This is a genomic window from Streptosporangium sp. NPDC023963 (assembly GCF_040639135.1).
In the GTDB taxonomy this organism is placed as follows: Bacteria; Actinomycetota; Actinomycetes; order Streptosporangiales; family Streptosporangiaceae; genus Streptosporangium.
In genome coordinates this window covers 880,060-937,730 of the sequence record NZ_JBEZZK010000002.1, presented here as the reverse complement: position 1 = coordinate 937,730, position 57,671 = coordinate 880,060, and the positions used below count along the sequence as shown (strand labels likewise).

The following is a 57,671-nucleotide window of genomic DNA, read 5'->3' as shown; positions in this document are numbered from 1 at the left end:
GGTTGTAGGCCTTGAAACCGACGCGGTGATCGGAGATGCGGTTCTCGGGGAAGTTGTAGGTGCGGATGCGCTCGGAGCGGTCGACCGTACGGATCTGGGACTTGCGCTCGGCCATGGCGGCGGCGTTGGCCTCCTCCTCGGCGATCGCCTGCAGGCGGGCCCGCAGGATGCGCATGGCCGACTCCTTGTTCTGGAGCTGGCTCTTCTCGTTCTGGCAGGAGGCGACGACACCCGTCGGGACGTGCGTGATCCGCACGGCCGAGTCGGTGGTGTTGACGCTCTGGCCACCGGGGCCGCTGGAGCGGTAGACGTCGATGCGCAGGTCGTTCGGGTCGATCTGGACGTCGACATCCTCGGCCTCCGGGTAGACGAGCACCCCGGCGGCACTGGTGTGGATGCGCCCCTGCGACTCGGTGACCGGGACCCGCTGGACGCGGTGCACGCCGCCCTCGAACTTGAGCCTCGACCAGACGCCCTCGTCGCCCCTGGCCTTCAGGGCGATCGTGACGTCCTTGTAACCGCCGAGGTCGGAGTGGGTGGCGTCGATCAGTTCGGTCTTCCAGCCGATCCGCTCGGCGTACCGCAGATACATCCGCAGGAGGTCTCCGGCGAACAGGGCGGACTCCTCGCCGCCCTCGCCCGCCTTGATCTCCATGATGATGTCCTTGTCATCGTTGGGATCGCGCGGGACGAGCAGATGCCTGAGCTTCTCCTCCAGCTCGGGGATCCGGGCCTCCAGCTCCTTGGCCTCCTCGGCGAACCCCTCGTCCTCCGAGGCCAGCTCCCGCGCCGTGCCGAGGTCGGACTGGACGCCCTCGAGCTCGCGGTAGGTGGCGACGATCGGGGTCAGCTCGGCGTAGCGCCTGCCGAAGGTGCGCGCCTGCTTCTGGTCGGCGTGCACGGAGGGGTCGGCGAGCTTGAGTTCCAGCTCGGCGTACTCACTGAGCAGCTCGTCGAGATTCACCGTGCGTCCTTCCTTGAAAGCCCTTGTCAGCCTGCCTCATCACCACGAACGCCGACCCGGGCACCCCCGCAGGGGGGTTCTCCGAGCCGGCGCCGGGATGAGAGCTACTGGCCCGCGGGCTTCTTGCCGAAGCGCTTCTCGAAGCGCGCCACCCGGCCGCCGGTGTCCAGGATCTTCTGCTTGCCCGTGTAGAAGGGGTGGCAGGCGGAGCACACGTCGGCGTGGATCACGCCGTTCTTGGCGGTGCTGCGGGTGGTGAAGGAGTTACCACAGGTGCAGGTCACCTGAGTCTCGTTGTACTCCGGGTGAATATCGGGCTTCATATCGCCTTTTCCTCTCCAAAACGCGGTCGCCGGGTCGCCACTGTCTCTCGCCTGTGGGGCTTGCGCGCTGAGCACACCGAGGTGCGCGCGGGCGGGAACCGGAACCGCTACGGTTCGGCTACCAGTGTGCCAGATCCTCCAACCATCCCAGGCCACAAGACATTCCCCCGCCCCGGTGACCCGCGTCCCGGGAACGGACACGGCGTGCTCACGGCCCCTGGCGGGCGCGATATCCGTGAGGAAACCGGAACCCCGGACCCCACGGCGAAACCAGGGGCTCCAGGCCCTCACCTTCCCAGGTACGCGAGCACGGCGAGGACCCGGCGGTGATCGTCGGCGGCGGGCTCCAGCCCGAGTTTGCCGAAGATGCTGGAGATGTGCTTCTCCACGGCGCCCTCGGTGACGAGCATCCGCCCGGCGACCGCGGTGTTGGAGCGTCCCTCCGCCATCAGGGCCAGGACCTCGCTCTCCCTGGCGGTCAGGGAGTCCAGGGGGTCACCCTTGCGCTGGCGGCTCAGGAGCTGTCCGATCACCTCGGGGTCGATGACCGTCCCCCCGGCCGCCACCCGGCGTACGGCGTCGAGGAACTCGGCCACGTCCGCTATCCGCTCCTTGAGCAGGTAGCCGACCGCCGCGGCGCCGCCGCCCAGGAGCTCCGTGGCGTACTGCTCCTCGACGTACTGCGACAGGACGAGGATCGGCAGCCCCGGCCGCCGGGCCCTGGCCTCCAGAGCGGCGCGCAGCCCCTCGTCGGTGTGGGTCGGCGGCATCCGCACGTCGACGACGGCCAGGTCCGGATCGTGCTCGTCGACCACCGTCACCAGGCCGGGGCCGTCGCCCGCCACCCCGACGGTCTCGATGCCCCCGTCGGCCAGCAGCCTGGCCAGCCCTTCGCGCAACAGCACCGAGTCCTCGGCGATCACCACCCGCATGGGTCTCACGTTCTCACCATTCGCAGGGCAACTCCGCCCTGATCATCGTGGGGCCGCCCAGCGGGCTGTCGACGGTCAGGGTGCCGTCGATGGTCGCGGCCCGGTCGGCCAGCCCGGCGAGGCCGCTGCCCGGCCGCGGCACGGCGGCGCCGACCCCGTTGTCGTACACCTCGACGATCACCCGCTGCTCCCGGCGGCTCACCCGGATGAACGCCTCGGTGGCCTCGGAGTGCTTGGCGAGGTTGCTCAGGCACTCGGCCACGACGAAGTACGCGATGCTCTCCACCGCGGGCGGGGGCCGGTGGGAGACCTCCACCGACAGGTCCACCCGTACGGGCGCGCGGGCGGCGAGCGACGACAGGGCCGCGCTCAGCCCCCTGTCGGTGAGGATCGCCGGGTAGATGCCCCTGGCGAGGTCGCGCAACTCGGCGATGGCGGCCTTGGTACCCCGGTGTGCCTGGGCCAGGAGCTCCCTGGCCGCGTCGGGGTCGGAGTCCAGCTTGGCCTGGGCCCGGCCCAGGTCCATGGCCACGGACAGCAGCCGCTGCTGGGCGCCGTCGTGCAGGTCCCGCTCGATCCGGCGCCGCTCGGCCTCGGCCGCGTCCACCCCGCGGGCCCGGCTGGCCCGCAGGTGGGCGGCGCGGGCGGCCAGCCGGTTCTTCTCGCTCGTCCCCAGCAGGGCGACGCCGAGCAGGCCGTGCAGCCATGCCATGCCCCGGGTCGCGTAGAGGGCGGCGAGCAGGAAGCCGACCCCGATCAGCGTGCACAGCAACGCTTTCGGCACGCTGTCGATCGGCAACTCGTCGATGGGCGTCATCGGCTGCCCGGCCAGCAGCAGGGGCAGTGGCGCGACCGTCAGGCTCAGCCCGAGGATCCACAGGACCGCCGTGACGGTGAACTCCGCGATCCCGATCGGCAGCAGCAGCAGGAGATAGAGCAGGTCCTTCCAGGTGGCGGGGTCGACGAACATGTCCTTCCAGCGCAGGAACAGGTTGTCGCCCTCGGAGGGCCGGTACGGGCTGGGGATGTCGACGCCGAAGGCCAGCCGCAGGAACCGGCGCTCCAGTATCGCCGCGCCCCGCCAGGCCAGCATGGTCAGGGCGAGCAGCGGCAGCCCGACCCACACGAGCACCATCACCAGGGAGGCCGGGATCACGGACGCGAGGAACGCGAAGCAGGCGAGGCCGTAGAACATGCTGACCAGCAGGTAGGGGACGGCCCGCCAGGTCATCGGGTCGACGAGCATGCCCAGGGGGCCGTTCGGACCGAGCGGCACGCGCCGCTTGAGCGGCGTCCTGACCACGGTCGTGCTCGCCAGCGTCTCGGCCGTCATGCGCCTCCCTCGTCCCCGGTCAGCCCGTCGTCGCCGTCCGTGTCCCGGCCGTCCCGCCGTCCCTCGCGCGCCGGGCGTCTCCGCGCGCCTTCCGCCTTCGCGTACCGCCCCTCCCCCTCCTCGCGTGCCGTCCACGCGCCGCGGTCGTCGCGGGCGCGGACCCGGGAGCCGCACGGGAAAAGGCGTCCTGAAGTAGGGATATCCCGAAGTACGGGGTCGCACAAGGGCTTTGGAAACGCGAACGCCCCGGCCGGGGAGGCCGGGGCGTTCGACGTACGGCGGATGATCAGTCGCGCTCGGAGCTGACCGTCGTCTTCTGCACCTGGAGCAGGAACTCCGCGTTGGACTTGGTCTCCCTCATCTTCTCCAGGAGAAGCTCGAGGGCCTGCTGCATGTCCAGGGCGTGCAGCACGCGGCGGAGCTTCCAGGTGATCTGGAGCTCGTCCTTGCCCATCAGGATCTCTTCCTTACGGGTGCCGGACGCGTCGACGTCCACCGCGGGGAAGATCCGCTTGTCGGCGAGCTGCCGGTTGAGCTTGAGCTCCAGGTTGCCCGTGCCCTTGAACTCCTCGAAGATGACCTCGTCCATCTTGGAGCCGGTCTCGACCAGCGCGGTGGCGAGGATCGTCAGCGAGCCGCCGTTCTCGATGTTGCGGGCGGCGCCGAAGAAACGCTTCGGCGGGTAGAGCGCGGTGGAGTCGACACCACCGGACAGGATGCGGCCGGAGGCCGGGGCCGCCAGGTTGTAGGCGCGGCCCAGGCGGGTGATCGAGTCGAGCAGCACGACCACGTCGTGGCCGAGCTCCACCAGGCGCTTGGCGCGCTCGATGGCGAGCTCGGCGACCGTGGTGTGGTCCTCGGCAGGACGGTCGAAGGTCGAGTGGATGACCTCGCCCTTCACCGACCGCTGCATGTCGGTGACCTCTTCCGGACGCTCGTCCACCAGGACGACCATCAGGTGGCACTCGGGGTTGTTGCGGGTGATCGCGTTGGCGATCGACTGGAGCACCATCGTCTTGCCCGCCTTGGGCGGGGAGACGATGAGACCGCGCTGGCCCTTGCCGATCGGCGCCACCATGTCGATGATCCTGGTGGTCAGGATGTTCGGCTCGGTCTCCAGGCGCAGGCGCTCCTGCGGGTAGAGGGGGACGAGCTTGTTGAAGTCGGGCCGCTGCCGCGCCTGCTCCGGGTCCATGCCGTTGACCGTGTCGAGGCGGACGAGCGCGTTGAACTTCTCGCGGCGCTCACCGTCGCGGGGCTGGCGGACGGCGCCGGTGACGACGTCACCCTTGCGCAGGCCGTTGCGGCGGATCTGGGCCAGCGAGACGTAGACGTCGTTGGAGCCCGGCAGGTAACCGCTGGTCCTGACGAACGCGTAGTTGTCGAGGATGTCCAGGATTCCGGCGATCGGGATCAGGACGTCGTCGTCGCCCACCACGGGCTCGTTGCTGTCGAAGCGCTCGCGGCCACGGCGGTTACGCTCGCGGAACCGGCCGCGGCGGCCACGGCGGTCGTCGTCGTCGCCCACGCCGTGCTGGTCGTTGCGGTCCTGCGGGCCCCGGTTCTGCGGGCCCCTGTCGCCACGGTCGCCGCGCTCGCCCCTGTCGCCACGGTCACCGCGCTCGCCGCGCTCGCCGCGCTCGCCGCGCTCGTTGGACCGCTCGCCGCGGTCGTTGAGCCGCTCGCCGCGGTCGTTGAGCCGCTCCCCGCGGTTCTGGCCGGCGTCGGCGGCGCGCTGGTCGGCGCGGCCGTCGTTGCGGTTGTCGGGGCGGTTGTCGCCGCGCTCACGGCGATCGTTGCCCCGCTCGCCGCGCTCGCTGTTGCGGCCACGGCGCTCGCCGCGCTCGCGACGGCTCTCGCCGCGCTCGCCACGACCCTCGGCCGGGGCGGTGTCGGTGGTCTGCTGCTCCACGACGGGCTCGGGCGCGACGACGGCGGCCACGGGCTCGGGGGCGGGGGCGGGGGGTGCCTGCTCCACGACGGGCTCGGCGGCCACGACGGGGCGGGAACGTTCCCTGCGGGTGCGCGCCGGACGCTCGGCGACCGGCTCGGCCACGACGGCCGGGGCGGCCACGGCAGGAGTCTCCTTGACGGCGGCGGGAGCCTGGGCGCTCTCGGTGGAGACGCCCTGCTTCTCCTGGATGGCCGCGATCAGCTGGCTCTTGCGCATCCGCCCGGTCCCGCTGATGCCGAGGCCGGAAGCCATGGCCTGCAGCTCAGGCAGCACCATGGCGGAAAGGCCTGTGCCGGAGCGACGGCGCGGCTTGGCCGCGGGGCGGGTGGGGGTGTCGCCGGACGCCGGCGCCGTGCCGGTGACGTCGGAGAGGAGTTCGGTGGTGTCGCTCACTAATGGGTCCTTCCCAGGGGTCGGGCGTGGCCATGATCAGCCAATCGTCCCGGTGGTGCGATCGACCCGGTGGGACAGACCGGGTCGGGTTGCACGTCGCGATCCTCGGCGGCCCATGGAGAGCCGCCGCCACTGTCGGAGAAGGGCGGATCCAGGCCGTCACCATCGAGAATCGCCGACGGTGGGACTTGGAGGACACCCCCCCGGATTGCTACCGGCAACCAGATGTCGAGGTAGATCGAACGCGCATGTCCCCTAAAACGCCGCTTCTCGTTGCCCCAACCGAAATCTGGAGCATTCGGAGGCGACGGATTCGGGGAGGCCACTGCGGCGCTCATGTCTCACCAGGTGAGACATGATGCAGCGATGTGTGGCTGACAAGCACGCACCCAACGCGGGGCACCTGGTGCGGCTATCAGCCTAACATCACCAGCGCACACAGCTATTCCCTGAAGGTCGAAGAGTCGTCAGCGTGTCTCAAGAGAAACAACGCGGGCGCCCCTGGTTTCGACTTCCAGTGGCTGGATGTGCCAGTCATTACCCACTTCCGGTGCGATCAAATCCTGCGTATTCACCGTTGACAACGCAAGAATCGTGGGACCCGCTCCCGAGACGACCGCGGCCACCCCCGCCCCGCGCAGCCGCCGTACCAGGTCGGCGGTGTGCGGCATCGCGGGCGCGCGGTAGTCCTGGTGCAGGCGGTCCTCCGTGGCGGCCAGCAGCAGGTCGGGCTCTGGCCTGGCGGTCAGCGCCGCGACCAGCAGCGCGGCCCGGCCGGCGTTCGCGGCGGCGTCGGCGTGCGGGACCTCTTTGGGCAGCAATCCCCGGGCGGTCTCGGTGGACAGACGGTGCGCGGGGACGAGGACCACGGGCCTGACGGCCTCGTGCGGGAGCAGCCGCACCAGGTGCGGCACGCCCCCGGCGTCCGTCCACGCGACGGTGAGCCCGCCCGCCAGGCACGGCGCCACGTTGTCGGGATGGCCCTCGATCTCGGTGGCCAGCGCGAGGACGCCGTCGTCGGTCAGCTCGGACGGCTCGGGCGGGTGATCCCGGCCGGGACGGGCGTACGGGGTCGCGGCCAGCGCCCGGGCGGCGAGGATCCCGGCGCAGATCGCCGCGGAGGAGGACCCGAGGCCGCGGGCGTGCGGGATCCGGTTGAGACAGCGCAACCGGATGCCGCGCGGCTGCGGGAGACCCATCCTGTCGAAGGTCGCGCGCATCGTGGTGACGATGAGGTGCCCCTCGCCCAGGTCGAGCTCGCCGGCCCCCTCGCCCTCGACCGCGATGTCGATGCCGGGGGATTCGAGGATCTCGGCCTCGATCTCGTCGTGCAGGCCGAGGGCGAGGCCCAGCGTGTCGAATCCGGGACCGAGGTTGGCCGACGTCGCGGGGACCCGGACGGTCGCCTTCGCCGTGCCGCCGGTCATCGGGGTCCTGGGGAGGTGGGGGGCACGTCGCTTCTCCTGAGGTCCACTAGGCGAGTTCGAGGGCGGTGGCCGCGGCGTGCGCGTCGATCGGGATCGTCACCGGGGTGGGCGCGCCCGAGATGGCCCAGTCGGGGTCCTTGAGGCCGTTTCCGGTCACCGTGCACACGACGCGCTGCCCGGGCTCGACCAGCCCCTGCGCGTGGGCCTGCAGGAGGCCCGCCACGCTGGCGGCGGAGGCGAGCTCGACGAACACGCCCTCCTCCTGGGCGAGCAGCTTGTACGCGGCGGCGATCTGGCGGTCGGTGACGGCCTGGATGACGCCGCCGGACTCGTCGCGGGCGGCCTCGGCGAGCTGCCACGAGGCCGGGTTGCCGATGCGGATCGCGGTGGCGATCGTGTGCGGGTGGGTCACCGGCGCGCCGCCGACGATCGGCGCGGCGCCGCTGGCCTGGAAACCGAACATGCGCGGCGTCCTCGTCGCGACGCCGTCCCGGGCGTACTCGGTGTAGCCCATCCAGTACGCCGAGATGTTGCCCGCGTTGCCGACCGGGATGCAGTGGATGTCGGGGGCGTCCCCGAGCGTGTCGACGATCTCGAAGGCGGCGGTCTTCTGCCCCTGGAGCCGGAACGGGTTCACCGAGTTGACCAGCGCGATCGGGTAGTTCTCCGACAGCTTCCTGGTCATCTCCAGGCAGTCGTCGAAGGACCCCTCGACCTGGAGCAGCCTGGCGCCGTGGACCAGCGCCTGGGCCAGCTTGCCCATCGCGATCTTGCCCCGGGGCACCAGCACGGCGCAGGTCAGGCCCGCGCGGACCGCGTAGGCGGCGGCGGAGGCGCTGGTGTTGCCGGTCGAGGCGCAGATGACGGCCTTCGCCCCGTCCTCGACGGCCTTGCTGATGGCCATGGTCATGCCACGGTCCTTGAAGCTTCCGGTCGGGTTGAGGCCCTCGACCTTCAGGTAGACCTCGCAGCCGGTCAGCGCCGACACCCGGTTCGCCGGGACGAGCGGGGTGCCGCCCTCCAGGAGCGTGACGACGGGCGTCGCCGTGGTCACCGGCAGTCGGTCACGGTACTCCTCGATGAGGCCACGCCACGCCCTGGTCATGATTGCTCCTCACCGCGCGCGGCCGGTCCGTGCGCGTGCTACCTGCGGTATTGGAAAACGAGTCTACGGGCAACACGTTCGGCTCTGGGATGCGTTGTCCACCAAATGGACAAGCCGGGCGTCCTGTCTCCAGGGAACTCTAAGGATCGGCCGGTATGGTCTGCGGGGCTTGACAGAGCTTGACAGACGGGGACCACGACAAGGGGTGTCACATCATGACGGGCGGCACGGCGGCGGACCTGCCACCGATCCGGCACAACGACTACTCGCCCCTGGACCCGCCCGCGCTCGGCGAGTGGGATCCGGAGCTCCCGGTGAGCGTGATCATTCCGGCCCACGGCGGGCAGCACAGGCTCGACCTCACCCTCGCCGCACTGGCCGCGCAGACCTACCCGGATCACCTCATGGAGGTGATCGTGGTCGACGACGGCAGCGAACCGCCGCTGCGGCTGCCGGAGATCGCCCCGGGCGGCACCAGGATCGTGACCACCGGCTCCTCCGGGTGGGGCATCGCCCACGCGGTGAACACCGGCGCCGCCCTCGCGGAGGGGCGGATCATCCAGCGTCTCGACGCCGACATGGTCGTCTGCCGCGAGCACATCGAGGCGCTGGCCCGATGGCACCACCTGGCCGGATACCTGGTCACGATCGGCGCGAAGAAGTTCGTCGAGGAGCCGGCGCTGACGGCCGCGCAGGTGCACGAGGGCGTGCGGGCGGGCTCGCTGGGCTCCCTCTTCGACCTGTCGGGCGCCCTGCCCAGCTCCACCGAGCAGACGATCTCCCGCACCGACGGCCTGCGGGCCAGCCGCAACCCCTACCACGTGTGCACGGGGCCGACGGTGTCGATGCGGCGCGAGATCTTCCACGCTGTGGGCGGGGTGGATCCCCGGGTGCTGCGGGGCGAGGACACCGAGTTCGCCTACCGGCTGGCCGCGCACGGCGTGGTCTTCGTCCCCGACATGGCCGCCCAGGCCGTCCATCTGGGGCTTCCCGCCCAGCGCCGCGACCCGCAGCGGGCGGTGCGCGTCGTCGCCCCCTACCTGGCCCACCGGGTGCCGCTCCGCCGTGACCTGCGCAAAGACCGGGGACGCCACTGGCTGGTTCCGTACGTGGAGGTGGTGCTCCACGCCGACGGGCCCGAGGAGCGGGTACGCGAGGCGGTGGGAGCGGCGCTCGACGGGTCGTTCGGCGACGTGATCGTCACCCTGGTCGCCCCGTGGTCGAAACTGTCCGGGGACCGCCGGCCGGTGCTGGACGACCCCCTGTTCGACCTGCGACTGCTGCGCGAGCACTTCGCCCACGACGAGCGGGTGCGGTTCGCCGACGAGGTCTCCGCCACCCCCGCCCCGATCCCGTTCCGCTACACGGGCCCGGTCTCGGTCCCGCTGGGACGCGACACGCTGGAACGGATGATCCGCGTGATGCAGGACGACCGCTCGGGCATGCTCGTCGTCGAGCTCGGCGGCGACGGCGAGGCGACGCTGGAGCGGACCGAGGCACTGGGCCGGGCGAGGCTGCTCGGCGCGGACGACGTCGCCGCGTCGATCGAGGCCACCCACGGCGTGCGGCGCGGCGACCGGCCGGAGTTCTGGCCGGCCGGGTCCACGCCCCCGGTCTCCGCCTCCGCCCCCGCCAAGGTTCCGGCTTCGCCCGGGGCCACGGCCAACGGGCGGGAGGCCGCGAGGCCCGTGGTGGAGCGGGCCCCCGGACAGGAGCACAGGCAAGAGCACAGGCAGGAACACAGGCAGGAACACAGGCAGGAGCAGCCGCGCCGGGAGGAGAAGCGCAGGGAGGGGAAGCGCCAGGAGGGACGCGACTCTCTCCTCGGCAGGCTCCGGACCGCCCTCAGGAACTGAGCGGCGGCCCGTGGCGGCCGAGTGCCCGGGGCGTCGAAGCCGGCCGCGCAGCCGAGGACGGCCGATGTCCGCCGATGCCGGCCGATGCCGGCCGATGCCGTCGGCGAGCCGGAGGCCGGGCACACGGCGCGGGAGGGCCGGGCACACGGCACGAGGGGGCCGGGCGCACGGCACGAGGGGGCTGGGCGCACGGCACGGAGGGCCGGGCGCACGACGGTGGGGAGGGCCGGGCGCACGGCTCAGGAAAGAGCCTGGCAGCGGGCACGAGAGGAACCGGGCGCACGGCGCGAGAGCCGGTCGTGACGCGATCTCGTCAACCCGATAAGGGCTTCTCCGAATGGCACGTGTGGTTATGATCTACACAATTCTGGAAATTTCATTACCTGGGAGCGGCACATGGCCGACCAGATACCCGAGGGTGTCCAGACGCATATCCCCAACGTCGCGCGCATGTACGACTACTACCTGGGAGGTAAGGACAACTTCCCTGCGGACCGGCAGGCCGCGGAGAAGGTCCTGGAGATAATCCCCGAAGCGCGGCACGGCGCCCTCGCCAACCGCGCTTTCTTGGGCCGTGCGGTCGGTTTCCTCGCCGAGTCGGGAATCGACCAGTTCCTCGACATCGGCGCCGGGCTGCCCACCCAGAACAACGTGCACCAGGTCGCCCCCGGAGCCCGGGTCGTCTACGTCGACAACGACCCGGCCGTCCTGGTCCACGGCAGGGCGCTCCTCGGCACGAACGACAACGTGACCATCGTCGAGGGGGACGTCCGCCGGCCCGGGGAGATCCTGGGGCATCCGGACGTGCGCGCGGCGATCGACTTCGACCGGCCGGTGGGGGTCCTCCTGCTGGCGATCATGCATTTCGTCCCGGACGAGGACGACCCCCTGGGCATCATCGCCACCCTGCGCCGGGCCATGGCGCCCGGCAGCCACCTCGTCCTGTCCCACGCCGCGGTCGACGCCCGCCCGGAGGCCTCGGACGGGGTGGCCAAGGTCTACGACCGGGCCTCCTCGTCCTTCGTCGGCCGTACGGGCAAGGAGATCGTCCGCCTGTTCGACGGCTTCGACGTGGTCGAGCCCGGCGTCGTCAACCTGCCCGAGTGGCGGCCGGAGCCCGGCACCGCAGTGCCGTACAGGAACATCGGCTCCTACTTCCTCGGGGGCGTCGGCGCCGTCAGCGACGGCGGGTGATGACCCGTTTCACGGAGGACAGCAGCCCGTACTGGACGACCTTCCTGGCGGCGGCCAGCTCCTTGCGCAGGGTGCCGACCTCGCGGCGCAGCTCGACCGTGCTCCTGCGCCAGCGGCCCGCCTCGTCGCGCCACTTGGCCACCTGTTCGCGGAGCCGCTCCGCCTCCTTGGTGAGACGGGCCACCTCCGCCGCCGCCTCGGCCCTGGCGCGGTAGGCGCCGCGACGGCCGGTGAGGACACCGGCCTCGGGCGCGAACCCGTAGGTCTCGCCGTCCACCCAGATCACGCCGAAGGTGTCGTCCACGGCGTCGTCGAGGTCCTCCCCCTCCTCCAGCACGATCGCGGCGCGCGCGAACGCGGCGGCACGTTCCAGCCGCGCCCTGACGACGGCCCTCCCCGTGCCCGCCGTCTCCGTGCCCGCCGTCCCCGTACCCGCCGGGCCGCCGGCGCCGCCGTCCCCACCGGCCGCGTCGTCGTCCTCCTCGGCCAGCAGCACCGAGACCAGGCCGTACCCCTCCTCCCTCGCCAGGTCGAGCAGGCGGGCCAGGGTGTCCTCGCCGGGCACCCATCCTGCGGGCAGCCGCAGACGGTACGGAACCGCCCAGGCGGGGCTCGCCGGCGCGGTGGAGCCGCCGGGCCGGTCGGGAGGGAGGGCCGGGGCGGCGGGGGCCGCGGAGACCTCCTGGGCGAAGCGGACCCTGGGCTCGTGGGCGTAGTGGCCGCGGATCAGCACCAGGTCCAGGTCGGGGTTCTTCAGGGGAGCGCGTCCCTCGGCGCCGACGCGGTCCCACGACCCCGTGAGGGTGACCGCGACGTCGGGCAGGGTTCCGGCGAGGACGGCGTCGACGGTGGCGCGGACCTCGTCGTAGGTGTAGCCCTTCCCCGGCCGCCCCGCGGGCTCGACGACCACCTCCACGTACGGCACCTTCCACTGCCGGGCCGGGTGGGAGCGGAGCCAGCGGTAGGACGGGATCCGGTCGGCCACGAAGGCGTGGCTGACCCGGTCGATCGGGGCCTTGTCGCGCATGCGCATCGTCGGGCCCAGGTGGAAGGCCCGCGACAGCGGCTCGGGCACGAAGACGGCGCCCGCCTGGGCGAGCCGGTAGCCCATCTCGGTGTCCTGGCCGAGGATCAGGTCGGTGTCCATCGGCCCCGCGACGGCGAGCAGCGCGGCGTTGACCGAGGTCGCGCCGCCGACGTGCAGGCTGAACGCGCGGTGCGGGTTGGCGGTGAGGCCGTCGGTGCGCTCGACCAGGTCGACCAGCCAGGCGTGCGGCTCGGCGGGCTCGAAGAGCTTGGCCAGGTCGTCGGCGGCGGCGACCACCTCGGGGGCCGGCAGCCCGGCCGGGGTGAAGCGCAGGTAGCCGGTCACCACGAGGTACGGGGCGGCGTGGTGCCAGCGCATGTGCGCCTCGACCGACCTGCGGTCCAGGACCACGTCGGAGTCGAGCCAGTGGATCACGTCGCCGGTGGCGGCCGCCAGCCCCGCGTTGCGGGCGTGGGCGCGGCCGGGGACCGGGCAGACGATCAGGCGGGTGTCCGCGGGACGCAGGGCGGGCAGGCGCAGCGGCGGACTGCTGCCGTTGTCGACCACGACGACCTCGGTCAGCGCGGCCGGGTAGGTCTGCGAGGCCAGCCCGGCGAGTGCCAGGTCGAGTTTCTCCTGGTCGCCGTACGCGGGAACGACGACGCTGACCCGGAGCGAGGGGGTCCAGGAGCCCAGGGCGGGCGGCGTGAGGCTCCGGTAGTCGTTACCGGCGATCCGTGCTGTCATGGCGCTTCCAGGATCGGGCTCGGGCGGAGACCGCGCCACCGGTTCGGCGCGGCGCGCGGGAGACGGGCCGGGGAGAGCCCCCAGGTGTGCTCGGTGCCGGCCGGGCGGTGAGAACCGTGGGCGTCGCGGACCCCGCGACCCCCGTGGACCCCGCGGGCGCGTGCCCCCGGCACCGGCCGCGGGAGGCTCGCCGGAATGGCGGGAGGGGGCGGGGGAAGGACGGTCGGCTGCGCGGGCACGAGCGAAGGATAGCGAGGTGGGAAGATCGCTTCTCACCGCACATCACACTTGACATGGAGGATCACCGACAGACACTCACAGCTGTCACACAGGTCACAGGAACCTTCGAATTTCCTATTTATCGCCGTATCTGCACTTGAGGAGCCGATAGCCTCATTTACCACCCACAAGGACAGGTAAAGACAGAGCGGCACGGAAGGTAAGCGCGGATGCCCACGCCCCGAAAACTGACGCTTCTGGCGGCGGCCCTCGGCCCGGTGTTCCTGATCGCGCTGACACTGCTCGCGAGCACCGGGATCATCTCGGTCACGGCGGCCATCGTGCTCGGCGCGATCGCGACGGTACTCGCCGTCCAGGTGCTGGCGGTCGCGACCGTACGCAGGGTCGACGGCAAGGCCCAGCGGATCGACGCCCGGGTCAAGCGCTACGAGGCGGAGCTGGCCACGGTCAAGACGGCCACCCAACGGCTGGACCGGCGGCTGGACGAGATCGTCGAGCTGCTCAAGGATCACGAGCGCAAGCGGGACGAGGACCTGCAGGCGATCCTGGTCTCCCTGGGAGAGGACCGCCTGGCCTCCGTACCCAGGCGCCAGGAGATCGAGGAGATCGTCCACGACCTGCTGCCGCGCCTGGCCGCGGAGGAGGCCGGGACCGAACGGGCCGCGGAGGAGAGAGCGGAGGGGAAGGCGTGACCGGAACCGGCTTCGCCACGTCCGGCGCCACCCCGTCCGCCCGCCCTTCCGCCGGCTCGCGCGACGACCGGGCCGGTTGCGACGACCGCGCCGGCCGAGACGAGCGGGCCGGCCGGGACGAGCGCGCCGACCGCGCCGACCGGGGTGAACGGGCCGATCGCGCCGGTCGCGCCGGCCGGGATGAGCGGGCCGGCCGGGCCGATGTCCCGCGCGCCAGGATCAGGCACAACGACTACGGGTCGCTGCTCCCGCCCGACCTGGGCGGATGGGAGCCGCGGCTCAGGGTGAGCGTGGTGATCCCGGCACATGACTGCCAGGAGGCCCTGGAGCGCACGCTCGCCGGGCTGGCCGCGCAGACCTACCCCGCGCACCTCATGGAGGTGGTCGTCGCCGACGACGGCAGTGACCCGCCGCTGCGCGTCCCCGAGATCACCCCGGCCAACACCAGGCTCGTCCGGGTGCCGGACGGCCGATGGGGACGCGGCTGGGCCCGCCAGACCGGCGCCGCCGCGGCGGCGGGCGACATCCTGCACTGGGTCGACTCCGACATGATCCTCGACAGGGAGCACGTCGAGGCGCACATGCGCTGGCACCATCTCGCCCCCTACGCCGTCGTGATGGGCGACGTCCGCTTCACCCCCTCCGCCCATTCCGCCCACGACGGAGCCGGTCCCTCCGCCAGGGAGGTCTTCTCCGCGGTGGAGGCCGGGGACGCGGAGAAGCTGTTCGACGAGTCCGCGCCGCACGAGTGGCGGGCCGGGGTGCTGGAGGAGACCCGGTGGCTGCGGGACGCGGGCGCCGGGGCCTACCGGCTCCACTCGGGTGCCACCACCTCGGTCCCCGTGGCGCTGCTGCGCTCGGTCGGCGGGGTGAACACCACGCTGAACATGGGTGAGGACACCGATCTCGGCTTCCGCCTCGCGCAGGCGGGCGCGGTCTTCGTCCCCGACCCGCGGGCCCGCGCCTGGCACCTCGGGCCGTCCACGGTCATGATCCGGGAGAAGGAGGTGCACCGGCACAACTGGTCGGTGCTGCCCGACCTCATCCCCGACCTGCGCTGGCTGCGCACCCACCCGCGCAGAGCCTGGCTGGTGCCGTACGTGCACGTCGTCGTCGACGCCCGCGGCGCCTCCTACGAGGACGTACGGGCGAGCGTGGACTCCGCGCTCGCGGGCACACTCGTCGACGTCGCCGTCACCGTGGTCGGGCCCTGGTCGGACCTTCCCGCCGGACGCCGCCCCTCCCTCGACGAGCCGCTGCTCGACCTGCGCCTGGTGCGCAACCTGTACGTCCACGAGCCACGCGTCTCCTTCACCGAGGAGGTGCCCGCGGGCTCGGCTCCCGCGCCGTTCAGGCTCACCTTCCCCGCCGGGTGGGCGCTCGGCGCCGACAGCCTGGCCGAGCTGGTCAAACTCGCCGAGCGCGAGGAGTACGGGCTGCTGAGCGCGGCGCTCGACGAGGGGGCCTCCGGGGTCAGGGCGGCCAGGTTCGAGCGCACCGCCGCCTTCGCCAGGGCGGCGCTGGTGAACGACGGACCCGGTGGTGACCCCGGTGGCGGCCCCGGAGCCGACCTCGACGACGCCGTCCACGAGATGTTCGGCTCGCTCTGGGTGAGCGCCGCGGAGGTCGGCGTGACGACCGCCGACGAGGCGGAGCCCGTCGCCGGGGACACCGCGAAGTGGCGGGCCGACTCCGCGCGCTGGAAGCGCGAGGCGGAGGGCCTGAGGGACGAGGTGGAGAGCCTGCGCGCCGAGACGGAACGGCTGCGGGCGGAGGCCGCGCGCCTGGCGGCCGAGCGGCGGCGCGGCCCGCTGGGAAGGATCACCTCCCTGGCCAGGCGTCGGGGGAGGACCGGCTGATGTCCTTTCTGATCGAACTGGTCCGAGCCGCCCTGGAGCGGAGCGGCAAGCGACGCGTCCTCGTCTACTGCGCGGGCTTCGAGACGCTCGGCGAGCTGGAGCCGTACGGGGCGATGGACCTCGACGGCGACCTCGACGGCGTCCCGCGCGCCGAGGAGGGCGCCGCGGAGATCCTGGTGCTCGCCCGCACGGCGACCGACGTCCGCAGGGCCGCGAGCCTGCAGTCGCTGCTGCCCATGGCCCCCCGGGTCGTCGTCGCCGTGCGGGAGACGCCGCACTGGTACACCGCGCCGGTGATCTCCCCCACCCCCGCCCACCGCTGGCGCGCTCTCGTGGAACTCCGCGTCCACCAGCCGAAACAGCACGCCTGGGTGGTCGAGGCGAGCTTCTCCAAGCCGGTACCGGCGGGACGGACGCTCGCCGCGACCGCCAGGGCGTTCGGCGGGCACCGGATGGACGCCGTCGCCGGGCCCGTCGCCGGTCTGGCGGGGCCCGGAGCGGCCCACTGGCGCCCCGGCGACCCGAACGCGGCCCCGGCCCCCCTGACCGGGCCCGTCCCCGACAGGTTCGGCGCCCGGGGCGCCGACCTGACCGTGCGGACGGTCGGCGAGGAGCCGCCGCCGTGGACCGGCGCGGAGACCTCGATCGACCGCCCGGTCGCCGGGCTGATGACCTGGGAGAGGCTCGGCCGTCCCGGTGGCGGCAGGATCCTGGAGAACGGCCTGGGCGACCTGTCCGAGCCCTGGACCATCCCTCCCGTCGACGACCGTTCCGTCAACCCCATGAACTTCGTCACCGTGCCGTCCCTCGGCACGGCCGACCTGTCCTCCGAGTCCGGCCGCTGGACGATCACCTGCGAGGGCAGGACGCTCACCTCCTTCGACGCCTCCGGCCGCGTCACGGACGTGGACGTCAACCGGATCAGGCAGGTCAGAGGGGTGCGGGTGGACTGGCAGCGCAGCCACACCGGCCCCGCGGCCGCGCTGCGGGTGGTCACGGGGCTGGCGGCGGCCGGGGTGCCCCTGGTCTCCGAGGCCGTGCCGCGCTGGGCGGGCGCCCTCGGCCCCGAGCTGGCCAGGCTGATCACCTCGGTCGACGTGCCCGCGCTCAAGGACGACCTGGAACGCGAGGAGCACAGCATCCGGCTGCGCCGCGAGGCGCTGCGCCTCCACGGGGTCCGCGCCCGCTGGGAGCAGCTGGGCGCCCCCGCGGCGCCCGTGCCGACGGTCTCGGTGCTGCTCGTCACCCGCCGCCCGGACATGGTGGGCTTCGCGCTGGAGCAGCTGGCCAGGCAGCGCGGCGCCGAGTTCGAGGTGATCCTCGCGCTGCACGGCGTCCCCGCGACGCATCCGGGCGTGGCCGGGGCACTGGCGTCCTTCGAGCGGCCGGTCACCGTGGTCGAGGCCGACGGGCGGACCGTGTTCGGGACCGTGCTGAACCAGGCCGCGGCCAGGGCGTCGGGGTCGTTCCTGCTGAAGATGGACGACGACGACTGGTACGGGCCCGACTTCGTCTCCGATCTGCTGCTGGCCCACTCCTACTCGGGTGCCCAGGTCGTGGGCATGGTCCCCGAGTTCGTCTATCTCGCCTCGATCGGGGTGACCGTCCACCGCGAGCAGATCACCGAGCAGATCACCAACTTCATCGCCGGGGGAACCATCTTCTCCGAACGCTCCGCCTTCGAGGCCGTGGGCGGCTTCCGTCCGATGCCCGGCACGATCGACGCCCAGTTCCAGCACGCCGTGCAGGCCGCGGGCGGGCAGATCTACCGCACCCAGGGCCTGGGCTACATCCTGCGGCGCGGAAACGTCGCCAACCACACCTGGCGCGAGCCGATCGGCACGTTCCTGCGGCGCAACAAGCGCCAGTGGCGCGGTTTCCGGCCCAGCGCGCTCATGGAACTCCCCCGGGAGGCACCGTGAGCACGTCGCGGATCCCCCCTGACGCGCCGTACGTCCCCGACGCGCCGTACGCGACGCCGGTCCCGGCCGGAGGCGACGCGAACGTCCCACGAATCCCGGGCGGAGGCGACGTGGCCGTCCCGCGGATCCCGGGCAACGACTACGGGGTGCTGGCCGCGCCCGCCCTCGGCACGTGGGAGCCGCGCCTGACGGTGAGCGTGGTGATCCCCGCCAAGGGGCGGCAGGACAGGCTCGACCTCACGCTGGCCGCGCTCGCCGCCCAGACCTACCCCTCTCACCTCCTCGAGGTGATCGTCGTGGACGACGGCAGCTCGCCCCCGCTGCGGCTCCCCGAGATCGCCCCGGAACGCACCCGGATCGTCGGCGACGCCTCCGGCCGCCGGGGCATCGCCCGGGCGATGGAGACCGGCACGGCCGTCGCGGACGGCCAGGTGATCCACCGGATGGACGCCGACATCGTCTCCTACCGGGAGCACGTCGAGGCGCACATGCGCTGGCACCACCTGGCCGGCTACCTGGTGGTGATGGGGACGCTGCGCTTCACCGCGATGGCCGGCATCCCGCCCTCCCCCGCCGAGGTCCAGATCGCCGTCGCCAAGGACAGGGCGGCTCTCCTCTTCGAGGAGGATCCCGAGCACGGGCACGACTGGATCGGCGAGCTCGTCGCCGCCCACCGCGACTTCCGCGACGCGCCCAGCTCCCTGCTGCACCGCGTCCATGTGGGCGCGACGGTCTCGCTGCCGGCCGCCCTGCTGAGGGAGACGGGAGGGCTGGACACCTCCCTGGCCCTCGGCGAGGACACCGAGCTCGGCTACCGGCTCACCCAGACGGGCGCGGTGTTCGTCCCCGACGCCGAGGCGCTGAGCTGGCACCTGGGCACGACGACGGCCATGCGCAGGCCCGCGGACGTCAGGCGGCACAACGACCCGTTCATCGCCGACCGGATCCCGTACCGGCGCCACCTGCGCACCGACGCCGGCCGGCAGTGGCTGGTCCCCTACGTCGACGTCGTGGTGGACGCCGGGGGCGCCTCCTTCGAGGACGTCAGGGCGAGCGTCGACGGGGCGCTGGCCAGCACCCTGCCCGACGTGCGCGTCACCCTGACCGGGCCGTGGACGTCACTGGCCGGCGAGCGTCCGGCACCGCTGGACGACCCGCTGCTCGACCTGCGGCTGCTGCGCGGCCAGTACGCCCACGACGGTCGCGTCTCCTTCGCCGAACGGGTCCCCCCGACCTCGGCGCCCGCGCCGTTCCGCCTGGTCTGCCCGGCCGGGTGGGTACCGGGGGCGGACTCGCTGGCCAGGCTGATCGAGCAGGCGGAGAAGGACGACGAGGGCCTGCTGCTCGTGGCGCTGGACGAGGACGAGTCGGGAGTGCTGGCCGCCCGCCTGGAGCGGACCTCCGCCGTCGCGAGGGCGACGCGCGTGCTCCGCGAGGGCGAGCGGCTCGACGACGTGATCGCCGACCTGCACGGGGCGACCTGGCTGGACGCGGAGTCGTGGAAACTGCGGCCCGCGGCCCGCGCCTACCCCTCCTGGGCCGCGAACCGCAACCGGGAGGCCGCGCACTGGAAGGCCGCGGCCGAGTCGCGCGCGAGGGAGGCCGAGCGGGCCCAGCGGCAGGTCGCCGCCCTCAAGGCCGAGCTGAAGGAGCTGCGAGCCAAGGCCGCCAAGGGCAGCCGCGACACCGTCAGGTGGAAGGAGAAGGCCGAGCAGCGCCGCCTGGAGGCCGTCGCCCTGCGCCAGGCCCAGCAGCGCTCCCTGCTCGCCCGCGCCGCCCGCCGCCTCCGCAGGCTCACCGAGGGCTCCTGACGCCCTGCCGCCACGCCCTGCCGCCACGCCCTGCCGCCACGCCCTGCCGCCACGCCCTGCCGCCACGCCCTGCCGCCACGCCCTGCCGCCACGCCCTGCCGCCGAGGACGCCCCGGACACCGGGCGTCCTCGGCGGCCCGGTCACTCCTGCCTGGGCGGGGGGCGGTATCGGGCGCCGACGGCGCTCTGCAGGGTCCGCACGACCGTGCCGTGGGACTTGCGGCTCGCCAGCCAGTCGAGGAACTGGCCCAGGAGCTTGGGAGTCGTCGAGTAGAGGCCGCAGTCGTCGCAGACGCGGTGGAACACCATCGGGACCAGCCCGCCACCGCCCTTCTCGGCGTTGAGGACCTGCTGCCTCATGTGCCGCAGCAGGGTGTCCTCGCGGATGGAGCCCGGCGTGCGGATGTCGTAGCGGTTCTTCGGGCGGAGAGTCTCACCGGCCGGACAGCCGGGGCACCCCCACTCCTTGAGCCCGCCGACCCCGCGGGCCGCGTCGTAACCGCACCGCCGCGCCACCGCCATGGCGTCGGAGTCGACCGCGCCGAACGGGTAGGCGAGGGTGGTGGGCCGGTACCCCCACGCCACCAGCGTCCTGCGGTCGTCGCAGATCTGGCCCTCCTGCTCGCTGCGGGTCAGCTCGGTGAGACGTACGTGGGTCAGCGTGTGACCGCCGATCTCGTGACCCTTCTTGGCGATCCCGGTGAGCTCGCGGCGGGTCAGTTTCTGCTCACCGCCGACGGTCTCGGTGTTGACGTAGAACGTTCCACGCATGCCGCGTTTCTCCAGCATGCGGGCCACGGCGGGGTGGGAGGAGTCGCCGTCGTCGAAGGTGAGCGCGACGACCGTCTTGACCTTCTTCTTCGCGGGTCGCTCGGCCGCCGCGTGGGCGGCCGGGCCCAGCGCCGCCACGACGGTCAGCACCGTGGCGAACGCCACCGCCCGAAGAAAGACCCTCACGGTGAACTCCCTTTCGCGGAACGGCAAATAGGGCATGAAAGCAGCCTATAAGCCGATAGAGGCCACCAAATAATCCGTTATCAGATGCCCAGGAAGCCGATGCCAAAACGGCATGACCGCGACGGCCGGGACCACGCCCCTGACAGCGCCGAAGACGGCGGGACAGCCCGCGCCGCCCCGGCGCGAAACGGGCGGACCGAGCCGATCGAGCGGGCCGAACGGACCGAGCGAATCGAGCAGGCGGGCCGACCAGGCCGGCAATCGCGGACCGGCCTGACCTGGCACCACCGGTGATGTCCTCGGCGGGACGCCACCAGGGCCCCCGGCGGGACGCCGCCGAGGGGCACCCTCGGCCGGGCACCCCCGGGTGCCCTCGGCGAGGAATCCTAGGGGGTGTCCTCGCCCTCGACGCGCATGACGCTCACCACGTCGCGGACGATGTCCAGCTCGCGCAGGCCCTCGATCGTGGCGGAGAGCGCGGCGTCGCTGGCCCGGTGGGTGACCAGCACCAGCTGGGCGTCCGCGCCGTGCCCCTCCTGGCGGACGGTCTGGATGGAGACGTCCTGCTTGGCGAACATGTCGGCGACCCTGGCGAGCACGCCGGGCTTGTCGGCGACGTCCAGGGAGACGTGGTAGCGGGTGACGGTCTCGCCCATCGGGTGCACGACCAGGTCGGCGTACGTGGACTCCTCCGGCCCCCGGGTGCCGGCCAGCACGTTGCGCGCCACGGCCACGATGTCGCCCAGCACGGCGCTCGCGGTCGGGGCGCCGCCCGCGCCCGCGCCGTAGAACATGAGCTGCCCGGCGGAGCGCGCCTCGACGAACACCGCGTTGTAGGCCTCGCGGACCCCGGCCAGCGGGTGCGTCCTGGGGATCATGGCCGGGTGCACCCGTACGCCGAAGGACCTGCCGTCGTCGGAACGGGCGCAGATCGCGAGCAGCTTGATGACGTATCCCATGGCCTTGGCGCTGGCCACGTCCGTCGCGGTGATCTCGGTGATGCCCTCGCGGTGCACGTCGGCGGCCGTCACCCGGCTGTGGAAGGCGATCCCGGCGAGGATCGCGGCCTTGGCCGCGGCGTCGAAGCCCTCCACGTCGGCGGTGGGGTCGGCCTCGGCGTAGCCCAGCGCCTGCGCCTCCCCTAGCGCGTCGGAGAACGAGGCCCCGCTGGAGTCCATCTGGTCGAGGATGTAGTTGGTGGTGCCGTTGACGATGCCGAGCACCCGGTGCACGTGATCTCCGGCGAGCGACTCGCGCAGCGGCCTGATCAGCGGGATGGCGCCCGCGACGGCCGCCTCGAAGTAGAGGTCGGCGTCGCCGGCCCGCGCCGCGGCGTGGACGGTCGCGCCGTCCTCGGCGAGCAGCGCCTTGTTGGCCGTGACGACCGACTTGCCGTTGTTCAGCGCGGCCAGGATGAGCGACCTGGCGGGTTCGATGCCGCCGATCACCTCGACGACGATGTCGATGTCGTCCCGGGTGACCAGGGCCTCGGCGTCCGTGGTGAGCAGGGCGGGGTCCACGTCGGCGTCCCGCCTGCGGCCCAGGCGCCGCACGGCGACCCCGGCGAGCTCCAGCGGCGCCCCGATACGGGCGGCGAGGTCGTCGGCCTGCTCGTGCATGAGCCTGACCACCTGGGAGCCGACGACGCCGCATCCCAGCAGTGCCACTTTCAGTGCCATGCGGTCACGCCCCCTTTTCGCTCACACCATGGGCGGGCATCCCCCGCCGCTCCGGGTCGTTTCACAGCTGTCCTCTCAGGAGGTCGTCCTCGGTCTCCCTGCGGACGATCACGCGGGACACCCCGTCCTTGACCGCGACCACGGCGGGCTTGGGGAGGTAGTTGTAGTTGTTGGCGAGCGAGCGGCAGTAGGCGCCGGTGCCCGCGACGGCGATCAGGTCGCCGGTGGCCAGGTCGGCGGGGAACCACAGGTCGCGCACGACCATGTCGCCGCTCTCGCAGTGCTTGCCGACCAGGCGGGAGAGCATCGGCCTCGCGGCGCTCTCGCGGGAGGCCAGGCGCGCGGTGTAGTCGGCCCCGTACAGGGCGGTGCGGATGTTGTCGCTCATGCCGCCGTCGACGCTGACGTAGGTGCGCAGGCCCTCGACGTCCTTGATCGTGCCGACCTCGTAGAGGGTCACCCCGGCCAGTCCGGCGATGGCCCTGCCCGGCTCGACGGTGAGCTTGGGCACCGGCAGGCCCGCGGACCTGGCCACCTTGCTGACGATCTCCCGCAGGTTGTCGGCGATCTCCTTGACGTCGGGCGCGGTGTCGCCCTCGACGTAGGGGATGCCGTAGCCGCCGCCGAGGTCCAGCTCGGGCAGCACGACGTCGTGCTCGTCCTTGATCTTGACCAGGAGGGTCGCCAGACGGGCCGCGGCCACCTCGAACCCGGCGGTGTCGGTGATCTGGGAGCCGATGTGGGAGTGCAGGCCGACGAGCTCCAGCTGGGGCAGGGCGAGGATCCGCCTGGCCGCCTCGGCCGCCGCGCCGCTGCTCAGCGAGAAGCCGAACTTCTGGTCGTCGTGGGCGGTCGCGATGAACTCGTGGGTGTGGGCCTCGACGCCCACGGTGACGCGGATCATCACCTTGGGGCGCCTGCCGTGCTTGTCGGCGAGGAAGCCCAGGCGGGCGATCTCCTCGAAGGAGTCGGCCACGATGTGCCCGACCCCGACCTCGACGGCCTTCTCCAGCTCGGCGAGCGACTTGTTGTTGCCGTGCATGGTGATCCGCTCGGGCGGGAACCCGACGCTGAGCGCGACGGCGAGCTCGCCGGCGCTGCAGACGTCGAGGCCGAGGCCCTCCTGCATGATCCAGCGGGCGACCTCGCGGCACAGGAACGCCTTGCCCGCGTAGTGGACCTCGCCCCCGGAGAACGCGCTCGCGTAGTCGCGGCAGCGGGAGCGGAAGTCTTCCTCGTCCACCACGTAGAGCGGGGTGCCGTGCTCCTCGACGAGGTCCCTGACATCCGCGCCGCCGATCGTGATCGAGCCGCCGGCGCGGCTCGACGTTCGCGGCCAGATGGTGGGGTCGAGCGTGTTCAGATCGGCAGGTGCGTGCGGAGGGCGCTCCTCGGGCAGCACTTCTGCATGCCGGTCACCGGCGGGGTGGGCGAATCGACTCACCCGATCGAGGCTATCGGACCCGGTGATCCCCCTGAGACGATTGCCCACCTATCGAGACGCGATCCACCTCGAACACGCGAACTTTTTACGTTATGTGCCACTTTGACGACATATTTTAACGTCGTACGGCGACACGATCTTCTGGAGAGGCCGGAGCGAGCCCGTTCCGGGGAGACCCGGGCGGTCCAGGAGGAGACCCGGGCGAGTTCAGGAGACCGACTCGGCGGGAGCCGCCCAGGTGTTGCAGGACCCCACGGTGCCGCCCTCCTGGCCGCGCCGCATCCACTCGGCGCTGCTGGCCCCCGAGCCGTGCGACTGCCGGTAGGCCGCCTCGACGCCCTCGTCGGCGCCGGAACCGCGCCCGGCGAGACGGCGCAGGCTCTCCAGCCGGCGCGGCGCGGCGGCGCGCAGCGTCACCGCGGCCAGGCAGTCCGCCTGCAGTTCGAGCCGCCGCGACCACGCCTCGTCGAAGGCCTCCGAACCTCTGCGGTCGGCGATCCCGCTGACCTCCTGGACGTGGTGGGCGTACTCGTGCGCGAGCGTGAACATCATCGGGAAGGCCCGCTCACCCTCGACCAGCACGTTGACGACGCGCGGCTCGGGACAGTAGATCCCGGCCCAGTCGTAGTCGTCGATCCCGCACGCGGCCTCCTCGGGGGCGTCGACCAGCCGCAGCTCCTCCGGAGGCTCGTAGTCGATGCCCGCCCGCGCCAGCGTGTCGGCCCACATCCGGTCCAGGCACCCGCCGAGGGCCTCCAGCGACGTCGTGAGGTCGGCGTCGAGGTCCCGGGGAAGCGTGCCGCAACGGCCGTCGACCGGCCGGGTCTCCTGGTAGAGGCGGTGCGTCGCCGCGGCCGAGCGGGACGAGCCCGGGGCGGTCCCGAGGAGTTCCCTGAGGTCTCCGCCGAGATAGGCGAGCCCGCCGAGGATGACGGCGAAGGCGAGCAGGGTCGGCAGCACCCGCCGGACCATCCCGGATCGGCGCGGCTCGCGCGCCTCCCAGTCCCGGGGCCCGGCCATTCACCTCTCCCCTGATCTTTTTAAGCTTCTTTGGGAGGGTCTATCACAATCTGTCGGGCGCCGTCTCGCCAAGTGCCGCCAGCGCCTCGGCCAGCACGTCCCGAACGGCCCGCGCCAGGCGCACCCGGGCGGCGTGCGGCTCCGACGGCTCCTCGTCCCCCGAGGGAAGCGCGGCGGCCCCCTCGAACGCGTCGTGGTAGGCCAGGGCCAGCTGCTCGGCGTAGGCGGCCCACCCGGGATCCCGGCTCACCCGCCTGCCGTGCACCTCGGCCAGCAGCCTGAGCACCGCCCGGTCCTCGCGGCCCTCCAGCAGCTCGGGCCTGAAGTCCCCGCCGACGCCGAGTTCCGCGGCCCAGCGCTGTACGGCGACCGCCCTCGCGTGCGCGTACCTGACGACGAACCCGGGGTTGGCCCACGTCCTGGGCAGGTCCTCCCACGGGGACCCGGCCACGTCCCCCGCCGCGCTCGTGGCCGGGGGAGGTACGGCGCCGATCTCCGTGACCAGCTCCCCGGGCACCGCCACCACGATCTCCAGGAAACCGCCGGGCCGCACCCGGACGGCCGCGATCCCCGGCAGCCCGCGGAGCCGGCCGGCCGTCTCCTCGGGGTCCTCGCCCCGGCGCAGCGCGGCCGGGGAGACGTAGAGCGCCTCCCCGGCCCACGTCCCCCTGGGGATCGGTGGCAGGCCGAGGACCTCGCCGAGCGCGCCGGGCGTCATCCCGGCAGCCTAACGACCCCCGGAATCCCGGCGGCCAGACGACCCTCGGACGACCCGACGCCCCCGGACGGCCCGCGCTCGGGCCGGGACGCGCGGACCGGCCGGGCCGTCCGCCGCCGCGGCGGCGGCGGCGGCGAAGAACGCGTACCCGGGGACACGCTCAGACCAGGGCGTGCGGATCGGCCGGGCCGTAGTCGACGAGCTGGGCCGAGCCGAGCAGCCAGCGGTCACGGTCGCGGAGGCAGACGTACCCGAAGCGGTCGGCGGAGAAGACCTTGATCCCGTCCGCGCGGCACTGGCGCATCAGCACCTCGGCCCAGTTGTCCGAGACGTCGGCGAAGCCGATGCCCCGCAGGACCGCGCGGCGGGCCAGCAGGGTGGCTCCCGCCACGTCGGGCAGGTAGGAGTACTCCGCCGAGGGCTGGCGCAGCACGGTCGCCGCGACGTCGCGCAGGTGGGCGTAGTAGGCCGCCTTGCCCACGATGTCGGCTCCTGCGAACAGGAAGGCCCGGCTGAGATCGGTCAGGTAGTGCTCGCCGTACCGGTCGCGGGCGTCCATCACCGCCACCAGGTCGCCCTGGCACAGGTCGAGGGCGCGGTTGAGCAGGCCGCCCGTGGTCAGCTCGGTGTCGGAGCGGCGCACCGCGACGTCCACCCCGTCGGGCATCGCCTCGCGGGCCCGGCCGACGGCGTCCGGGGCGTCCGAAAGCAGCACCAGCTGGACGACGCCCTTCTGCGGCGCGACCTGGGCCAGCGCGTAGTCGAGGTCGCCCCGGTCGATCATGATCACCGAGATGTTGAGGGTGGCCCTGCCGCTGGGCAGGCCGATCGCGTCCAGCAGGTCGTCGACCTTGTCGGTCATCGTGCCCGAGGCGTACGCCTGGCGGAGCGCCAGGTGGGCGCGGCGCGGGTCGGGCTCGGTGCCGATGGGGGTGCCGCAGGCGGCCAGCTCGGCCATCCGCCAGGGCTCCGTGCCCGGCGGGCAGTCGACCGCGACGGGCCAGCGGTAGGAGGTGAGCACGTCCGGGTACGACAGGTGCCCGGGAAGCAGCTCCTCCAGCGAGAGCACCCGCCCGAACCGGTCTCCGGCCAGCGGCAGCGGGTTGTGCACGCGCGGCTGGACGGCGAAGGGCAGGATCCCCAGCGACGGCGCCCGGCGTCCCTGCTCGGGCTCCTGGGCCGCCAGCGCGGCGCCCCACGGCCCCACGGACCTGGGCAGCGCGGTCACCACGTGCTCGAACAACCTGGCCGCGGCGACGAACTCGCCGGGCTCGCCCTCGGTGTGCCAGAAGACCGTGCGGATGCCCCGCTCCGCGCACCAGGCCAGCAGCGCCCGCAGTCCCTGGTCGGGACTGCGCAGCTCCGCGGCCCACGGCCCCTCGGTCACCGACTCGACCAGCAGCAGGTGCGGGACCTCCGCGGCCAGCACCCGGGCGAAGTCCCTCGGCGTGAAGCCGGTGGTCTGGCGCCACTCGTAGCGCAGCAGCGCCTCGCCGTGCGGCGCGGCGATCACGGCCGCGGTCAGGTGCGGGCGGGTGTTCGGGCCGGTCGGCACGCGGTACGGCTTGAGCTTCACCGACCTGCCGCCGACGGTCCTGACGGAGCTGGTGGCCTGGAAGGACGCCCCGGGGGCGGGCGCCTTCTCGCCTGCCTTGCGCGGCACCGGCTGGCGCTTGGGGGCGGTCGGGCGCTTGGCCGGCTTGGCCGCCCCGCGCAGGCCGCGCGCCAGCCGCACCGGGTTGCTCTTGCCCGTCTTGATCGCGTCACCCAGCCGCGACCAGCGGGCCACCTGCACCGAGGAGAGCTTCCACCTGGCCACCTCGGCCTGGTAGCGCTGCTCCGCCAGGTCCTTGCGGAGCTTCTCCTCGGCCGCGTTCGCGGCCTCCAGCCGCTCCTCGGTCTCGCTCAGGAGTTCCTTCACCCCGCGCAGTTCCTCGGCCGCACGCTCCGCATCGGCGATCTTTGCCTGTGCCGCGTCAAGCAGGCGGGCCAGCTCGGAGGCCCTCTCCGCGTGCGCCACCGCCTCCCGCAACGCCTGTCGTGTGCTTTCGAGTTGCTCGCCCGCCACGCCGTCCTCCGTTTCGTGAGCCGGGCGAAAGGATACCCTTTGGTCAATCGCGACACAGAGGAGTCAGCACGGTGCAGTGGCCGACGTTCAATGTGAGGCCGTACGTCTGCGGCGGCATCGGGCACCTCGACGAGGCCGTCCTGGAGACGCTGCGCGGGGCCGGGCCGCGGGTCAGACCCGCCCTCCAGGCCGGGAACGCGGCCCTGTTCAGCTCCTCCCCGCTGCCTCCCTACCAGCGGGACGAGCGCACCTGGGCCTTCGCCTGGGGGGAGCGCACGCCCGGCGGGACGGCCCCGTGGATCACCGTGGCGGAGACCTACGAGACGCCCGGCCTGATCGACGACGGCGAGCGGATCACGCTGCACGCCGGAGGTCTCGGCCTCGTCGACGTCTACTACCTGTCCCACGGCGGGGCGGTCTACTTCTCCTCTCTGCTGGAACCGCTGCTCTCCCTGGCGCGCACGCCGTACGAGATCAACTGGGACGCCTGGGCCTCGATCATCCAGATGACCTTCCCGCTGCGCGACGACACCCCGTACACGCAGGTGAAACGGCTGGCGGGGGCGAGCGCGCTGGTCTTCGACCGGGCGGCGGGCCGGGTCGGCGTCGAGCGGATGCTGCCCAGGTGGCTGCGCGAGGAGCCCTACGAGGCGGGCCGGACCGCCGGGGAGATCCTGGAGATCCTGCACGAGGTCTACAAGGAGTTCGACGGGCGCCCGCTGCTGGTGCCGGTCAGCGGCGGCTACGACTCGCGGCTGCTGTGCTCGGTGGCGGTGGCGCGCGGCGCCGACGTGGAGTCGTGGACGACCAGCCCCGACGACGGCACCGACACCGACATCGTCTTCGCCAAGGCGATCACCCGCGAGCTGGGCGTGCGCCACCGGGTGATCCCCCAGGACGCCGCCGCCTACCCCGACGACGCGCTGGCCGCGGCGCGGCGGCTGGAGTTCCTCACCCCGCACCACGCCTGGTACACCCCGTTCGCCCGCGAGGTGCACCGGGCGGGCCGCACCCTGGTCGACGGGCTGGCCGGGGGGCCGCTGCTGAAGAACTTCATGGTCAGCGGGGCCGCGCTGGACGCCTCCACGCAGGCCGAGCGCAAGGCCGCGCTGCTCGGCTCGCTGACGCTGGGCTCCCCGTCCGTGCCGTTCCTGTCGGAGGAGGCCGAGGCCTGGATCACCGACAGCGTCGGTCACGCCTTCACCCAGTCGACCGCCATGCTCAACGGCCACCGGGCGGAGCTGCCGCTGTCTGTCCTGCACACCAGGACCGCGCGGGGCATCGCCCGCTCGCCGGTCAACCTGGTCGGCCCCGAGGCCTCGTTCGCGGCGCCGTTCATCCACCCCGTCTTCTTCGACGCGGCGCTCTCGGTCGGCGTGCACCGCAAGGACCAGGGGCGCTTCTACCGCGAGGTCCTGTACGCGGCCAACCCCCGCGTGGCCGCGCTGCCCTCCACCAACGTGGTCAAGCAGCCGCTCCAGCGGGTCCCGCTCCGCTCGGCCGCCGCGCCCGCCAGGGAGTACGGGCACCGGATGCTCACCCGGGTCGCCGACACCGTGCCCTCGCTGCTGTCGGAGCAACTCCACGTGGTGATCGCCGAGGGCCCCGACGGGCTCGCGCGGTTCAACGGCTGGAACGACCGCTTCTGGGTACGGGGCCTGGTGCTGTTCGGCGCCTGGCTCGGCGACTACCGGGACGACCTCCCCGACCTCACCCCTCCCTGGGCCTGACCCGCCCCGGGCGCCCCTTCCCAGGTCCGGTCCGGCCCGCTTCCCGGGCCCGGCCCACCCCGCTCCTGACCCACCCCTTCCCGGGCCCGGCCCACCCCGCCCCGGGTCCGGCCCGGCCCCTGCGACCCACCCGCCGGACCCCTATGACGTGGTCCGGCGGTGCCTCGCGGCGCCTTCGGGGACCGGGCCCGGAACCCCTGAACCCGGGGTCGGCCCTTACTCTCTCCGGGCGGCGCGCGTACGGGCCTGACCTGCGGGTGCGGGGCGAGACCGCTCTCCCGGGGCGTCCGATGTTTCGTCCGTGAAAACGGTGAGCGACGCGACGATTACGCGGCCTCGGCGCGATGCGCGCGGCGATTCCGTGGGGCGGTGGCGACGTGCCACGCCAAGGGGGGTTCCACGGCGTCGGACGGCTGGTAGTGTTCGGCCCAGAAAGCGCCACAAGGGACGGTCCAGAATCACAAATTCGGTCCGCCCGAGAGCACGGAGCTCGTGGGGATGACGGCTCCCGCCGGCGCGGTCACCAAACATCATCAGCCGGAGCATCCGGTGACTTCGTCCTGCCCTTCATCACCGTGAGCGAGAACACGATGACCCCATCCCCCTTCCCCTCCCCTTCCCAGGAGTCCGTGGCCGAGGATTTCGTCTCGGCGGACCCCCAGTGGTACAAGCGTGCGGTCTTCTACGAGGTGCTGGTCCGCGGGTTCAAGGACTCCAACGGCGACGGCACCGGCGACCTGCGCGGCCTCATCGAGAAGCTGGACTACGTCGAGTGGCTCGGCGTCGACTGCCTGTGGCTGCTCCCGCTGTACGAGTCTCCCCTGCGTGACGGCGGATACGACATCTCCGACTACATGAAGATCCTGCCGGACTTCGGCGACCTCGGAGACTTCGTGGAGCTGATCGAGTCGGCGCACCGGCGGGGCCTGCGCATCATCACCGACCTGGTGATGAACCACACCAGCGACAGACACCCCTGGTTCCAGGCGTCCCGGCACGACCCCGAGGGTCCGTACGGCGACTTCTACGTCTGGTCCGACGACCCGTCCGGGTACCCCGACGCGCCGATCATCTTCGTCGGCGCCGAGGAGTCCAACTGGACCTACGACCCGGTCCGCAAGCAGTACTACTGGCACCGCTTCTTCCACCACCAGCCCGACCTGAACTACGAGAACCCGGCGGTCCAGGAGGCCATGCTGGAGGTCCTGCGGTTCTGGCTGGACCTGGGCATCGACGGCTTCAGGCTCGACGCGGTCCCCTACCTCTTCGAGCGCGAGGGCACCGACTGCTCCGGCCTGCCGGAGACCCACGCGTACCTGAAGAAGGTCCGCGCCGAGGTCGACCGCCTCTACCCGGACCGGGTGCTGCTCGCCGAGGCCAACGGCTGGCCCGAGGACGTGGTCGAGTACTTCGGCGACCCCTCGGTCGGCGGCGACGAGTGCCACATGGCCTTCCACTTCCCGCTCATGCCGCGCATCTTCATGGGGGTGCGGCAGGGCAGCCGCGAGCCGATCTCCGAGATCATGTCGCGGACGCCGAAGCTCCCCGACAGCGGCCAGTGGGGCATCTTCCTGCGGAACCACGACGAGCTGACGCTCGAGACGGTCACCGAGGAGGAGCGCGACTACATGCACGCCGAGTACGCCAAGGACCCGCGCATGCGGGCCTACCTCGGCATCCGGCGCCGTCTCGCCCCCCTGCTGGAGAACGACCGCGACCAGATCGAGCTGTTCACCGCGCTGCTGCTGTCGCTGCCCGGCTCCCCGGTCATGTACTACGGCGACGAGATCGGCATGGGCGACAACATCTGGCTGGAGGACCGCGACGCGGTCCGCACCCCGATGCAGTGGAGCCCCGACCGCAACGCGGGCTTCTCCAAGGCCGACCCCGGGCGCCTGTACCTGCCCGTCGTCATGGACCCGATCCACGGCTACCAGGCGATCAACGTGGAGGCGCAGCAGAAGAACCCCGCGTCGCTGCTGCACTTCACCAGGAACATGCTGGCGATCCGCCGTGACCACCAGGTCTTCGGCACCGGCGTCTACAACGAGCTGTGGTCCAGCAACCAGGCGGTGCTCAGCTTCGTCCGCGAGGACGGCGACGACCTGATGCTGTGCGTCAACAACCTGTCGAAGTATCCGCAGCCGGTCGAGCTCGACCTGCGCCGCTTCGCGGGCATGATCCCGGTCGAGGCCAGGGGCGGGGTGCGGTTCCCCCCCGTGGGCACCCTGCCGTACCTGCTGACCCTGCCCGGCCACGGCTTCTACTGGTTCTCGCTCAAGAACGCCGACATCCCCGGCGTCGAGGGCTGAGCCCTTACCGAGAGCGCCCCGGGACGGTCACCGTCCCGGGGCTATCGCGCGGTCACCGGGACCTGGGCGCGGGCCGCGCGCCCGGCCGGGATCAGCGTCACCAGCAGGGCGGCCCCGATCGCGACGAGCATCGCGACGGCGAGCGTCAGGGCCGAGGGCGTACGGCCGATGCCCGCCCCGACGCCGCTGGTGTGCCCCTGCAGGTCGATCAGCCCGCCGACCAGTGAGGCGCCGGCCGCGGCGCCCGCGACCACGCCCAGCACGATCAGCAGACCGGTCCCGGTGACCAGGGTGGCGGCCACCTGCCGGGGCGTGAGACCCATCGCCTTGAGCACCGCCAGGTCGAAGGCGTGGTCGCGCAGGCCCAGGGCGCTCGCCGTCAGGAGGTTGGCCAGGCCGAGCAGGGCGAGCACGACGATCAGCGCCACGATCACCACGCGGATGATCGCGAGCCGTTCCGCCGGGTTGACCACCCGCTGCACCTCCAGGGCCTCGCCCGAGGCGATCAGCAGCCGCGCCCGCACCTCCGCCGGGTCGGCGCCCGGCCGCAGCACCAGGCTGTAGAACTGCGGCGGCACCGCGTCCTTGGCCGCGAGGCTGTCGATGCCGAAGGAGAGCACCTCGCCGTCCTGGTCGGGCTCCACCACCCGGCCCACGAGGTGCACGATCAGCGGGGTGCCGCCGACGGTGAGCCGGACCCGGTCCCCGATCTTCACGTCCAGCAGGTCGAGCAGCCCCTGCCCGGCGACGGCCTCGCCCCTGGCGGCGTACATCCGCCCCTCGACGACCGAGAAGGGGTACGGCTCGGCGGAGGTCCCGGCGGCGCGGGCCAGCACGCTCCTGGTCTGCTCGGGCTCCAGCGCGGGCACCTCGGTGCCGGGGTAGGCGGCGAGCACCCCCGGGTCGGCCCTCGCGATCCGCAGGGCGTCGTCGGCCGGGAGCTTGTCCGGGCGCACGGTGAGCGCCGCCGCCTGGCCGACCCGCTCCGGGTGGCGCAGGAAGTCGTCCAGGGTGGCCCAGCAGCCGAGCCCGATGGTGATCATCATCATCGGGACCGCGACGCCGAAGATGCTCAGGAACGCCGGGACGCGCCGGGTGAAGGCGTCACGGGTGCCCAGGACCAGGGCCGGAGGCAGCCGTACGAGCAGCGCCAGGCGCGCCAGCCGCGACAGGTGCCCCCTGGGCGGCGCCGCGGGGGCCGCGGGGACGGGCGGGGTGCGGCAGCCCCGCCAGGCGGGCAGGGCCACCGCCACCAGGACCACGGCGGCGGTGCCGCCGGCGATGGCGAGCAGCGGGACCGGGGAGAGCGGCAGGATCGGCACCCCGTCCAGGACGAACGAGGCGGCGATCTGGCCGCAGACCAGCCCGATGACGATGCCGAGCAGCCCGAGCGCCCCGTGCTCGGCCATGAGCACGCCGAAGACCTGGCCCCGGGTGTAGCCGAGGGACTTGAGGGTGGCGATGTCGCGCGTCTGGCTCAGCACCCGGCCGCCCACCGCGTTGGCGATCGCGAGCGCGGCGGCGACCAGCCCGGTGATCCCGAACAGGGCGAGCAGCAGGCCGAGCAGCCGGTTGTCCAGCTCCATCGAGGCGCGGACCTCGCGCCAGGTGGACATCCGCTGGATCTGCCCCTCCAGGAGGGTGACGGCGCCGTGGACGGCGGGCAGCGTGGCCTCGCCGTCGGACAGGCGCAGCCCGGTGACCGACTCGCTGCGGCCCAGCGCGGGCTCGACCCTGGCCAGGACGGGCGCGAGCGTCCAGGCCAGGCCGGGCGTCCACTCGGGGTAGAAACCCTGGTCGGCGGTGTCGGCCAGGCCGACCACGACGAGCGGGTGGGTGGCGCCGTTGAGCGCGGTCACCGGGAAGGTGCCGCCCACCCGCAGGCTGAGCGCCCTGGCGAAGGAGCGCTCGACGACCACGCCGTCGGTGTCGCCGGGGCGCAGCGGGCGCCCCTCGCGGATCAGGGGGACGGCGACCTGCGGCGGCGTCGCGGACATCTCCCGCAGCGCCACCGGCGACTTCTTCCCGTCCAGCGTGAGGGTGACCGGGGCCGACCGGTAGGGACCGGCGACCTGGACCACGCCCGGAAGTCTCGACAGCGCGGCCGGGTCGGGGGCGTCCTTGGTGTGTATCCACACGTGCGCGCCCCTGGACTCGGCGAACAGCCCGCGCCACGGGTTGGTGCCGTCCTCCAGCAGGGTCGCGGAGGTGATCAGCGCGGTGACGATCCCGGCCACGGCCAGCACCGTCAGCAGCGCCTGGCCCCTGCGGGCCCCGAGATCGGCCCGGATCCACCTGACGGAGGCGCGTACGGTGCTCACCGCGACGCCCCCCGCACGGACCGCGACGTCAGGGACCGTACGCCTCGTGAAGCCCGTGAAACATGTGGGGCCCGCGCGGCCGCGGGCGGGGAGGACCGGAAGCGCACCGTCAGCCTCTCAGCTCGACGACGTCGCCCGCGCCGCCCTTGGGGCGGCGGCGGGCCAGCCCGGCGCCGCCGTCGTCGACGATCTGGCCGTCCAGGAGGGAGACCACCCGGTCGGCCAGGCTGGCCACCCTGGCGTCGTGGGTGACCAGGATGACGGCCTGCCCATCGCGGTGGACCTCGCCGAGCAGGCGCAGGACGTCGCGGGTGTTGCGGCTGTCGAGGTTGCCGGTGGGCTCGTCCGCGAGCAGCAGGCTCGGCTCGTTGGCCAGCGCGCGGGCCAGCGCGACCCGCTGCTGCTCGCCCCCGGCGAGCTGGGAGGGGGCGGCGTCGGCGCGGGCGGTCAGGCCGAGCTCGCCGAGGAGGTGTTCGCGGCGCCGGCGGGCCTCGCGCGTGGAGGCGCCGGCCAGCAGCGCGGGCAGTTCGACGTTGTCGGCCACCGTCATGTTGGCGACGAGGTTGAAGAACTGGAAGACGAAGCCGATCTTCCGGCGGCGCAGCAGCGCCCAGGCGCTCTCGTTGAGCGTGTCGGCCCGCTGCCCGTCGAGCCAGATCTCGCCGCTGGTCCTGGCCTCGAGGCCGCCGATCATGTGGACCAGGGTGGACTTGCCGGAGCCGGACGGGCCCATGACCGCCACGAACTCCCCCGGGCTCACCCGCAGGTCGACCCCCCGCACCGCGGGCACCGGCACCCCGCCGTCCTGGTAGATCTTGACGAGATTGACGGTTTCGACCACGGGAACCACGGGAGAGGTCAACTCAGGTCCTCCTGGCAGCGTTCGAGCCAGTCGAGGTCGGCCTGGAGGTGCAGCATGGCCCCCTCGACCAGCAGGAGCGCGACGCGGTTGTCCGGGTCGGTCCGCTCGGCGAGCTCGTTGAGGTCACGCATGAGTCCGAGGTAGTGACGGCGCTGGCGGTTGATCATCGCCATCCTGTCGGCGATGCCGGTCATCGGGGCCAGCACGAGCTTCATGAAGAACTCGTCCCGGACCCTGGGCCCCTCGGTGGGCTCGTCCACCCACGTGTCGAGGATCTCGCGGCCGGCGGCCGTCAGATAGTAGACCTTCTTGTTCGGCCGGTTGGACTGCTCGACGTCCACGGCGCGCACCAGGCCGTCCTTCTCCAGCCGGCCGAGCGTGACGTAGATCTGCCCGATGTTCGGTGAAGGGTAGGCGCTGCCGAAGATCTGTTCAAGTGCCTGTTTGAGCTCGTAGCCGTGGGCAGGTTCCTTCGCGAGGAGCGCCAGCAGCGTCAGCCGCACGCCCCACCTCCTCGGAGAGCTCGTTACGTGAGCGTTACGGGGTTATCCGTTGACGGTGATGTTATCGCTATGCATAACATGCATGCATCTACCTAACACGTATGTAACCAACTGGAAATCGGGAGGTCATGGTGCGCCGACTCATCCCCGTCGCGCTCGCCGTGCTTCTCGTGTCGCTTCTCATGGCGGGGTGTTCGGCGGCCGGCGCGCGGGAGACCGAACGGTTCGGCGGGACCGGCCCGTTCACTTTGGTGATCGGACGCCCCGCGACCGCCTACCTGCAGCCGCTGCTCGACCGGTGGAACCAGACCCACCCCGGGGAGCGGGCGACCCTGCTCGAACTCCCCGAGGCTGCCGACGAGCAGCGTGCCCAGATGGTCGCCAACCTCCAGGCCAGAAGCGACCGGTACGACGTGATCGGGCTGGACGTGATCTGGACCGCCGAGTTCGCCGAGGCCGGCTGGATCCTGCCGCTGGAGCGCGCGATGTTCCCGCTCGACCGGTTCCTGCCGCCGGTCGTCGACACGGCGGTCTACCGGGGCAAGCTCTGGGCGGTTCCGTACACCAGCAACGCCGGTCTCCTCTACTACCGCAGGGACCTGCTGGCCAAGGAGGGCCTCAAGCCGCCGAGGACCTGGCAGGAGCTGCGCGCCCAGGCGCGCGTCCTGCACGACAGGTACGGCATCGGCGGGTACGCGGGGCAGTTCCTGGCCTACGAGGGCCTGACCGTGAACTTCGCCGAGGCCGTGCAGTCGGCGGGCGGGCAGATCCTCAGCCCGGACGGCACCAAGGTGACCATGGACGTGGCCAGGGCGAAGGCCGGCCTGGATTTTCTGGTGGGCGGGTTCCGGGAGGGGTGGATCCCGCAGGAGTCGCTCTCCTTCAAGGAGGACGAGGCGCAACTCGCCTTCGAGGAGGGACGGCTGGCCTTCGCCCGCAACTGGCCGCACGCCTACGGACCGGCCACCACCTCGTCGGTCGCCCGCAAGTTCGGGGTGACCCGGCTGCCCGGTCTCGACGGCCCCGGCACCGGCTCGCTCGGCGGCTACAACCTCGCGGTGAGCGCCTTCTCCAAGCGGCAGAAGTCGGCCACCGAGTTCATCCGCTACTTCACCGGCCTGGAGAACCAGCGGCGGGTGCTCGCCGACGGCTCGTTCCCGCCCGTGTGGGCCGAGCTGTACGACGACCCCGGTCTGATCAAGCGTTTCCCCTACCTTCCGGTCCTGAAGCAGAGCATCCTCTCCGCCCGGCCCAGGCCCGCCAGCGCCAACTACGACCAGGTGAGCCTGGTGATCGCCAGTGCGGTCTCCAACGCCCTCACACCGCCCTTCACCGAGCACGACAGCGAGGACGTCGTCTCCTCCATGAAGGGCCAACTCGAAGAGATCATCCGGGCTCAATGACGCCGGGCCGACCCCCGGCAGAAGCCGTCATCCCCATTTCGGCTGCTTGTTCGTCCCATACAGCTCAATTTTCAGCCTCAACGTCTCAGGAGGTCTGTTCAGCATGCGCAGAACCATTGCCGCGGTGACGACGGCGGGACTCGCTCTGGCACTCGCCGCGTGTGGCGGCGGCGAGTCGGCCGCCCCGGCACCGGCCACGAGCGGCGGCGCGTCCACGTCCGCGCCGGCCGCCGCCAAGACCCTCGAAGGGGTGACCGTCGAGGTCGCCGCCAAGTGGACCGGCGCCGAGCAGGCCAACTTCGAGGCGGTGCTCAAGGCGTTCCAGGCGAAGACCGGCGCCAAGGTCACCTACGCCTCCACCGGCGAGGACACCGGCGCCTACCTCGGCCCGCGCATCGAGGGCGGCAACCCGCCGGACGTCGCGATCCTGCCCCAGCCCGGCCTGGTCCAGCAGTACGCGGACCAGAAGGCGCTCAAGCCGCTCACCGCCGAGGTCCAGAAGCAGATCGACGACAACTACACCCCGTACTGGAAGGAACTCGGCTCCGCCGACGGCCAGTCCTACGGCGTGCTGGTGAAGGCGGCCCACAAGTCGCTCATCTGGTACCGCGACCAGGCCTTCCAGGACGCCGGCGCGACACCCCCGGCCACCTGGGACGACCTGATCAAGACCGCCCAGACGGTCGCCGACTCCGGCACCCCGCCGTTCTCCCTCTGCGGCGCCTCCGGCTGGACCCTGACCGACCTGTTCGAGAACGTCTACCTGTCCACCGCGGGCCCGGAGAACTACACCAAGCTCTCCAAGCACGAGATCCCGTGGACCGACCCCAGCGTGACCACCGCGCTGGAGAAGATCGCGCAGCTCGTCGGCAAGAAGGAGTTCCTGCTCGGCGGCTCCGCCGGCGCCCTGCAGACCGACTTCCCGACCTGCGTGACCCAGGTCTACGGCCAGGACAAGTCGGCGATGGTCATCGAGGCCGACTTCGTGGGCGTCACGGCCGAGCAGTCGGGCGCGAAGCTCGGCGAGGAGGCCAAGTACTTCCCGTTCCCGAAGGCCGGCGAGACCGAGCCGGTCGTGCTGGGCGGCGACATCGCGGTGGCGCTGAAGGACTCCAAGGGCGCGATGGCGCTGCTGGAGTTCCTCGCCTCCAAGGAGGGCGGCGAGGTCTGGGCGAAGCTTCCCGGCTACCTCTCTCCCAACCGCAACGTCTCGCCCGACAGCTACCCGGACGAGCTGACCAGGAAGCTCGCCGAGACGATCATCGCCGCCGGCGACGCCGTCCGCTATGACATGTCCGACCTCGCGCCCAGCGCCTTCGGCGGGACCGACGGCAAGGCCGAGTGGAAGTACCTGCAGGACTTCGTCCGCGACCCCTCGGATGTCAAGGGCATCCAGGCCAAGCTCGAAGACGCCGCCAAGCAGGCCTGGAAGTAGGGGAGGCGGCCGTGACCGATCGGTTAGACGGCCCGCAGGGCTCGCGTGGCGGCGACGCCGCCCGCGACCCCTCCTCCGGACCTGACGACACCCGGCGGCCGGCGCAGGACGCCGGCCCCGCCCACACTCCGGAAACCACCCCGGAGCCTCCCGAGCTCCCCGAGCCCCCCGAGACGACGGCCTCCGGCGAGAGGGACGGCCACCCGGCCCTGGCCGACGTCAGGTCGGACGACCCCGCCGAGCCGGTCGCCGAGCCTGTCACCGGGCCTGTCGCCGAACCTGAGCTTGCGACGGCCGGGGCGGCCGCTCCTGCGGCGGCACCGGCCAAGGTGCCCGCCGGGGCCTCCCGGCTGGGACCGCCGCCGACGCTGGCGCTCTGGTTCCTGCTGCCGGGCGCGCTCGTGCTCGGCGTGATGGTGATCTACCCGATCATCTACTCGATCTACCGGAGCCTCTACGACGCCGGCGGCGGCACCTTCGTCGGGGCGGACAACTACGCGACGATCTTCAGCGACTCCTCCACCCTGACCACGATCAGGAACAACCTGATCTGGGTCGCGGTGGCGCCCGCCCTGGTCACCGTGATCGGCCTCGTCTTCGCGGTGCTGACCGAGCGGATCCGCTGGGCGACCGCGTTCAAGCTGGTCGTGTTCATGCCGATGGCCGTCTCGCTGATGGCCTCCGGCGTCATCTTCCGCCTGGTCTACGAGCAGGCCCCCGACCGGGGCGTGGCCAACGCCGTGATCACCTCGGTGACCGGCCTCTTCGGCTCGGACCAGGGCTATCCGGACGCCCGTCCCAGGGAGAACGACCAGTCCCCGGTCGCCCCCGGGCAGGGCGGCGGGGTGGTGGCCAAGCAGCCCGCGCGGCCGGGGCAGGCGGTGCTCCTGCCGCTCGTGGGCGTGAAGCCCGCCACCCTCGCCTCGGCCTCGACGGCGAAGGCGGCCCAGCCGGGCCCCGGCGACCTGGCCGGGACCGTCTGGTTCGACTTCACCCAGGGCGGCGGCGGCGCGCCCAACCAGGTGGACGGCACCGAGAAGGCCCTGGCCGGGATGACGGTCGAGGCGGTGCAGAACGGCGCCGTCAAGGCCACCGCCACCAGCGGGGCCGACGGCACCTTCCGCTTCACCGGCCTCGCTCCGGGTGACTACCAGGTGCGGCTGCCGCAGTCGAACTTCGACGCGGCCTTCGGCGGCATCCCCTGGCTGGGCCCGACGCTGATCACCCCGGCGATCATCGGCGCGTTCGTCTGGGTGTGGGCCGGGTTCGCCATGGTGCTGATCGCGGCCGGGCTCGCGGCCATCCCGCGTGACGCGCTGGAGGCGGCCCGCATCGACGGCGCCACCGAGTGGCAGGTGTTCCGGAAGATCACCGTTCCGCTGCTCTCCCCGGTGCTGCTCGTCGTGTTCGTCACGATGATCATCAACACCCTGAAGGTCTTCGACCTGGTCTTCGTCATCGCGCCGGGATCGGTGCAGCCGCAGGCCAACGTGATCGCGCTGGAGATGTGGCGGGTCTCGTTCGGCGGAGGCAGCAACCAGGGGCTGGGCAGCGCGCTCGCCATCTTCCTGCTGGTCCTCGTCCTGCCCTTCATGATCATCAACATCCGCCGGTTCAGGAGGGACAACCAGTGACGACCTCCACCCTTGGCGGGGCCCCGCCCCGCGGCGCCCTCGGCAGGATCGTGGACCGGCTGGGCGGCGGCCTGGTCCAGGCGGTGCTGGTGGTGATCGGCCTGTTCTGGCTGGTTCCCACGCTGGGCCTGTTCGTGGTCTCGATCCGCGACGAGACGGCCAACAACTCCACCGGCTGGTGGACGATCCTCACCAAGCCGGCCGAGCTGACCTTCAAGAACTACTCCGACCTGCTGGCCACCGGGTTCACCGCGTCGTTCTGGAACACCGTGTTCATCACGGTGCCCTCGACCGTCCTGGTGATCGGCATCGCCGCCATGGCGGCGTACGCGTTCGCCTGGATGGAGTTCCCCGGCAGGGACGCGCTGTTCCTGGTGGTGGTCGGCCTGCTGGTGGTGCCGACCCAGATCGCGCTCATCCCGATCGCGAAACTGTACGGCTCCGCCGGGATCTTCGGTTCCATCGCCAGCGTGGTGCTCTTCCACGTCGCCTTCGGCCTTCCCTTCGCCATCTTCCTGCTCCGCAACTTCTTCGCGGGCATCTCGCGCTCGCTGCTGGAGGCGGCGCGGATGGACGGCGCGGGGGAATGGAAGATCTTCTCCACCGTGGTGTTCCCGCTGGCCAAGCCGGCGGTCGCCTCACTCGGGATCTTCCAGTTCCTCTGGGTCTGGAACGACCTGCTCGTCTCGCTGGTCTTCGCCAACACCGAGAACCAGCCGATGACCAAGGCCCTGCAGTCCCAGATGCGGCAATTCGGGACCAACGTGGACATTCTTGCGCCAGGGGCCTTCCTGTCGCTGATCATCCCGTTGATCCTCTTCTTCGCCTTCCAGCGGTACTTCGTCCAGGGGATGATGGCCGGCTCGGTGAAGTGATCCACAGGGGCAGGCCCGGTGCGACGCGCGCTGATTTCCAGCACGCGCCGTACCGGGCCTAAAACCTCGATAGGGTCCTGCACATGGCCGCACGCCCCTTGAACGAAGTCGTGGAAGCCGGGTGGGCCAAGGCCCTCGAACCCGTCGCCGAGAAGATCGCCGAGATGGGCGAGTTCCTCCGGAAGGAGGTGGCGGAAGGCCGGCAGTACCTCCCCGCGGGCGCCAACGTGCTCCGGGCCTTCCAGCAGCCCTTCGACCAGGTCAAAGTGCTGATCGTGGGCCAGGACCCGTACCCCACGCCGGGGCACCCGATCGGCCTGAGCTTCTCCGTGGCCGCGGACGTGCGCCCGATCCCGGGCAGCCTGCGCAACATCTACAAGGAGCTCACCGAGGACCTCGGGCTGCCGATGCCGGGCAACGGCGACCTGACCCCCTGGACCGAGCAGGGCGTGCTCCTGCTCAACAGGGTGCTCACCGTCATGCCGGGCAAGCCCGCCTCGCACCGCGGCAAGGGCTGGGAAGAGGTCACCGAGCAGGCCATCAAGGCCCTCGTCGCCCGCGACAGGCCGATGGTGGCGATCCTGTGGGGACGCGACGCCCGCAACCTGCGCCCGATGCTCGGGTCCGTCCCGGCCATCGAGTCGGCCCACCCCAGCCCCCTGTCGGCCCGCAGCGGCTTCTTCGGCTCCCGCCCGTTCAGCAGGACGAACGAGCTTCTCCAGCAGCAGGGCACGGACCCCGTGGAGTGGAAGCTCCCCTAGGCAGTTCCCACCCCACCCAGGCACTAGGATTTCCACCATGAGTGATGTATCGGGCACCGAACGCTATCTGCGTCTGACCGTTGAGCTGACCGTGGAGGTGCAGGACCTCGCCGCCCTGCAATCCGCCGCGCTGAAAGAGATCAACCACCCTGACGCCGATCTGGACGACGACGAGCGTAAGGAGCAGGCCGAGCTGGTCTCGGCCGACGACACCGGCGCCAGCGCGCTGCAGTGGCTGATCGAGCCGGACCACGTCCTGGGCCTGATCGAGCACGTCGACCAGATCGAGCCCCGTGAGGCCGTGCTGGGCGTCGAGCCCTCCGACGGTCCCTCGGACGAGGACGAGGACGACGACGACCACGCGGGTCACGACCACGCGGGTCACGACCACAGGCACTGAGACCGCAGCACTGAGACGATCACCGCCACCCCGGCGGTGGTGGGCCTTCCCGGCCAGGCGCCCCGCCGGGAAGGCCCACCACCGCCGGGGCTTTTTCATCACCGGGGTTTCGACCGCCGGAGCTTTTCGTCACCGGGATTTCGACCGCCGGGGTTTCGACCGCCGGGGCTTTTCACTGCCGAGGGCCCGTCCCACCGCTGAGTGCCCGCCGGAAAGGCCCGCGCCTCAGCCGGTGACGATGACCTTCTCCCGGCGGGCCACCAGGGCGTCCCGCTGCCGGGCCAGCTCCTCGAGGCGGAGGTCCAGACCGTTGACCGTGCGCCTCACCCACTCGGCGACGTCCGCGACGGCCGCGCCGGTCTCCGAGATCCGGTGATGCTTGATCGCGTCGGTGATGATGTTGTCGAAGAACATGTCGGCGAACCAGCGGGTGTCCACCTTGGGAAGCTTCGGGGTGACGTTCACGCCGATGTCGACGAGCTCCCTGGAGAAGGTGTCCAGCAGCTGCTGGGCGTGCCAGGCGGCCTCGTCCGCGTTGCGCAGGTGGCCGTGCTCCACCATGTCCGCGAAGCCGCCCCCGGCCAGCATGTCCCACCTGGAGGCGCCGCGGGCGCCGCCGAGGCAGCGCAGGACCTCGCCGACCCCGTGGAGCGCGTCGACCCCGGCCTGGTGGGCCTCCCGGTGCTCCACGAGGTCGGCGCGGGTGTCGGCGAGACGGTGGCCGATCTCGACCAGCTCGCGCCCCTCGGGGGCGCCGGAGGCGACCAGCCGGCGCTCCTCGCGCTCCAGCAGCGCGTCGTACTCCTCCCGCGCCGCCCCCAGCCCGGCGAGCCCCTCGTCGACGGCCGCCCGGTCCGCGTTCAGCCATTCGAGGCGGTTGCGCTGGCCGTCCAGGCGTTGCCGTACGGCCAGCGCCTCGGCGCGCTCCCTGGCGAGCCGCTCCTCCCTGGACCCGGTGAGCCCGGACAGGAGGGCCGCGAAGCCGCCGCCCTCCAGTTTGGAGACGTCCTGTTCCTCCTTGGCGAGCTGCTCCTCGAGGTCGCCCAGGAGCGTCCCGACCTCGTCGAGCTGCACGGCCACCGCCTCGCGCCGGCTGGTCAGTTGTTCGAGCCGGCGCACCCGTTCGCGGGCGGCGAGCAGGGCGTCGGCGGCGTTGTCATAGGGGGTCACACCTGTGCGACGCGTGGGAAGGACGATTCGTTCCGGACCTTCCCGGATCATCGCTCGCGGCGCTCACCCGGTCCGGCTCAGCCCATGGGCACCAGGGGCGCCGGATAGCCCGGGACGCCCGAGGGGAGCCGCCAGGGCTCGTGGATCATCCGCGTGGGCACGGCGTCGAGTTCGGGGACGTGACGGCGGACGTACTCGCCGTCCGGGTCGTACCGTCTGGCCTGCCGGATGTGGTTGACGGGCCGGTTGGGCCGGGTGTCGTTGCCGGTCCCCGCGACCCACTGCCAGTTGCCGTAGTTGTTGGCGACGTCGCCGTCGAGCAGCAGGTCGAAGAAGTGGTCGGCGCCGACGCGCCAGTCGACGCCCAGCCGCCGGACGAGGAACGAGCCCGCGATCAGGCGTGCCCGGTTGTGCATCCAGCCCTCGGTGAGCAACTGCCGCATCCCGGCGTCCACGATCGGGACCCCGGTCATGCCCTCCTTCCACGCCTGCGCCGCGTGGTCGTCGTCGCGCCACTCGTGCCCGCGCGGCCGGTAGTCGTCCCGGTTGATACGCGGGAAGGCCCGCGTCACCTGGTAGAAGAAGTCACGCCAGCACAGCTGCCTGACGAACTCGTCGGCCCCCCTGCGGTCCTCGCCCTCTTCCTCTATCTCCCCCACGTCCCTGGCGTCACCCGCGCCCCCCGCGTCCCTGGCGAGCGCCTCCAGCTCCAGCGGCGAGACGCAACCGAAGCGCAGGTAGGGGCTGAGCCTGGAGGTGCGGTTGCCCGCCATGTCGTCGTGGCCGTCGGCGTAGTCCTCCACGCAGTGCCTCAGCCACTGCTCCATCCTCCGGCGCCCTACCTCCTCACCGCCCCTGAACAGCTCGTACGGCTCACGCCCCGGCCCGGGCAGCTTTCCGGCCCTCAGGCCGCCGGGGACGTGCACCATGCCGGGGGCCTTGAGCACCTCCCTGCGCGGCTGCCGGGCCCAGGCCCGCAGGTAGGGCGTGAAGACCCGGTAGTGGTCGCCTCCGCCCGTCGGCCTCAGGGCGTCGGGGGGCACGATCGTCAGGCCGGGGAACACGCGGAACGCCATCCTGAGGCGCTCGCACTCCTCGGCCAGGCGCCGCTGCCTGCGTCGCGCGAGGGTGCTGACGTCCAGGCTGGTGTGGACGGCCTGGGCCCTCGTCTCCTCCGCCAGGCGCATCGTCTCGGCGATCGTGTCACCGTGGCGCACGATCAGCTCACCGCCCCGCCCGCGGAGCGACCCGCGCAGGTCGGCGAGACATTCGGCGAGGAACCCCCCGCGGTTGCCCGAGGGGATGGCGGGGTCCGCGACGAAGAGCGGTATGACATGACGTGCGCGCTCGCACGCCGCGGCGAGCGCCGGGTGGTCGTGCACCCGGAGGTCGCGGCTGAACAAAACGATCACAGTATCGGTCACGTTTTTCCTTCGCCCGGTAACGCTCCGCCGGTTGCGTCCGCCAGGGGCCCGGAACTCGAAAGAACGTTCAGGGAGCGACCGCTCCCCTCGCCTGTCACGCTGGTACCGCACATAGCAGGCTCGAAATGGGATGAGATGGACGAGCAGCGTCAAGTGGTAGCCGACGAGGAGCCCGGATACGGCATCGGAGCCGTCGCCCGGCGCCTCGGAGTACCCGCCCCCACGCTGCGGACCTGGAACCTACGTTACGGCGTGGGCCCGAGCCGCCGGAGCCCGGGGGGACACCGGCGCTACGACGCCCGCGACCTGTGGCGCCTGGAGGAGATGAACCGGCTCATCAGGAGCGGGATTCCGGCCTCCGACGCGGCACGGAGGGTCCTGCGGATCGAGGTCGTCCCCTCCGCGCCTCCGGCGGAGCAGGGACGGGAGCCGGAGCGGGAACCCGAGTGGCCGGCCCCGAAGGGGATCCCGTCCCTCGAGGCCGACCGGCCGCCCGGCGTGCCGACGGTGGCGATGCTGGCGCGGGCGGCGATGATGCTGGACAGCGGGGCCGTGCACGACTGGATCGGCGCGGCGCTGGCCAGGCACGGCGTGCTGTGGACCTGGGAGCGCCTGGTGATGCCGGTCTTCGAGACGATCTGCAGGCGCCAGTCCGAGAGCGGGGCGAGCATCGAGGTCGAGCACCTGTTCTCCGACCGGCTGATGGCCGCGCTGATCGGGCTCACCGAACGCCCCGCCCGCCCGGCCGGCCCGCGTCCCGTGCTGCTCGCCTGCGCCGAGAACGACCTGCACAGCCTGCCGATCTACGCGCTCGCCGCCGCGCTGGCCACCGAACACCGGGTGGAGACCCGGGTGCTGGGCGCCCGGACCCCGTACCCGGCGCTGGCGGACGCGATGCGGCGGCTGGGTCCCTCGGTGGTCTTCGTCTGGTCCCAGCTGCCCGAGACCGGGGATCCCGCCCCGCTCGCGTCACTGCCCGTGCTCCGCCCGCCGAGCCTGGTCGTCGCCGGCGGCACGGGCTGGTGGGACGGCCTGCCCGCGTCCATCCCGCGCGTCGCGTCGTTCCAGGACGCGATCACCCGCGTCGTGGCCGCCGCCCTGGCCTGATTCTTTCCCCGCACGCCTCCGACACGCCCCGCATCTGCGGGCACCTCCGTGCCGTACCTGCGGGCACCTCCGTTCCGCTTGCTTGCGATCACGGCCTTCGAGCGAGTATGAATAAGTTTTGAGTAGCTTTTCTCGGTAAGAGGAGGCATCATGGCAGACCCCCTGAACACCCGGTTCGCCGCGGGCGACGAGGCGGCGCTGATCGAGTGCTTCCAGGCCCACGGGCCCCTCGTCCGCTCCTACCTGCGACGGTTCGTTCGCCCGCAGGACGTGGACGACCTTCAGCAGATCGTGTTCGCGGAGGTCTGGCGTTCCCGGCACCGCTTCGACCCGGCGCGCAGCCTCCCCGCCTGGATGCTCGGCATCGCCCACAAGCGGGCGGTCGACCAGCTGCGGATCCGCACCCTGCAAACGGTGCCGCTGGATGTCGTCGCGGACCGCGCCGGTGCCGACGGCCGGACCGACGGCGACGGCCTGGCGGAGCGCGACCAGGTGCAGCGGGCGCTGGCCGAGCTGCCCGCGCCGCAGCGCCAGGCGATCGAGCTCGCCTACTACGGCGACCTGACCCAGCGGGAGATCGCCGAGAGGCTGAGCGTCCCGCTCGGCACGATCAAGGCACGTACGGCACGCGGCCTGCGCCGCCTGTCCGGCATCCTCGGCACGGCCGCGACGGGCGGCCGGCACGCCGAATCCCGCCGGGGTGAAGTGGCCGCCGCGCGTGGCGCGGACGGTACGGACGCGATGGACGAGGTGGACACGATGCACCGAACCGACCGGACCGGCCGGACCGGCGGGACCGACGAGACGGGCGGGCAGGTCGTCAGGCCGAGGATCGCGGTGTCCAGCTGCCTGATGGGCGAGCCGGTCCGGTTCGACGGCGGGCACAGCCGCAACCGGTTTCTCAACGGCGAACTCGACAAGCACGTCGAGTGGGTGCACATCTGCCCGGAGATGGAGATCGGCCTCGGCAGCCCGCGCGAGACCCTCCGCCTGGAACTCTCACCGGACGGTACGCGGCTGGTCTCCAGGAAGAGCCGGGTGGATCTCACCGACAGGATGACCGCCCTCGCCGCGGAACGGGCTCCGGCCCTGCGCGAGGTGGACGGCTACGTCCTCAAGTCCAGGAGCCCCAGCTGCGGGGTGCACGGCATCCCCGTCCACGCCGGGGGCACGACCGTGGATCACAAGGGCACGGGGGTGTTCGCGGCCGCGGTCCTCGGCACCCATCCGCTGCTGCCCGTCGAGGACGAGGGGCGGCTCAACGACGCCCTGCTCCGCGAGACCTTCGTGGAACGGGTCTTCGCCCGGGCCCGGCTCCGCGCGCTGCTGGAGAGCGACTGGCGCCCTCGTGACCTGGTGTCCTTCCACGCCCGGCACAAGATGCAGATGCTGGCCCACAACCCGGCGGCCTTCCGGGAGGCGGGCAGGGTGGTGGCCCAGGCGGGCACGCGGCCCCGCGAGGAGCTGGCCGCCGACTACGCCCGCGTCTTCGGCACGGCGTTCGCCGCCAAGGCCAGCATCGGCCGGCACGTCAACGTCCTGCAGCACTGCGTGGGCATGGTGGGCGACGCGCTCGACCCGGTGCGCCGGGCCGACCTGGCGGAGGTCATCGCCTCCTACCAGGCCGGGCAGGTGGCGCTGAGCGTCCCGGCGACCCTGATCCGCCACCACGCCCAGGGCATGGCCGCCGACTACGTGCGGGATCAGACGTACTTCTCCCCGTACCCCGAGGACCTCCGGCTGCGCAACCACGTGCCGGCCTGATCCCGCGGCCGTTCCCTCGCCACCGCGAGGGAACGGGCCACCGCGAGGGAACGGTGAGCTCACCACCCAGAAAAAGCGGTGAGGGAACGGCTCAGAGGGCCGGATCCAGCCTCACCACCGCGAGGGAGCGGGGAGGCAGGAACAGCTCCTCCCCCTCCGTGGTCGCCGACGGGTCGGAGGCGAGCAGGATGTGGCCGGGCGCGAACCGGCCCGTCCCCAGCTTGACCGTGAGCGCGACCGGGCCGAGGTTGGCCGCCACCCTGAGCCCTCCCCGGTGCACGACCAGCCAGGACTCGCCGTGGTCGACCCGTACCCGGTCCAGCCTCGGATCCGTCAGCTCGGGATGGGCGCGGCGCAGCGCGATCAGGGCGCGGTACCAGTCGAGGTGGGCCCGGTGGGCGTCGTCGTCCAGCTCGCTCCAGTCGAGCTTGGAGCGCAGGAACGTCAGCTCCTCGCCCGGATCGGGAGCCTTGTCCGCCCAGTCGTCGTAGCCGAAGCCGACGAACTCCCGCCGCCGCCGGTCGCCCTCACCCTCGCGCAGCTGCGGCTCGACGTGGTCGGTGAAGAACAGGAACGGCGCCCGCGTCCCCCACTCCTCCCCCATGAACAGCATGGGCGTGAACGGCGAGGTCAGCAGCAGCCCCGCGGCCAGCCGCAGCGCCTCGGGCGCCATCCGGTCGCCCTCGGCCCGGTTGCCGATCTGGTCGTGGTTCTGCGCGCAGCAGACGAAGCGGTAGCCGGGCACGTGGGACGCCGGGCGGCCGTGCGAGCGTCCCCGGAAGGAGGAGTAGGTCCCGTCGTGGTAGTAGGCGCGGGTCAGCACCTTGGGCAGGGCGCCGTAGAAGTCGTCGTAGTAGCCGTGCCGCTCACCGGTCGCCGCCACGTGCAGGGCGTGGTGGACGTCGTCGTTCCAGGCCGCCGCGAGGCCGAACCCGCCGGCCTCGCGCGGGGTCATCAGCCGGGGGTCGTTGAGGTCGGACTCGGCGATGAGCGTGAGCGGCCTGCCCACCGCCGCCGACAGCGCCTCCGTCTCGACGGCGATCTCCTCCAGCAGGTGCACGGCCCGGTCGTCGTGCAGCGCGTGCACGGCGTCCAGCCGCAGGCCGTCGATGTGGTAGTCGCGCAGCCACTGCAGCGCGTTGCCGACGAAGTAGGCGCGCACCTCGTCGGAGCCGGGGCCGTCCAGGTTGACGGCCTGCCCCCAGAAGGAGGAGGCGCTGGAGTGGAAGTACGGGCCGAAGGGGGCGAGGAAGTTGCCCGAGGGGCCGAGGTGGTTGTAGACGACGTCGAGGATCACGCCGAGCCCGCGCCGGTGGCAGGCGTTCACCAGGCGCTTGAGCCCGTCGGGGCCGCCGTAGTTCTCGGTGACGGCCCACAGGTCCACGCCGTCGTAGCCCCAGTTGCGCCCGCCGGGCACCGGCGGCACCGGCATGATCTCCACGAAGTCGACGCCGAGCTCCACGAGGTGCTCCAGCTTGCCGATCGCCGCGTCGAAGGTGCCCTCGGGGGTGAAGGTGCCGATGTGCAGCTCGTAGATGACCGAACCCGGCAGGTCACGGCCCTTCCACAGGGCGTCGCCCCACTCGAAGCGGTCGTGGTCGTAGACCCGGCTCGGCCCGAAGATCCCCTCGGGCTGCCGGCGGCTCCTGGGGTCGGGCAGCGCCTCGCCCCCGTCCAGCCGGAACCGGTAGTCGGTCCCGTGCCCGGCGCCGGACACCTCCGCCGTCCACCAGCCGCCTCCGGCGGACGACATCGGGTAGCGGACCTCGCCGATCTCCACATCCACCGCCGTCGCCTGCGGTGCCCATACCTCGAACATCGGTCAGTCCCTTTCCAGCAGCGCGACAGGGTGGACGGACAGCAGGTGGGCCAGCGGGATCCGGCCGGTGTACTCGGCACCCGACAGCAGGTCCCGCCACGTGCCGTGCGGCAGGGTGAGCGTGGTGCTCCCCCAGCCGCCGCGCCGCTCCAGGCCGACGGGCAGCCGGGTGGCCACCGCCACGGCCCGCTCCCCCCTGGCGAAGGCGATCGCGTGCTCCCCGGCCTCGATCGGGACGTACGGCGCCTCGGGGTCCAGCCTCCGCCGCAGGTCCAGGGCCTGGGCGGTGACCGCCAGCTTGGCCTCGTCCCACGACAGGCTGCCTGCGGCGGCGGGGCTCGGGTGGGCCTCGTCCGGGTGGGCCTGGCTCGCGTGGGCCTGGGCCGACGAGAGCATCCGGCGGCGCAGCGGGAAGTCGACCGGGCGCCGGTTGTCCGGGTCGACCAGGGAGAAGTCGGTGATCTCGTTGCCCCAGTACAGGTCGGGCACGCCGGGCATCATGAGCTGGACGAGCTTCTGGCTCAGCGAGTTGGACCTGGCGTACGGCTCGATCCTCGCGGCGAACTCCGCGACCGAGGCGCCGCACTCCTCGACGGCCCGGCCGACGAAGTCGCGGATGCCGCGCTCGTAGGCCGGGTCGGGGGTGGCCCAGGAGATCGAGGTCTTGGCCTCGCGGGCCGCCTTGAACAGGTAGTCGAAGAACCTGCCGGGCCCGATCGGCCAGGAGGCCATCAGGTTCTGCCAGGCCAGGTAGTCGAGGGCCGGGTCGAAGGAGACCTTCGAGGACCACTCGCCGACCGCCGCCGCCCACTCCCCCGGCATCTCGGACAGCACGGCGAGGCGGGCCCGCACGTCCTCGGAGCGCTTGGTGTCGTGCGTGGAGAGCGTCGTCATCGTGCCCGGCGACATCTCCCGGCAGAACGCGTGGAACTCCTCGACGGACCCGCCGAACCGGTCGGGCTCGCCGCCCACCTCGTTGAGGCAGGACAGGGGGTACCAGCGGTAGAGGGCGGTGTCCTCGACCCCCTTGGCCATCACCGGGCCGCAGGTCTGCTGGAAGCGGGTGACCGCCTCGGCGGGCCCGGTCAGGACCCGCTCGACGACCTCCGCCACCGGGGCGCCCTCGGGCAGCCGCCCGGCGGCGACCCGTCCGGCCTCCTCGACGATCCTGACCGAGGTCTCGGGCACCGGCTCGCCCGGCACCGCGTAGGCCCGGTAGACCGGCATCGCGGCGAGCAACTCCACCAGCGTCTGCCGGTCGGAGCCGACGACGGCGTGCAGCCGGTCGATCTCCGCGCCGAAGAACAGGTTCAGGACCTCCGCCTTGGACTCGCGGACCACGGTGGCGTAGTCGTCCCGCACCCCGGTCTGCTGGGCGAACAGCTCGACCAGCGGCTCCCTGCCCGCCGGGTCGACGAACAGCCCGGTGATCCGGTTGAGCGTCTCGTAGCCGGTGGTGCCGTCGCACTCCCAGTCGGCGGGCAGCCGCTCGGAGCCGACCAGGATCTTCTCCGCCACGGTCCACACGCCCGACTTCTCGCGCAGCCGCGACAGGTAGCCGCGCGGCTCGGCGAGCCCGTCGGGGTGGTCCACCCGCAACCCCTGGATGACCCCCTCCTTGACGAGCGAGAGGATGACGGCGTGCGTGGCGTCGAACACCTCCGGGTCCTCCACGCGCACCCCGATCAGCGAGGACACGTCGAAGAACCGGCGGTAGCCGGGCCCGCGCCGCCAGTCGACGAGCCGGTAGTGCGTGTCGGGCAGCGGGAACTCGTGGTCGTGGTAGCGCAGCACGTCGCCGTCGGCCACCACCTCGCCCGAGTCGCCGAGCACCGGCATGTTCACCTTGCCGCCGACACCGCCGACACCGTCGCCGCCCTCGCCGTCCTCGACGGACCAGTCGATGTCGAACCACGACGCGTACGGCGACTCCGGCCCGTCCTTGAGCACCGACCACAGCTGCGCGTTGCCCGACTCGGGCACCGGGATCGTCATGTGGTTGGGCACGATGTCGACGACAATGCCGATGCCGTGCTGGGCCAGCGTCGCCGACAGCTCCCGCAGCCCCTCCACGCCGCCGAACTCCTCGCGGACGCGCGAGTGGTCGGTCACGTCGTAGCCGTGCCGCGACTCCGGCACGGCCTGCAGGATCGGTGACAGGTAGACGTGGCTGACGCCCAGGTCCCGCAGGTACGGGGCCAGCTCGGCCACCTTCTCGAACCCGAAGTCGGGGGTGAGCTGGAAGCGGTAGGTCGAGATCGGCACCTCGTACGAACCCGGCGGCGGAGGGGGCGCCGGCACCTCCTCGGGAAGCACCAGGGGGTCGGGGACGTCCACGCCGGTCCTGGTCCCGGGAACGGACTCCGGCAGGATCTCGTCATGGGCGACCTGCGGCGGGACGGCACCGGGCGGGGTCTCGGGCGAGATCTCCGGCAGCGGGTCCGGCGGCATGCCCGGCACAGGCTCCGGCACAGGGCCCGGCACAGGCTCCGGCACGGGGCCCGGCTCGGGCACCGACCCCGGGGGGACGATCCCGGGCGCGGGCTCCAGCGGAACGGGCTCGGGGACGGGCTGGGTCACGGGCTCAGACACGGCGCAGCACCCTCACCGAGCGGCCGACGACCGGCACGCTCTCTCCGGCCCGGCAGACCCGGGTGTCGACCGTGATCGGCATGGCCGTGTCGATCTCCGTCAGCCACATCTCACCGTAGTCCTTGGGCAGCGTGAACTTGATGACGTCGTGGTGGGCGTTGAACAGCAGCAGGAACGAGTCGTCGACGATCCGCCGGCCCCGGCGGTCGGGCTCGGTGATGGCCTCGCCGTTCAGGAAGACGGCGAGCGACTTGGCGTACCCCACGTTCCAGTCGGCGTCGGTCATCTTCTCCCCCCTCGGAGTGAGCCATGCGATGTCGCTGAGGTTCTCCTCCGAGCCGCGTACCGGCCGCCCGTAGAAGAACCTGCGCCGCCGGAAGACCGGGTGGTCGGCGCGGAGCTTGGCCAGCCGCCGGGTGAACTCCAGCAGCAGCCAGTTCTCCCTGATGTCCGACCAGTCGACCCAGCTCAGCTCGTTGTCCTGGCAGTACACGTTGTTGTTGCCCCGCTGGGTACGGCCCAACTCGTCGCCGTGGGAGATCATCGGAACGCCCTGGGACAGGAACAGCGTGGTCAGGAAGTTGCGTTTCTGCTGCTCGCGCAGGGACTCGATCGCCAGCGAGGCGGGCCCCTCCTCGCCGCAGTTCCAGGAGCGGTTGTCGTCGGCGCCGTCCCGGTTGTCCTCGCCGTTGGCCTCGTTGTGCTTGTGGTTGTACGAGACGAGGTCCTGCAGGCTGAAGCCGTCGTGGCAGGTGACGAAGTTGATGGAGGCGGCGGGGCGGCGGCTGTCGTCCTGGTAGAGGTCGCTGGAGCCGGTCAGCCTGGACGCGAACTCGGGCAGCGCGGCGGGCTCGCCCCGCCACAGGTCGCGGATCGTGTCGCGGTACATGCCGTTCCACTCGGTCCACCTGGCGGGGAAGTTGCCCACCTGGTAGCCGCCGGGGCCGACGTCCCACGGCTCGGCGATCAGCTTGACCTGCGACAGCACCGGGTCCTGCTGGACCAGGTCGAAGAAGGCGCTCAGCCGGTCGACCTCGTGCAGCTCGCGCGCCAGCGTCGAGGCCAGGTCGAACCTGAAGCCGTCGACGTGCATCTCGATGACCCAGTAGCGGAGCGAGTCCATGATCATCTGGAGCACGTGCGGGGAGCGCATGAACAGGCTGTTGCCGGTGCCGGTGGTGTCCATGTAGTACCGCTTGTCGCTGTCGACCAGGCGGTAGTAGTCGGCGTTGTCGATGCCGCGCATGCTCAGCGTCGGGCCCAGGTGGTTGCCCTCGGCCGTGTGGTTGTAGACCACGTCGAGGATGACCTCGATGTTCGCCTCGTGCAGGGCCTTGACCATGGCCTTGAACTCCAGCACCTGCCCGCCGCGCTGCCCCGTGCTGGAGTAGGCGTTGTGCGGCGCGAAGAACCCGATGCTGTTGTAGCCCCAGTAGTTCGTCAGCCCCCGCTCGGTGAGGACGTGGTCGGTGACGAACTGGTGCACCGGCATGAGCTCGATCGCCGTCACCCCGAGGGCGGTCAGGTGATCGATGATCTCCGGGTGGCCGATCGCGGCGTACGTGCCGCGGATCCGCTCGGGGATCTTCGGGTGGTTGATCGTCAGGCCCTTGACGTGCGCCTCGTAGATCACCGTGTCGTGGTACGGCGTGCTCGGCGGCCGGTCGTGTCCCCACCCGAAGAAGGGGTTGATCACGATGGAGCGCGGCACGAACTCGGCGGAGTCGGCGTCGTTGCGGCTGTCCGGATGGCCGAAGCGGTAGCCGTACACCGCCTCGTCCCATTTCACGTCCCCCTCGACCGCCTTGGCGTACGGGTCGAGCAGGAGCTTGGCGGGATTGCACCGCTGCCCTCTCGGCGGGTCGTACGGGCCGTGCACGCGATAGCCGTACCGCTGCCCCGGGCCGACGCCCGGCAGGTATCCGTGCCAGACGAAGCCCTCACACTCGGTGAGGGTGACCCTGGTCTCCTTGTTCTCCTCGTCGAACAGGCACAGCTCGACGCGTTCCGCGGCCTCGGTGAAAAGCGCGAAGTTGGTTCCCGCGCCGTCGTAGGTGGCCCCGAGAGGATAGGGGTCGCCCGGCCAAATCTCGATCATCAGTTCCTCTTGAGCGTGGAGACCTCCGCCTTGAGGCGGAGGAGAGAACACGGCGCGACGCCGTACTGCGGACTTCTCTCGAAAGTCTGAGCGAACTCGGCCGATGGGGGGAGGATGTCAACGCGCCGCCTTCCAGCGGTGCAGGAATATGCCCCGTGTTCGCGTGGCCATGCGCACATTCCCACTCCTGTGACGGTGATCTCAGATCCTGGCGATGACGTGCGTCGACCGAGCGTAGATCAGACCGGGGTGGAGATGTCCATCACCGGCCCGCCGGGGTCGAGCGGCGGGCGGCCGCGCCGGCCGTGGAACCGGTCACGCGGGGGCGCGGGGGCGCGACGGCCGTGGTCCCGGCCGGACGGCCGGACGGGATGTCGGTCACCACACGGTTGACGGCCATGCACGCTCCTCGCTCCTCCTGGCCCCCAGGCCACGGACGCCCTCGGGCCTTCACCACCTAACCCTCTCGTCGCAGGCGAAACGTGCCGGCCGGTGCGCGGAGCACGGGGCGTCGCGGCCGATCACGCTCCCGGCGGGCGGAGCCTCTCGCCCAGCGCGCGGAGCGCGGGCCCGTAGACGCGCAGCCCCGCCCCGTCGGCGAACGCCTCGGCCGCCCGCAGATGGGCCCGCGCCCGGTCCGCGTCGCCGCCGAGCAGGGCCAGCCTGGCCAGGCACAGGTCGGTCAGCGACCAGCCCAGCAACCGGCCCGCGTGCGGGGCGAGCCTGCCGTACAGGACCCTCCCCGCCGCCTCGTCGTCGAGCGCCGCGCAGATCTCGCTGACGGCGTCCGGGACGAACCGGTAGGCCAGCTCGGGACCTATCGCCGCGAAGCCGTCGCGGGCGAGCTCGGCGAAAACGTCGCGCGCCTCGGCCGTCCTGCCCAGGTCGATCAGGGCGAGGCAGCGCAGGATCCGCCAGGGCTTCTGGCCCGGACGGCGGGCCAGCATCTCGTCGGCCAGCGCGAGCGCCTCCCCCGCCCTGCCCGGCCCATGAACCCTGCCCGGCTCATGAACCCTGCCCGGCTCATGAACCCTGCCCGGCTCATGAACCCTGCCCGGCTCATGAACCCTGCCCGGCCCGTGAACCCTGCCCGGCCCGTGAAGATCACCCGGCTCGTGGCCCCTGCCCGCCGCCCGCAGGGACAGGAAGCGGAACACCTCCCGCCGCAGCGACGCGTCGTCCCGGCCCAGCGCCCCCTCGGGATGGGCCTCGCCGGACGCGTCGGCCGCGGCGAGCGCGTCGGCGAAGCGCCCTGACAGGTAGGCCCGGACCGCGGCCTGCCAGGCGGCCAGGCTGACCATCGAGGGAAGCCTGAGCCGCTCCGCGGTCTCCCGCAGCCGGTCCAGCAGTTCCGCGGCCCGCCCTGCGGCTCCCCTGGCGGTCAGCTCGACGTACTCGTTCTCCATGCCGATCCACTCGACGGCCAGGTCACCGGTGCGGCGGCCGATCTCCACGATCTCGGCGGCGACCGCCGCGCGGCGCTCGTGGTCGTGGCCGGAGCGCAGCAGGATCTCCAGGACGATCAGCGTCCTGGACAGGGTGCGCCCGTCCCCGGTGAGGCGGGCCAGCCGCACCGCCTCCCCCGCCATCTCCACGCTCCGCTCGACGGGTCGTACGGTGGAGCCGGTCAGCGCCGCGGCGGCGAGCAGCCGGGCCCGCCACGGCGAGTCCGCGGCCAGGTCCGAGGCGAGGACCCGGTCGACGCGCTCGGCCAGCCGGTCGATGCCGGTCATCTCCTCGTACATGGCCGAAGAGATCGGGTCGGAGAATCCCAGCACCGCCCTGGCCAGCCGGTTGTCGTCGCCGAGCCGTTCGGCGATCTCCGCGGTGGCCTCCAGCGAGGCGTGGGCCGCGGCGCTCATCCCCGCCGCGGCCTGCGCCTCGGCCAGGTCGAGCAGGAGGTCGCAGCGCAGCGCGTCGTCGGGCTCCGGCAGCCGGTCGATCATCTCGATCGCCCTCTCCAGGCCCTCCACCGCGTCCTCGTGGGCGAACTGCGCGGTCGCCTGGGCCGCCGCGCGCCGGGTGTAGCCGATGGCCCTGCCCGCCGTCCGGGAGTTCAGCAGGCCCTCGCGACAGTGATGGGCGATCTCGGTCAGGCGTGTCCCGCTCCGCTCCTCCAGCACCTCCGCGATGCGCGCGTGCAACCTCCTGCGCCGCAGCGGCGGCAGCGCCTCGCGCAGCACGTCGCGGACGATGTCGTGGACGAAGCGGCAGCTCGGCCCGTCCCCCTCGACCAGCAGCCGGGCCCCCACGGCGGCGTCGACGATGTCGAGGACCCGCTCCTCGGGCAGCCCCGCCACGCGCGTGAGGATGTCGGTCTCCGCCTCCCTGCCGAGCAGCGCCGCGACGGTCAGCACCTCCTCGGTGCCGGGCGGCAGACCGGCCATCCGGCCGCGCACGACGTCCGACAGCGCCCCGGGGGTCTCCCCCAGCCGCAGCACCTCCCCCAGGAAGAACGGGTTGCCCGCGGTCAGCCTGCCCATCTCCGCGGCCAGCGCGGGGTCGGCGCCCGCCCGTCCCAGATACTCGCGGATCTCCTCCTCCGCCAGGCCGCGCAGCAGGAGCCGCCGCACGTGCGGCAGCCGCAGCAGCGCGCCGAGGGCGTGCTCCAGCGGTTCGCCGGGGCGTACGTCGGTGTCGCGGTACGTGGCCACGACGGTCAGCTCGGGACAGAGCCGGGTGGAGGCCAGGAACTCCAGCAGGCGCAGCGACGAGGTGTCCGCCCACTGGAGGTCGTCGAGGACCACCAGGATCCGGCCGTGCTCGTTCAGCAGCCGGGCGAACGCCTCGTACAACGCGAACCGTCCCGCCTGCCCGGCCTGCCCGGCGGCTCCGGCTCCGGCCAGCCGCGCCAGCTCGCCGTCCCTGCCGACCAGGTCCCGCACGGCCTGTGTCCAGGGCCAGAAGGGCGGCGCGCCGGTGCCGCCCCAGCAGCGGCCCCACACCACCCGGTGGCCGCGCGCCCGCGCGGCCCCGGCGGCGTGCTCGGCCAGGCTGGTCTTGCCGATGCCGGGCTCCCCGGCGAGCAGCACCACCCGGTGCCCGTCACCGGCGACCGCCCGTTCCAGCACTCCCGCCTCGGCGTCCCTGCCGACCAGCCCGGCGTCCTTCTCCTCCGCCGCCGTACGGCCCGCCTCCACCGCGAGGCGGGGCGCCAGCGCGGGATCCTGGCCGAGGATGCGCCGTTCCATCTCCCTCGACCGGGGATCGGGGTCCAGCCCCATGTCCTCCATCAGCAACCGGCGCCCCTCGGCGAGCACGCCGAGCGCGTCGGCCTGCCGTCCCGCCTGGTAGAGCGCGTGGGCGGCGAGCACGCGCAGCCGCTCCCTGAACGGATGGGCGCCGACCAGGTGGACCAGCCCGCCCGTCAGCGCCGCCCCCCGGCCGAGCGCGAGTTCCGCCTCGGCCAGGTCCTCCTCGACCGTCAGCCGCAGCTCGGCCAGATGCGCGCTCTCCTCCACCGCCCAGGAGGTGCCCGAGAGGTCCGCGAGCGGCTCCCCGCTCCACTCCCCCAGCGCCAGCCGCAGCTCCCTGACCGCTCCCTCGTGGTCACCCCCGGCCCCCAGGTTCCTGCCTGCGGCCGCGTGCCCCCGCGCCCTGCCCAGGTCGATCGCGCCGCCGGGAACGTCCAGCGCGTAGCCCCCCGGCCTGCTGACCAGCACCACCGGGGGCACGTTCCTCGTCCTGCCCGGCTCGAACACGCGGCGGAGCTTGGAGACGTACGCCTGCACGGTGTTGAGCGCCCCCGGAGGGGGGTCGCCCTCCCAGAGCGCGTCGATCATCCGGTTCGGGCCGA

Annotated in this window: 40 protein-coding genes (2 of these 40 only partly in view); 16 read left to right on the top strand and 24 right to left on the bottom strand. The window is 72.3% G+C overall.

Annotated elements, in window-relative coordinates:
- The 7 genes from prfA to thrC all read right to left on the bottom strand — a co-directional run.
- Positions 1–964, bottom strand: partial view of a peptide chain release factor 1 gene (prfA, locus tag AB0F88_RS10040; RefSeq protein ID WP_344744662.1) — the 5' portion only. 89 nt of this gene lie to the left of the window's left edge; 964 of the gene's 1,053 nt are visible here — the first part of the coding sequence; it begins with the start codon at positions 962–964; its stop codon lies off the left edge, out of view.
- 104 nt (positions 965–1,068) lie between these two features.
- Complete coding sequence (gene rpmE, locus AB0F88_RS10035) at positions 1,069–1,287, bottom strand: 50S ribosomal protein L31 (protein WP_362679879.1); 219 nt, start codon at positions 1,285–1,287, stop codon at positions 1,069–1,071.
- A 287-nt stretch (positions 1,288–1,574) separates the two neighbouring features.
- Positions 1,575–2,219, bottom strand: a complete 645-nt coding sequence (locus AB0F88_RS10030) for a response regulator transcription factor (RefSeq protein ID WP_362680624.1) — start codon at positions 2,217–2,219, stop codon at positions 1,575–1,577.
- Positions 2,220–2,232: 13 nt separating this feature from the next.
- The gene (locus AB0F88_RS10025) at positions 2,233–3,552 is read right to left on the bottom strand and encodes a sensor domain-containing protein (protein WP_362679876.1); all 1,320 of its coding nucleotides are present in this window, start codon (positions 3,550–3,552) and stop codon (positions 2,233–2,235) included.
- A 286-nt stretch (positions 3,553–3,838) separates the two neighbouring features.
- Positions 3,839–5,899, bottom strand: coding sequence for a transcription termination factor Rho (rho, locus tag AB0F88_RS10020; protein ID WP_362679873.1), 2,061 nt, complete (start codon positions 5,897–5,899; stop codon positions 3,839–3,841).
- A 467-nt stretch (positions 5,900–6,366) separates the two neighbouring features.
- Positions 6,367–7,326, bottom strand: a complete 960-nt coding sequence (gene thrB, locus AB0F88_RS10015) for a homoserine kinase (protein WP_362679870.1) — start codon at positions 7,324–7,326, stop codon at positions 6,367–6,369.
- Positions 7,327–7,372: 46 nt separating this feature from the next.
- Positions 7,373–8,431 (bottom strand): threonine synthase, encoded by a 1,059-nt coding sequence (gene thrC / locus AB0F88_RS10010; RefSeq protein ID WP_362679867.1) that lies wholly within the window; start codon positions 8,429–8,431, stop codon positions 7,373–7,375.
- Between the two features lie 215 nt (positions 8,432–8,646).
- Here thrC and AB0F88_RS10005 point away from each other — a divergent pair, with 215 nt between their 5' ends.
- Both AB0F88_RS10005 and AB0F88_RS10000 read left to right on the top strand, forming a co-directional pair.
- Positions 8,647–10,287 carry a glycosyltransferase gene (locus AB0F88_RS10005; RefSeq protein WP_362679864.1) on the top strand — a complete coding sequence of 547 codons (1,641 nt, stop codon included), beginning with the start codon at positions 8,647–8,649 and terminating at the stop codon, positions 10,285–10,287.
- A 396-nt stretch (positions 10,288–10,683) separates the two neighbouring features.
- A complete protein-coding gene (locus AB0F88_RS10000; RefSeq protein WP_362679861.1) occupies positions 10,684–11,481 on the top strand; it encodes an SAM-dependent methyltransferase in 798 nt (265 codons plus the stop codon).
- Here the strand turns inward: AB0F88_RS10000 and AB0F88_RS09995 are convergent.
- Entirely contained in the window at positions 11,465–13,255 is a 1,791-nt protein-coding gene (locus AB0F88_RS09995) for a glycosyltransferase (protein ID WP_362679858.1), read from the bottom strand. The two genes, AB0F88_RS10000 and AB0F88_RS09995, sit on opposite strands and share 17 nt — an antisense overlap.
- 449 nt (positions 13,256–13,704) lie before the next feature.
- On the opposite strand from AB0F88_RS09995, the gene AB0F88_RS09990 reads away from it, so the two are divergent.
- Genes AB0F88_RS09990 through AB0F88_RS09975 form a run of 4 tightly spaced genes read left to right on the top strand, consistent with a single transcriptional unit; the run spans position 13,705 to position 19,779 of the window.
- On the top strand, positions 13,705–14,187 hold the full coding sequence (locus tag AB0F88_RS09990; RefSeq protein ID WP_362679855.1) for a hypothetical protein: 483 nt from the start codon (positions 13,705–13,707) through the stop codon (positions 14,185–14,187).
- A complete protein-coding gene (locus tag AB0F88_RS09985) occupies positions 14,184–16,046 on the top strand; it encodes a glycosyltransferase (RefSeq protein ID WP_362679852.1) in 1,863 nt (620 codons plus the stop codon). The genes AB0F88_RS09990 and AB0F88_RS09985 overlap by 4 nt, the downstream gene beginning before the upstream one ends.
- Positions 16,046–17,968 (top strand): glycosyltransferase, encoded by a 1,923-nt coding sequence (locus AB0F88_RS09980; protein ID WP_362679849.1) that lies wholly within the window; start codon positions 16,046–16,048, stop codon positions 17,966–17,968. The genes AB0F88_RS09985 and AB0F88_RS09980 overlap by 1 nt, the downstream gene beginning before the upstream one ends.
- Positions 17,965–19,779, top strand: a complete 1,815-nt coding sequence (locus tag AB0F88_RS09975; protein ID WP_362679846.1) for a glycosyltransferase — start codon at positions 17,965–17,967, stop codon at positions 19,777–19,779. Before AB0F88_RS09980 ends, AB0F88_RS09975 begins: the two co-directional genes overlap by 4 nt.
- Before the next feature lie 141 nt (positions 19,780–19,920).
- Here AB0F88_RS09975 and AB0F88_RS09970 read toward each other — a convergent pair whose 3' ends face one another.
- From AB0F88_RS09970 to AB0F88_RS09945, 6 genes are all read right to left on the bottom strand, one after another.
- Entirely contained in the window at positions 19,921–20,736 is an 816-nt protein-coding gene (locus tag AB0F88_RS09970) for a polysaccharide deacetylase family protein (RefSeq protein ID WP_362679843.1), read from the bottom strand.
- Positions 20,737–21,122: 386 nt separating this feature from the next.
- On the bottom strand, positions 21,123–22,415 hold the full coding sequence (locus AB0F88_RS09965) for a homoserine dehydrogenase (protein ID WP_362679840.1): 1,293 nt from the start codon (positions 22,413–22,415) through the stop codon (positions 21,123–21,125).
- 61 nt (positions 22,416–22,476) lie between these two features.
- Positions 22,477–23,859, bottom strand: a complete 1,383-nt coding sequence (gene lysA, locus AB0F88_RS09960; RefSeq protein WP_362679837.1) for a diaminopimelate decarboxylase — start codon at positions 23,857–23,859, stop codon at positions 22,477–22,479.
- A 207-nt stretch (positions 23,860–24,066) separates the two neighbouring features.
- Positions 24,067–24,879, bottom strand: coding sequence for a neutral zinc metallopeptidase (locus AB0F88_RS09955; protein ID WP_362679834.1), 813 nt, complete (start codon positions 24,877–24,879; stop codon positions 24,067–24,069).
- 43 nt (positions 24,880–24,922) lie between these two features.
- Positions 24,923–25,597 (bottom strand): DALR anticodon-binding domain-containing protein, encoded by a 675-nt coding sequence (locus AB0F88_RS09950; RefSeq protein ID WP_362679831.1) that lies wholly within the window; start codon positions 25,595–25,597, stop codon positions 24,923–24,925.
- A gap of 160 nt (positions 25,598–25,757) precedes the next feature.
- On the bottom strand, positions 25,758–27,665 hold the full coding sequence (locus AB0F88_RS09945) for a hypothetical protein (RefSeq protein ID WP_362679828.1): 1,908 nt from the start codon (positions 27,663–27,665) through the stop codon (positions 25,758–25,760).
- A 71-nt stretch (positions 27,666–27,736) separates the two neighbouring features.
- Here AB0F88_RS09945 and AB0F88_RS09940 point away from each other — a divergent pair, with 71 nt between their 5' ends.
- On the top strand, positions 27,737–29,395 hold the full coding sequence (locus AB0F88_RS09940; RefSeq protein WP_362679825.1) for an asparagine synthetase B family protein: 1,659 nt from the start codon (positions 27,737–27,739) through the stop codon (positions 29,393–29,395).
- A 590-nt stretch (positions 29,396–29,985) separates the two neighbouring features.
- Positions 29,986–31,707, top strand: a complete 1,722-nt coding sequence (gene treS, locus AB0F88_RS09935) for a maltose alpha-D-glucosyltransferase (protein WP_362680622.1) — start codon at positions 29,986–29,988, stop codon at positions 31,705–31,707.
- 41 nt (positions 31,708–31,748) lie between these two features.
- Here treS and AB0F88_RS09930 read toward each other — a convergent pair whose 3' ends face one another.
- The 3 genes from AB0F88_RS09930 to AB0F88_RS09920 all read right to left on the bottom strand — a co-directional run bounded on the left by AB0F88_RS09930 (position 31,749) and on the right by AB0F88_RS09920 (position 35,393).
- Positions 31,749–34,028 carry an ABC transporter permease gene (locus AB0F88_RS09930; RefSeq protein ID WP_362679822.1) on the bottom strand — a complete coding sequence of 760 codons (2,280 nt, stop codon included), beginning with the start codon at positions 34,026–34,028 and terminating at the stop codon, positions 31,749–31,751.
- Positions 34,029–34,137: 109 nt separating this feature from the next.
- On the bottom strand, positions 34,138–34,890 hold the full coding sequence (locus AB0F88_RS09925; protein WP_362679819.1) for an ABC transporter ATP-binding protein: 753 nt from the start codon (positions 34,888–34,890) through the stop codon (positions 34,138–34,140).
- Positions 34,887–35,393, bottom strand: a complete 507-nt coding sequence (locus AB0F88_RS09920; RefSeq protein ID WP_362679816.1) for a PadR family transcriptional regulator — start codon at positions 35,391–35,393, stop codon at positions 34,887–34,889. Before AB0F88_RS09920 ends, AB0F88_RS09925 begins: the two co-directional genes overlap by 4 nt.
- A 128-nt stretch (positions 35,394–35,521) precedes the next feature.
- Between AB0F88_RS09920 and AB0F88_RS09915 the strand changes: the two genes are divergently transcribed.
- From AB0F88_RS09915 to AB0F88_RS09890, 6 genes are all read left to right on the top strand, one after another.
- Positions 35,522–36,796 carry an ABC transporter substrate-binding protein gene (locus AB0F88_RS09915; protein ID WP_362679813.1) on the top strand — a complete coding sequence of 425 codons (1,275 nt, stop codon included), beginning with the start codon at positions 35,522–35,524 and terminating at the stop codon, positions 36,794–36,796.
- 103 nt (positions 36,797–36,899) lie between these two features.
- Positions 36,900–38,231 (top strand): ABC transporter substrate-binding protein, encoded by a 1,332-nt coding sequence (locus AB0F88_RS09910; protein ID WP_362679810.1) that lies wholly within the window; start codon positions 36,900–36,902, stop codon positions 38,229–38,231.
- 329 nt (positions 38,232–38,560) lie between these two features.
- The gene (locus AB0F88_RS09905; protein ID WP_362680620.1) at positions 38,561–39,865 is read left to right on the top strand and encodes an ABC transporter permease subunit; all 1,305 of its coding nucleotides are present in this window, start codon (positions 38,561–38,563) and stop codon (positions 39,863–39,865) included.
- A complete protein-coding gene (locus AB0F88_RS09900) occupies positions 39,862–40,740 on the top strand; it encodes a carbohydrate ABC transporter permease (protein ID WP_362679807.1) in 879 nt (292 codons plus the stop codon). Before AB0F88_RS09905 ends, AB0F88_RS09900 begins: the two co-directional genes overlap by 4 nt.
- An 83-nt stretch (positions 40,741–40,823) precedes the next feature.
- The gene (locus tag AB0F88_RS09895; RefSeq protein WP_362679804.1) at positions 40,824–41,501 is read left to right on the top strand and encodes a uracil-DNA glycosylase; all 678 of its coding nucleotides are present in this window, start codon (positions 40,824–40,826) and stop codon (positions 41,499–41,501) included.
- 37 nt (positions 41,502–41,538) lie between these two features.
- Complete coding sequence (locus AB0F88_RS09890; protein WP_362679801.1) at positions 41,539–41,901, top strand: hypothetical protein; 363 nt, start codon at positions 41,539–41,541, stop codon at positions 41,899–41,901.
- Positions 41,902–42,126: 225 nt separating this feature from the next.
- On the opposite strand, the gene AB0F88_RS09885 is transcribed toward AB0F88_RS09890, so the two are convergent.
- Together AB0F88_RS09885 and AB0F88_RS09880 are read right to left on the bottom strand one after the other, a co-directional pair.
- Positions 42,127–43,071, bottom strand: a complete 945-nt coding sequence (locus AB0F88_RS09885) for a hypothetical protein (RefSeq protein WP_362679798.1) — start codon at positions 43,069–43,071, stop codon at positions 42,127–42,129.
- Positions 43,072–43,148: 77 nt separating this feature from the next.
- Entirely contained in the window at positions 43,149–44,495 is a 1,347-nt protein-coding gene (locus tag AB0F88_RS09880; RefSeq protein ID WP_362679795.1) for a deoxyribodipyrimidine photo-lyase, read from the bottom strand.
- A 135-nt stretch (positions 44,496–44,630) separates the two neighbouring features.
- On the opposite strand from AB0F88_RS09880, the gene AB0F88_RS09875 reads away from it, so the two are divergent.
- Positions 44,631–45,602: a MerR family transcriptional regulator gene (locus AB0F88_RS09875; RefSeq protein WP_362679792.1), complete on the top strand. Its 972-nt coding sequence runs from the start codon at positions 44,631–44,633 to the stop codon at positions 45,600–45,602.
- A 150-nt stretch (positions 45,603–45,752) separates the two neighbouring features.
- Positions 45,753–47,366 (top strand): DUF1722 domain-containing protein, encoded by a 1,614-nt coding sequence (locus AB0F88_RS09870; protein WP_362679789.1) that lies wholly within the window; start codon positions 45,753–45,755, stop codon positions 47,364–47,366.
- Positions 47,367–47,457: 91 nt separating this feature from the next.
- Here the strand turns inward: AB0F88_RS09870 and treZ are convergent, their stop codons facing one another.
- The 5 genes from treZ to AB0F88_RS09845 all read right to left on the bottom strand — a co-directional run.
- On the bottom strand, positions 47,458–49,185 hold the full coding sequence (gene treZ, locus AB0F88_RS09865; protein WP_362679786.1) for a malto-oligosyltrehalose trehalohydrolase: 1,728 nt from the start codon (positions 49,183–49,185) through the stop codon (positions 47,458–47,460).
- 3 nt (positions 49,186–49,188) lie between these two features.
- Positions 49,189–51,777, bottom strand: a complete 2,589-nt coding sequence (gene treY / locus AB0F88_RS09860) for a malto-oligosyltrehalose synthase (protein ID WP_362679783.1) — start codon at positions 51,775–51,777, stop codon at positions 49,189–49,191.
- Entirely contained in the window at positions 51,770–53,875 is a 2,106-nt protein-coding gene (gene glgX / locus AB0F88_RS09855; protein WP_362679780.1) for a glycogen debranching protein GlgX, read from the bottom strand. The genes treY and glgX overlap by 8 nt, the downstream gene beginning before the upstream one ends.
- A gap of 262 nt (positions 53,876–54,137) precedes the next feature.
- Positions 54,138–54,275: a hypothetical protein gene (locus AB0F88_RS09850; RefSeq protein ID WP_362679777.1), complete on the bottom strand. Its 138-nt coding sequence runs from the start codon at positions 54,273–54,275 to the stop codon at positions 54,138–54,140.
- A gap of 121 nt (positions 54,276–54,396) precedes the next feature.
- Positions 54,397–57,671, bottom strand: the 3' portion of a protein-coding gene (locus AB0F88_RS09845; RefSeq protein ID WP_362679774.1) for a BTAD domain-containing putative transcriptional regulator. Its footprint extends 121 nt past the window's final position; the window shows 3,275 of its 3,396 coding nt (coding positions 122–3,396); its start codon lies beyond the right edge, outside the window — the gene reads right to left on this strand; the stop codon is at positions 54,397–54,399.

Coding starts and splice junctions, on each gene's coding strand:
- rpmE (WP_362679879.1), bottom strand. CDS start 1,287: ATGAAGCCCGATATTCACCCGGAGTACAACGAGACTCAGGTGACCTGC.
- AB0F88_RS10030 (WP_362680624.1), bottom strand. CDS start 2,219: ATGCGGGTGGTGATCGCCGAGGACTCGGTGCTGTTGCGCGAAGGGCTG.
- AB0F88_RS10025 (WP_362679876.1), bottom strand. CDS start 3,552: ATGACGGCCGAGACGCTGGCGAGCACGACCGTGGTCAGGACGCCGCTC.
- thrB (WP_362679870.1), bottom strand. CDS start 7,326: ATGACCGGCGGCACGGCGAAGGCGACCGTCCGGGTCCCCGCGACGTCG.
- thrC (WP_362679867.1), bottom strand. CDS start 8,431: ATGACCAGGGCGTGGCGTGGCCTCATCGAGGAGTACCGTGACCGACTG.
- AB0F88_RS10005 (WP_362679864.1), top strand. CDS start 8,647: ATGACGGGCGGCACGGCGGCGGACCTGCCACCGATCCGGCACAACGAC.
- AB0F88_RS10000 (WP_362679861.1), top strand. CDS start 10,684: ATGGCCGACCAGATACCCGAGGGTGTCCAGACGCATATCCCCAACGTC.
- AB0F88_RS09995 (WP_362679858.1), bottom strand. CDS start 13,255: ATGACAGCACGGATCGCCGGTAACGACTACCGGAGCCTCACGCCGCCC.
- AB0F88_RS09990 (WP_362679855.1), top strand. CDS start 13,705: ATGCCCACGCCCCGAAAACTGACGCTTCTGGCGGCGGCCCTCGGCCCG.
- AB0F88_RS09980 (WP_362679849.1), top strand. CDS start 16,046: ATGTCCTTTCTGATCGAACTGGTCCGAGCCGCCCTGGAGCGGAGCGGC.
- AB0F88_RS09965 (WP_362679840.1), bottom strand. CDS start 22,415: ATGGCACTGAAAGTGGCACTGCTGGGATGCGGCGTCGTCGGCTCCCAG.
- AB0F88_RS09955 (WP_362679834.1), bottom strand. CDS start 24,879: ATGGCCGGGCCCCGGGACTGGGAGGCGCGCGAGCCGCGCCGATCCGGG.
- AB0F88_RS09950 (WP_362679831.1), bottom strand. CDS start 25,597: ATGACGCCCGGCGCGCTCGGCGAGGTCCTCGGCCTGCCACCGATCCCC.
- treS (WP_362680622.1), top strand. CDS start 29,986: ATGACCCCATCCCCCTTCCCCTCCCCTTCCCAGGAGTCCGTGGCCGAG.
- AB0F88_RS09915 (WP_362679813.1), top strand. CDS start 35,522: ATGGTGCGCCGACTCATCCCCGTCGCGCTCGCCGTGCTTCTCGTGTCG.
- AB0F88_RS09910 (WP_362679810.1), top strand. CDS start 36,900: ATGCGCAGAACCATTGCCGCGGTGACGACGGCGGGACTCGCTCTGGCA.
- AB0F88_RS09895 (WP_362679804.1), top strand. CDS start 40,824: ATGGCCGCACGCCCCTTGAACGAAGTCGTGGAAGCCGGGTGGGCCAAG.
- AB0F88_RS09890 (WP_362679801.1), top strand. CDS start 41,539: ATGAGTGATGTATCGGGCACCGAACGCTATCTGCGTCTGACCGTTGAG.
- AB0F88_RS09875 (WP_362679792.1), top strand. CDS start 44,631: ATGGACGAGCAGCGTCAAGTGGTAGCCGACGAGGAGCCCGGATACGGC.
- AB0F88_RS09870 (WP_362679789.1), top strand. CDS start 45,753: ATGGCAGACCCCCTGAACACCCGGTTCGCCGCGGGCGACGAGGCGGCG.
- treZ (WP_362679786.1), bottom strand. CDS start 49,185: ATGTTCGAGGTATGGGCACCGCAGGCGACGGCGGTGGATGTGGAGATC.
- glgX (WP_362679780.1), bottom strand. CDS start 53,875: ATGATCGAGATTTGGCCGGGCGACCCCTATCCTCTCGGGGCCACCTAC.
- AB0F88_RS09850 (WP_362679777.1), bottom strand. CDS start 54,275: ATGGCCGTCAACCGTGTGGTGACCGACATCCCGTCCGGCCGTCCGGCC.